The 53,447-nt window shown below is 58.7% G+C and carries 46 protein-coding genes and 3 pseudogenes; 24 read left to right on the forward strand and 25 right to left on the reverse strand.

Going from position 1 to position 53,447, the window contains the following annotated elements; all coding sequences use genetic code 11:
• A pseudogene (locus CKW15_RS23935) lies at nucleotides 1–179 on the forward strand (IS256 family transposase); the annotation flags it as partial.
• A gap of 315 nt (nucleotides 180–494) precedes the next feature.
• The gene (locus CKW15_RS23940) at nucleotides 495–4,466 is read left to right on the forward strand and encodes a hypothetical protein (protein ID WP_095152779.1); all 3,972 of its coding nucleotides are present in this window, start codon (nucleotides 495–497) and stop codon (nucleotides 4,464–4,466) included.
• 80 nt (nucleotides 4,467–4,546) lie between these two features.
• Here the strand turns inward: CKW15_RS23940 and CKW15_RS23945 are convergent, their stop codons facing one another.
• The 5 genes from CKW15_RS23945 to ribBA form a co-directional block, all read right to left on the reverse strand.
• A complete protein-coding gene (locus CKW15_RS23945) occupies nucleotides 4,547–5,701 on the reverse strand; it encodes an ABC transporter ATP-binding protein (RefSeq protein WP_095152780.1) in 1,155 nt (384 codons plus the stop codon).
• Between the two features lie 17 nt (nucleotides 5,702–5,718).
• On the reverse strand, nucleotides 5,719–6,528 hold the full coding sequence (locus CKW15_RS23950; protein WP_046049776.1) for an ABC transporter permease: 810 nt from the start codon (nucleotides 6,526–6,528) through the stop codon (nucleotides 5,719–5,721).
• A 6-nt stretch (nucleotides 6,529–6,534) separates the two neighbouring features.
• A complete protein-coding gene (locus CKW15_RS23955; protein ID WP_095152781.1) occupies nucleotides 6,535–7,488 on the reverse strand; it encodes an ABC transporter permease in 954 nt (317 codons plus the stop codon).
• Entirely contained in the window at nucleotides 7,473–8,498 is a 1,026-nt protein-coding gene (locus tag CKW15_RS23960) for an ABC transporter substrate-binding protein (RefSeq protein ID WP_095152782.1), read from the reverse strand. The genes CKW15_RS23955 and CKW15_RS23960 overlap by 16 nt, the downstream gene beginning before the upstream one ends.
• 281 nt (nucleotides 8,499–8,779) lie before the next feature.
• Nucleotides 8,780–9,889: a bifunctional 3,4-dihydroxy-2-butanone-4-phosphate synthase/GTP cyclohydrolase II gene (gene ribBA, locus CKW15_RS23965; protein WP_095152783.1), complete on the reverse strand. Its 1,110-nt coding sequence runs from the start codon at nucleotides 9,887–9,889 to the stop codon at nucleotides 8,780–8,782.
• 71 nt (nucleotides 9,890–9,960) lie between these two features.
• On the opposite strand from ribBA, the gene CKW15_RS23970 reads away from it, so the two are divergent.
• Nucleotides 9,961–10,254 carry a DUF1330 domain-containing protein gene (locus tag CKW15_RS23970; protein WP_095152784.1) on the forward strand — a complete coding sequence of 98 codons (294 nt, stop codon included), beginning with the start codon at nucleotides 9,961–9,963 and terminating at the stop codon, nucleotides 10,252–10,254.
• Nucleotides 10,255–10,275: 21 nt separating this feature from the next.
• Here CKW15_RS23970 and CKW15_RS23975 read toward each other — a convergent pair whose 3' ends face one another.
• The 13 genes from CKW15_RS23975 to CKW15_RS24040 all read right to left on the reverse strand — a co-directional run bounded on the left by CKW15_RS23975 (nucleotide 10,276) and on the right by CKW15_RS24040 (nucleotide 24,269).
• Nucleotides 10,276–10,839, reverse strand: a complete 564-nt coding sequence (locus CKW15_RS23975; protein ID WP_095152785.1) for an NUDIX hydrolase — start codon at nucleotides 10,837–10,839, stop codon at nucleotides 10,276–10,278.
• A gap of 2 nt (nucleotides 10,840–10,841) precedes the next feature.
• Nucleotides 10,842–11,594, reverse strand: coding sequence for a GntR family transcriptional regulator (locus tag CKW15_RS23980; protein WP_095152786.1), 753 nt, complete (start codon nucleotides 11,592–11,594; stop codon nucleotides 10,842–10,844).
• 88 nt (nucleotides 11,595–11,682) lie between these two features.
• Nucleotides 11,683–12,072 carry a carboxymuconolactone decarboxylase family protein gene (locus CKW15_RS23985; protein WP_095152787.1) on the reverse strand — a complete coding sequence of 130 codons (390 nt, stop codon included), beginning with the start codon at nucleotides 12,070–12,072 and terminating at the stop codon, nucleotides 11,683–11,685.
• Nucleotides 12,069–13,544 (reverse strand): NAD-dependent succinate-semialdehyde dehydrogenase, encoded by a 1,476-nt coding sequence (locus CKW15_RS23990; RefSeq protein WP_095152788.1) that lies wholly within the window; start codon nucleotides 13,542–13,544, stop codon nucleotides 12,069–12,071. The genes CKW15_RS23985 and CKW15_RS23990 overlap by 4 nt, the downstream gene beginning before the upstream one ends.
• A 71-nt stretch (nucleotides 13,545–13,615) precedes the next feature.
• On the reverse strand, nucleotides 13,616–14,101 hold the full coding sequence (locus CKW15_RS23995) for a flavin reductase family protein (protein WP_095152789.1): 486 nt from the start codon (nucleotides 14,099–14,101) through the stop codon (nucleotides 13,616–13,618).
• A gap of 12 nt (nucleotides 14,102–14,113) precedes the next feature.
• Nucleotides 14,114–15,595, reverse strand: a complete 1,482-nt coding sequence (locus tag CKW15_RS24000; RefSeq protein ID WP_095152790.1) for an aldehyde dehydrogenase — start codon at nucleotides 15,593–15,595, stop codon at nucleotides 14,114–14,116.
• Nucleotides 15,592–16,425, reverse strand: coding sequence for an alpha/beta fold hydrolase (locus CKW15_RS24005; RefSeq protein ID WP_095152791.1), 834 nt, complete (start codon nucleotides 16,423–16,425; stop codon nucleotides 15,592–15,594). Before CKW15_RS24005 ends, CKW15_RS24000 begins: the two co-directional genes overlap by 4 nt.
• Before the next feature lie 43 nt (nucleotides 16,426–16,468).
• Nucleotides 16,469–17,059, reverse strand: coding sequence for an amino acid synthesis family protein (locus CKW15_RS24010; protein ID WP_095152792.1), 591 nt, complete (start codon nucleotides 17,057–17,059; stop codon nucleotides 16,469–16,471).
• Between the two features lie 980 nt (nucleotides 17,060–18,039).
• Nucleotides 18,040–19,317, reverse strand: a complete 1,278-nt coding sequence (locus CKW15_RS24020) for an OprD family porin (RefSeq protein ID WP_256580274.1) — start codon at nucleotides 19,315–19,317, stop codon at nucleotides 18,040–18,042.
• 37 nt (nucleotides 19,318–19,354) lie between these two features.
• Complete coding sequence (locus CKW15_RS24025; RefSeq protein ID WP_095055991.1) at nucleotides 19,355–20,689, reverse strand: MFS transporter; 1,335 nt, start codon at nucleotides 20,687–20,689, stop codon at nucleotides 19,355–19,357.
• Nucleotides 20,690–20,902: 213 nt separating this feature from the next.
• Entirely contained in the window at nucleotides 20,903–22,102 is a 1,200-nt protein-coding gene (gene fdhA, locus CKW15_RS24030) for a formaldehyde dehydrogenase, glutathione-independent (protein WP_095152794.1), read from the reverse strand.
• Nucleotides 22,103–22,198: 96 nt separating this feature from the next.
• Complete coding sequence (locus tag CKW15_RS24035) at nucleotides 22,199–23,275, reverse strand: aromatic ring-hydroxylating dioxygenase subunit alpha (RefSeq protein ID WP_095152795.1); 1,077 nt, start codon at nucleotides 23,273–23,275, stop codon at nucleotides 22,199–22,201.
• 40 nt (nucleotides 23,276–23,315) lie between these two features.
• Nucleotides 23,316–24,269, reverse strand: coding sequence for a PDR/VanB family oxidoreductase (locus CKW15_RS24040; protein WP_095152796.1), 954 nt, complete (start codon nucleotides 24,267–24,269; stop codon nucleotides 23,316–23,318).
• A gap of 273 nt (nucleotides 24,270–24,542) precedes the next feature.
• Here CKW15_RS24040 and CKW15_RS24045 point away from each other — a divergent pair, with 273 nt between their 5' ends.
• The 3 genes from CKW15_RS24045 to CKW15_RS24055 all read left to right on the forward strand — a co-directional run bounded on the left by CKW15_RS24045 (nucleotide 24,543) and on the right by CKW15_RS24055 (nucleotide 28,134).
• The gene (locus CKW15_RS24045; protein WP_053160863.1) at nucleotides 24,543–25,013 is read left to right on the forward strand and encodes a MarR family winged helix-turn-helix transcriptional regulator; all 471 of its coding nucleotides are present in this window, start codon (nucleotides 24,543–24,545) and stop codon (nucleotides 25,011–25,013) included.
• 197 nt (nucleotides 25,014–25,210) lie between these two features.
• On the forward strand, nucleotides 25,211–27,133 hold the full coding sequence (locus tag CKW15_RS24050; RefSeq protein WP_256583275.1) for a methyl-accepting chemotaxis protein: 1,923 nt from the start codon (nucleotides 25,211–25,213) through the stop codon (nucleotides 27,131–27,133).
• A gap of 65 nt (nucleotides 27,134–27,198) precedes the next feature.
• Complete coding sequence (locus CKW15_RS24055) at nucleotides 27,199–28,134, forward strand: LysR family transcriptional regulator (protein ID WP_095152798.1); 936 nt, start codon at nucleotides 27,199–27,201, stop codon at nucleotides 28,132–28,134.
• Here CKW15_RS24055 and CKW15_RS24060 read toward each other — a convergent pair.
• The 4 genes from CKW15_RS24060 to CKW15_RS24075 form a co-directional block, all read right to left on the reverse strand.
• Nucleotides 28,119–28,565 (reverse strand): heme-binding protein, encoded by a 447-nt coding sequence (locus CKW15_RS24060; RefSeq protein WP_095055997.1) that lies wholly within the window; start codon nucleotides 28,563–28,565, stop codon nucleotides 28,119–28,121. The two genes, CKW15_RS24055 and CKW15_RS24060, sit on opposite strands and share 16 nt — an antisense overlap.
• Before the next feature lie 11 nt (nucleotides 28,566–28,576).
• Nucleotides 28,577–29,926 (reverse strand): amidohydrolase family protein, encoded by a 1,350-nt coding sequence (locus tag CKW15_RS24065; RefSeq protein WP_095055998.1) that lies wholly within the window; start codon nucleotides 29,924–29,926, stop codon nucleotides 28,577–28,579.
• A gap of 294 nt (nucleotides 29,927–30,220) precedes the next feature.
• Complete coding sequence (locus CKW15_RS24070) at nucleotides 30,221–31,378, reverse strand: S9 family peptidase (RefSeq protein ID WP_095152799.1); 1,158 nt, start codon at nucleotides 31,376–31,378, stop codon at nucleotides 30,221–30,223.
• A gap of 59 nt (nucleotides 31,379–31,437) precedes the next feature.
• Nucleotides 31,438–32,400, reverse strand: coding sequence for a LysR family transcriptional regulator (locus CKW15_RS24075; protein WP_095056000.1), 963 nt, complete (start codon nucleotides 32,398–32,400; stop codon nucleotides 31,438–31,440).
• Nucleotides 32,401–32,677: 277 nt separating this feature from the next.
• On the opposite strand from CKW15_RS24075, the gene CKW15_RS24080 reads away from it, so the two are divergent.
• The 14 genes and pseudogenes from CKW15_RS24080 to CKW15_RS24145 form a co-directional block, all read left to right on the forward strand.
• Complete coding sequence (locus CKW15_RS24080) at nucleotides 32,678–33,607, forward strand: VOC family protein (RefSeq protein WP_095056001.1); 930 nt, start codon at nucleotides 32,678–32,680, stop codon at nucleotides 33,605–33,607.
• A gap of 107 nt (nucleotides 33,608–33,714) precedes the next feature.
• Entirely contained in the window at nucleotides 33,715–34,125 is a 411-nt protein-coding gene (locus tag CKW15_RS24085) for a Rieske 2Fe-2S domain-containing protein (protein ID WP_095152809.1), read from the forward strand.
• An 87-nt stretch (nucleotides 34,126–34,212) separates the two neighbouring features.
• Nucleotides 34,213–35,337, forward strand: a complete 1,125-nt coding sequence (locus tag CKW15_RS24090) for an FAD-dependent oxidoreductase (RefSeq protein ID WP_095152800.1) — start codon at nucleotides 34,213–34,215, stop codon at nucleotides 35,335–35,337.
• 56 nt (nucleotides 35,338–35,393) lie between these two features.
• Nucleotides 35,394–37,091 (forward strand): DUF1302 domain-containing protein, encoded by a 1,698-nt coding sequence (locus tag CKW15_RS24095; protein ID WP_095056003.1) that lies wholly within the window; start codon nucleotides 35,394–35,396, stop codon nucleotides 37,089–37,091.
• A 12-nt stretch (nucleotides 37,092–37,103) separates the two neighbouring features.
• Nucleotides 37,104–38,492, forward strand: a complete 1,389-nt coding sequence (locus tag CKW15_RS24100) for a DUF1329 domain-containing protein (protein WP_095056004.1) — start codon at nucleotides 37,104–37,106, stop codon at nucleotides 38,490–38,492.
• A 62-nt stretch (nucleotides 38,493–38,554) separates the two neighbouring features.
• Nucleotides 38,555–39,649 (forward strand): YCF48-related protein, encoded by a 1,095-nt coding sequence (locus CKW15_RS24105; protein ID WP_095152801.1) that lies wholly within the window; start codon nucleotides 38,555–38,557, stop codon nucleotides 39,647–39,649.
• A 4-nt stretch (nucleotides 39,650–39,653) separates the two neighbouring features.
• On the forward strand, nucleotides 39,654–42,128 hold the full coding sequence (locus tag CKW15_RS24110; RefSeq protein ID WP_095152802.1) for an RND family transporter: 2,475 nt from the start codon (nucleotides 39,654–39,656) through the stop codon (nucleotides 42,126–42,128).
• Nucleotides 42,118–43,365, forward strand: coding sequence for an MFS transporter (locus CKW15_RS24115; RefSeq protein ID WP_095056007.1), 1,248 nt, complete (start codon nucleotides 42,118–42,120; stop codon nucleotides 43,363–43,365). The genes CKW15_RS24110 and CKW15_RS24115 overlap by 11 nt, the downstream gene beginning before the upstream one ends.
• A gap of 13 nt (nucleotides 43,366–43,378) precedes the next feature.
• Nucleotides 43,379–43,960: a cupin domain-containing protein gene (locus tag CKW15_RS24120; RefSeq protein ID WP_095056008.1), complete on the forward strand. Its 582-nt coding sequence runs from the start codon at nucleotides 43,379–43,381 to the stop codon at nucleotides 43,958–43,960.
• Nucleotides 43,957–44,940, forward strand: coding sequence for a fumarylacetoacetate hydrolase family protein (locus CKW15_RS24125; protein ID WP_095152803.1), 984 nt, complete (start codon nucleotides 43,957–43,959; stop codon nucleotides 44,938–44,940). Before CKW15_RS24120 ends, CKW15_RS24125 begins: the two co-directional genes overlap by 4 nt.
• Nucleotides 44,941–44,950: 10 nt before the next feature.
• Nucleotides 44,951–45,949: an NAD-dependent epimerase/dehydratase family protein gene (locus CKW15_RS24130; RefSeq protein ID WP_095152804.1), complete on the forward strand. Its 999-nt coding sequence runs from the start codon at nucleotides 44,951–44,953 to the stop codon at nucleotides 45,947–45,949.
• On the forward strand, nucleotides 45,933–46,727 hold the full coding sequence (locus tag CKW15_RS24135) for a cyclase family protein (RefSeq protein ID WP_095152805.1): 795 nt from the start codon (nucleotides 45,933–45,935) through the stop codon (nucleotides 46,725–46,727). The genes CKW15_RS24130 and CKW15_RS24135 overlap by 17 nt, the downstream gene beginning before the upstream one ends.
• A 204-nt stretch (nucleotides 46,728–46,931) precedes the next feature.
• Nucleotides 46,932–47,699: an autotransporter outer membrane beta-barrel domain-containing protein gene (locus CKW15_RS24140; protein ID WP_256580275.1), complete on the forward strand. Its 768-nt coding sequence runs from the start codon at nucleotides 46,932–46,934 to the stop codon at nucleotides 47,697–47,699.
• Between the two features lie 16 nt (nucleotides 47,700–47,715).
• Nucleotides 47,716–47,956: pseudogene (locus tag CKW15_RS24145) on the forward strand (DNA adenine methylase); the annotation flags it as partial.
• A gap of 200 nt (nucleotides 47,957–48,156) precedes the next feature.
• Here the strand turns inward: CKW15_RS24145 and CKW15_RS24150 are convergent.
• Nucleotides 48,157–49,191, reverse strand: coding sequence for an ABC transporter substrate-binding protein (locus CKW15_RS24150; RefSeq protein WP_095152806.1), 1,035 nt, complete (start codon nucleotides 49,189–49,191; stop codon nucleotides 48,157–48,159).
• 148 nt (nucleotides 49,192–49,339) lie between these two features.
• On the reverse strand, nucleotides 49,340–50,113 hold the full coding sequence (locus CKW15_RS24155; protein ID WP_095056014.1) for a class II aldolase/adducin family protein: 774 nt from the start codon (nucleotides 50,111–50,113) through the stop codon (nucleotides 49,340–49,342).
• 175 nt (nucleotides 50,114–50,288) lie between these two features.
• On the opposite strand from CKW15_RS24155, the gene CKW15_RS24160 reads away from it, so the two are divergent.
• Together CKW15_RS24160 and CKW15_RS24165 are read left to right on the forward strand one after the other, a co-directional pair.
• Nucleotides 50,289–51,710 carry a PLP-dependent aminotransferase family protein gene (locus CKW15_RS24160; RefSeq protein ID WP_095152807.1) on the forward strand — a complete coding sequence of 474 codons (1,422 nt, stop codon included), beginning with the start codon at nucleotides 50,289–50,291 and terminating at the stop codon, nucleotides 51,708–51,710.
• A 401-nt stretch (nucleotides 51,711–52,111) separates the two neighbouring features.
• The gene (locus CKW15_RS24165) at nucleotides 52,112–52,441 is read left to right on the forward strand and encodes an antibiotic biosynthesis monooxygenase (RefSeq protein WP_095056016.1); all 330 of its coding nucleotides are present in this window, start codon (nucleotides 52,112–52,114) and stop codon (nucleotides 52,439–52,441) included.
• On the opposite strand, the pseudogene CKW15_RS24170 reads toward CKW15_RS24165, so the two are convergent.
• Nucleotides 52,434–52,696: pseudogene (locus tag CKW15_RS24170) on the reverse strand (tyrosine-type recombinase/integrase); the annotation flags it as partial. The gene CKW15_RS24165 and the pseudogene CKW15_RS24170 sit on opposite strands and share 8 nt — an antisense overlap.
• Here CKW15_RS24170 and CKW15_RS29200 point away from each other — a divergent pair.
• Nucleotides 52,690–52,932, forward strand: a complete 243-nt coding sequence (locus CKW15_RS29200; protein ID WP_371856320.1) for a pentapeptide repeat-containing protein — start codon at nucleotides 52,690–52,692, stop codon at nucleotides 52,930–52,932. The pseudogene CKW15_RS24170 and the gene CKW15_RS29200 sit on opposite strands and share 7 nt — an antisense overlap.
• Before the next feature lie 90 nt (nucleotides 52,933–53,022).
• Entirely contained in the window at nucleotides 53,023–53,133 is a 111-nt protein-coding gene (locus tag CKW15_RS29205; protein WP_371856321.1) for a pentapeptide repeat-containing protein, read from the forward strand.
• The last annotated feature ends 314 nt before the right edge of the window (nucleotides 53,134–53,447 follow it).

Here is a 53,447-nt window from a genome sequence, read left to right on the forward strand (position 1 = left end):
TGCGCAAGATCATCAAGACCCGAGGTCACTTCCCAACCGACGATGCGGCGACAAAACTGATCTGGCTTGGGCTGCGCAACATCACAGCAAACTGGGGCTCAGCGGCCCATGACTGGAAAAGTGCGATGAATCAATTCGCGATTCTGTACGGAGATCGATTTATCAGGCCTGCCTGGTAAAAGAATGGCCTGCCTAACGGCAGGCCGTTACCGGCCTGCACACAAAATATCTGACAGTCCCCCGCAGCCTCGTTCAGGGTGTTTTCGAGTCATCAACTTCGTTGCTAGAACTGATTCGCTCATTTACCACTAAACGGAAGTAGCCCGTTGGCTTTTGTGCAGATACCATTCGTCAGCAATTTATGTACCTCAAAATTGCAACTGGCTGACCAGGCCGATAGCTCGCATCTCGCATAAAGCCAGGCGCCTTCTCCCTTCACTGTTTCAACCAGGTAGGGCCGATCACCAACCGCCGCATATCTGGATTACTCTTCTATGGCAAATCGAGGAAGTCAAAGCACGACTGGAACTGCAAGTGCTGTAGAAGGGCAAAGTGGATCAGGTGCTGCCTCACTCGCCGGTTATGAGTATCAGATAGACGTTTCAGTTTGGTTGGCACTCGATTTGATTCTGGTTTCGCGACAGGCCCAGGAATTGCTACTTGAGCCCGCAAGCCAAGAGGACCTGGAAGCAGATCTCTCCGATCCTGAGCCTGGGCGGCTTGTAAATCAGGTGCCAATGTCTGGATATACACTCGTTGTCCAGGCAAAGCGGCGCGGAGGTAACGCCTGGACGCCGAAAACACTCAAAAGTTTGCTTGAGCACGGCAGCGATCAGCGGGTCTGCGCGTCGAAACGGCTTGAGGATCCCGACTACCGTTACTTGCTCGTCACCAGCGCAGGCGTGAATGCAGACGCGCAGAAACTCAGTCGTCGCAGACCGGGTATGTGGCCTGGTCAGAGTGCGCTACCGCGCGTTATAGCCGATGGTCTCGGTCACGACATCTCGGGTCGGTTATCGGTTATCGCCAATCAGGACGACGAACGCCTTCGTGGTGATATTGATCGCCTCCTTACAGAAAGCTGCCGCGTACCAAACGCTCGACTGGAGGCTTGCCGTATCAAGCTGCGAGAGGCTGCTCGAGCTCGGATCGCGTGCGTGGGGGGCGGTCGCTGGGGGCGCCAGGAGCTTGAAGACATTATTCGTAAGCACGACGGCTATCTTGCGAGCTCACCGGAGCTTGAAAATTATGTTCGCCCTAATAATTGGGATGAACTGCGCTCGCAGATGGCGCGGAGATCTTCGGCGATTCTGGTAGGTCAGTCCGGTACAGGAAAGACCCTTACTACCCAGATGCTTTATGACGAGTTGCGCAAGGAACTGCCTGGACTGACGCGTGTACTGATCAGGCAAGGCCCTTCTCAACTACGCGACGATACGACACCTTCGCCCGTCCTTTATGACATCGAGGATCCTTGGGGTCGATTCGACTTTGATCGGAACAGCCGTCCGTGGAACGATCAACTCGGCCGTTTCCTCGCGGCCGCGAGACCCGATGCGATGATCATTGCGACGTCGAGACTGGACGTGGCAAGGGAATCAGGTGCTTTTGACACCGTAAAAAACTGGGTCGTCAGACTGGAAGCCGAGAACTATGGAGAGGATCAGCGACACAGGCTTTATACGAGTCGAATCGAAAGCCTGCCTCGTGAGTTGCAAGCACTGACTCGTACATTTGAAACCGAGGTGCTCGACAAACTTGCAACACCTCTTGAGATCCAAAAATTCTTCGATGCCATGCGAACTCAGGATCCTCAGGACGCTAGTAATGATTTTCTTATTGTGCGTGAGGCAATTCGTCGCGCGCACCGAGACTCGATTGAGCAAACGGTCATCGAACAGATCGAAACGCGCGGAGATATCAGCGCAGCAACGATCCTCTGGGCGTTCATGGAGGCAGGCAACAAAGTGACTCGCTCCATCCTTCGCACAATCGAGGATGGTCTTTGTGACATGGACACTGCAATGGAAGCAGGTATTTCTTCTTTCGTGGACTTTTTTGTAGCCGCACGTAATTTTCGCCAGAGCGACGATGGGGTGCTCACTTATTACCACCCGAGAGTGGAAGCCGGGATCACCCGAGCGATTGAAAAGTATCGACAGCCGGTCCGTCAGACCTTACGTCAGCTCATTGATTTTCTTGTTTCGATGCAGAGTCCTGACTCCGAATTGGGTACTGAAGCTGCCGCGCGCATACTGGGGCGCGTTGCCGATCCGTTCGCAATCAAGGCTAGCCAGAGCGCAACAGCCAAAATTGATGACTGGTTGGAAGCCAGGTTGGCTGAAGGCGGGAAGGAGTTTGAAAGTAATCTGAAACTCGCTGCGACAGCAGGGTCAGCTGCAAGCAACGGCGCGGAAGTAGCACGCTTTTTACTGCATTGCGATGTCGACGAAATTACCGACGTGAATTTATGGGAAGCACCGGAGCGAACCTCTGACTGGTATTGCGGGAGAGCGGCCTCCATATCCACCAAGCCTCTCTTGGAAATATTCATTCGCACAGTGCTGACGCGAGATCACTTCCATTACCCCGCGTCATTTGCAGAATATCTTGCCCGTCTTTCGCCCGGGCTGGAGGCAGCATTTATGGATGCAGCGCGGACGGTTGTTGACGACAGTTACATTGATTCAGATGAGGCCATAGCGTATGGGGCACTTCAAGATTTTGATGGTTTTGAAGCCGTTGTGGATTTGGCCGTAGGAGTGCTGAGGCTGACAGAGGACGACTTGCGAGAGCGCGCTGAAACTCGGCTGGATGTGATCAACAATGTATACGAGGATGATTATGCAGACGATGTCGAGGCGAACCTCCGCGGGCATACTGCTGACAAGTTTCTCAAAGCCTACGTTAAATGTGCCCGCAACAACAAAAAACAAGCGCACTTGGCAATACACCGGCATATAGATTGGATAAGGCCGCTTTGGCTGCAGCAAATCATTGAAAGTGCTCGCCAAGATGGAATTGACGAAGATGAGTTCGCGGCGGCTTTCAAAGTTGGATACGGAACCAGGGACGAGGAAGCTCTTTGGCTAGCATTGTCAAACAGATGGAACCCTCAATACAGTTTAGAGCTCGCAGCCCGCATCCGGGACGGTGCTTCTACCTCTGCGGTCGAGCATGCAGCTCTAGCATGCATACTGAAAAACGATTCGCAGACCTGCTTTGCACTTCTGGCCGACTTGGTCAACGACGGGGCGATAGAACGATTGGTGCATATCGGTCGGGGAATCGCTTACCTGTGCCGCAGTTGTACAAACGACGGTGATAACCATCGCGCTGTGGCCGAGGCTGCCGCAGTCCAATTGCCTTCCCCGTACGATGAAATCTGCGCCGCTGAAACTGCGCTGAAAGATGAGAAAGCGCCCGTGCTTTCTCAAACTGCGCGGCAAGTGCTCGAAGGGATTGACGATGCGAGCGGTTTAGTTCGCTCGCTTCGGTTACAACTCGACGAGAGCTTGGCATTCTCGGTTGAGGATGACGTGCGTTGGGCACTGGAAGCCAGCGATGATCCTCAAACCGCTGTCTTTGCAGTGGAGGCTGCAATTCGACACGGGATGTCTCGAGAGGTGGAAGCGGCCCTTGATCACCGGTTTGCGCATGTCGTAGCGCGAGCTCTGACATCCATCGCATCCACACTTGAGACGCCACTGCCGGCACACCTGTTGGCTTTCGTCACGCACCGTGGAAGTCCCGTTCGCCTCGCGCTGGTGGCTGCTCTAACTGCTAGGGTGCATCCATCGTATCAGCAGACACTGGTTCAGCTCGCAGAAGATAAGTGGTCGACACATTACCCCGATGGAGAACAACCCATTGCGCGAGTTGCGATCGCTGGGCTTATTGAGCTTGATATGCTCAAGGATAACGAAGGGATAAAGCTGCTGTATGGCTCCGCGATAATGTCGTCAGATCGAGAAGTCCTCAACGCGATTTGTCTGCTATTGGCGCGCTCCAGCGCGAATATGCAACGACAGATTCTTGACCTTGCAGTAAGACTCGATCATGAGGGGGTTCAGTCTGCGGCAACTGCTGCACTTCTCAGTGCGCACGAATCGATTGATCAGCAGTTGATCGACGGGATTGCCGCAGAGCAGATCGCATCCTGCCACGAACGGGTGGCGAGTGGTCTTGCATTGCTCTTGGGCGCACGTGGCACTCCTTCTTTAGTGTTAGCGAAGGCCAAGGAGTTGGCCACCAACACGGAACGCAGGGTTCTTCTGCTTCTCGTAGCTTGCATGCTGAATGACCGTACCCCCACTGTCGCGAGGGAGATAGCGCAGATGGTATCCGCTGATCGGGAGGTGGTGGATTGGGCCTTGGGGTGTAGAACTACAACCATTCACGAGGATTTAATTGCTAATCTTGGCGATCCGACGATCTGTGCGGAAGTCATCCAGTACATGATTTAAAAAAGGCCGCCACAACCCGACGTTGCAGCGACCCGAGGGTGACAGATAAATCACGGCCCACTGGCATGGACCGGCGAGGGTCAATGCGCGCCAGCAGCCTTGTTCAGATCGCTTTCGGCCCATTCGGTGTACACGCAGGCATCCGCCGTGGCCCAGCGCACGCGCACCGGGTCGCCAGTCTTCAGCGGCATGCCGGCGGCGGAGAGCGCCTTGACGGTCATCGAGGTGCCGACGGAAGTCATCACGGTGCAGGTCTGGCTTTCACCCAGGAACAGCACTTCGCCCACAATGGCCGAGACTTCATTCCAGCCTGCCGCCAGCGGTTCCTGAGCCGCTTGCTCAACGCTCAACGCCAACGCTTTCTCCGGACGCACCATCAGCAGCACATCCTGATCGGTTTGCAATCCTGCAGTCAGTCGAATCGACAACGATTGCCCTTCAAACGACGCCACCGCGTTACCCTGAGCCTTGAGTTTGAGGAAGTTTGAGTTGCCGAGAAACGAAGCGACAAACGCATTCGGCGGGTTCTGGTACAGGTCGAAACCGCTGCCCAAACCGACGATCTTGCCGTGACTGAAAATCGCGATGCGCTGCGACAAGCGCATGGCTTCTTCTTGGTCGTGGGTCACGTAGACAATGGTGATGCCCAAGCGCCGATGCAGCTGGCGCAGTTCATCCTGCAAGTCTTCACGCAGTTTCTTGTCCAGCGCACCGAGCGGTTCATCCATCAGAAGAATGCGCGGCTCATAAACCAGCGCCCGAGCAATCGCCACACGTTGCTGCTGGCCGCCGGACAGTTGCGAAGGGCGGCGATGCGCAAATTGCTCAAGCTGCACCAGTTTGAGCATGGCATCGACCCGGCGCTCGCGTTCGGCGCTGGCCAGTTTGCGAATGGCCAGCGGGAACGCGATGTTGTCGCGTACTGATAGGTGCGGGAACAGCGAGTAGCGCTGGAACACCATGCCGATGTCGCGTTTGTGCGGCGGCACGTTGACCAGCGATTGGCCATTGACCAGGATCTCGCCGCTGCTCGGGGTTTCAAAGCCGGCGAGCATCGACAGCGTTGTACTTTTACCAGAGCCGCTGGAGCCGAGGAACGTGAGGAATTCACCGTCCTTGATGTCCAGCGAGATGTTGTCCACGGCGGCAAAATCGCCGTAGTACTTGTTCAGGTTGCGCAGGCTAACCAACGGTTGGTCGTTCTGATGCGCGGAATCTTTGATCACTGCACTCATGTCGTACTCCTGGGCGCTCAGGCGCTGATTGGATTGCGCCGGCGAAGGGCGGCGGCGATGACCATGACCAATACCGAGAGGCCGATCAGCAGCGTCGAGGCGACGGCGATCACGGGCGTCAGGTCCTGGCGCAGGGTGGTCCACATTTTCACGGGAAGGGTTTGCAGGGTCGGGCTGGCCATCATCACGCTCAGCACCACTTCATCCCAGGACACCAGGAACGCGAACAGGGCGCCGGCCACCATGCCCGGACGAATCGCCGGAAAGGTCACCTTGAACACCGCTTGCAGGCGCGATGCGCCACAGATCACCGCGGCATCCTCGATCGACTGATCGAACAGCTTCAGCGAGTTGATGATTGAAATGATGGTGAACGGCAACGCAACAATGACGTGGCTGACTACGAAAGCGAACATCGTCCCGGTGTAGCCCAGTTTCAGGAACAGCGCGTACACCGCCACCGCGATGATCACCAGCGGCACGATCATCGGCAGGGTGAACAGGCCGTAGAGCATTTCCCGTCCCGGGAAGCGTCCACGTACCAGCGCAAAAGCGGTCGGCAGGCCCAACGCCACAGCAAAAAATGTGGTCAGTACCGCGACCTTGAGGCTGGCCAAGGCCGCGTTCATCCAGTCGGGGTTGGAGAAGAACTGGCCGTACCATTTCAGTGTCCAGCCCGGCGGCGGGAACACCAGCCACTGGGAGGAACCGAAGGACAACAGCACGATGAACACGATCGGCAGCAACAGGAACAGCGCGATCAATCCCGTCGTGAAGTACAGGCCGAAGCGCATGCGCCGGCTCATGGCATTGGGGGTCAGGAGCATGACGGCTTACCTCGCGTTGCTGGCGCCAACCGGGGATTCCGGCTGGAGCTTCAGGTAGAAGTAGAACAACACCAGCGTAATGACGATCAGCAACGCGGCGCCGGCGCTGGCCAGGCCCCAGTTGAGGAATGACTGCACCTGCTGAATGATGAACTCGGGCAGCATCATGTTCTGCGCACCGCCCAGCAACGCCGGGGTGACGTAGTAACCGAGCGACATCACGAACACCATCAGGCCACCTGAGAACAGCCCCGGCCGGCACAGCGGCAGGAATACCCGGAAGAAGTTGGTCCACGGACTGGCGCCGCAAATCGAGCCGGCTTGCAGAATCATCGGGTCGATGGCCTGCATGGTCGCCTGCAGCGGCAGCACGATGAACGGGATCATGATGTAACTCATGCCGATCACCACACCGGTGAGGTTATGCACCATCTCCAGCGGCTGATCGATGATGCCTATCGCCATCAATGCTTTGTTGATCACCCCGGACGCCTGCAACAGCACAAGCCAGGAGTAGGTCCGCGCGAGAAGGCTGGTCCACATCGACAGCAGCACGATGTTGAGGATCCAGCGACCCCAGCCACGTGGCACCAGGGTAATCGCCCAGGCCAGCGGAAAGCCCAGCAGCAGGCTGAACAGCGTCACCAGCCCGGCCACCGAGAACGTGTTGAGCAAGACTCGGGCGTAAGCCGAGTTGGCGAACAGCTGCTCGTAGTTGCCAAGACCCGGGGTCGGCTCCAGCACGCCACGCAGCAACAGCCCAATCAGCGGCGCCAGAAAAAACAGGCCGAGGAACAGCAGGGCGGGAATCAGGTTGCTCGAACCGAGCCAGCGCTGCGCCAGGGAAGGGGATTGCTTCATCACAGCCGCCTTGCCGGAGGCCGAACCGGCAGCGCCAATGGCGCTCCCGGTCGGAGTAGGTTGAAGGGGTGCTGCTGTCATTTTCATTTGACCAGCCATTCGTTCCACCGTGTCGCGATGGCCGGACCGTTTTTGGCCCAGTACGCGAAATCAAGAGTGATCTGATCCTTAGCGTAGGCAGTCGGCAAGTTAGGGGCCAGCACTGAGTCCAGGCGCGCCACGCTGTCGACGTTGACCGGCGCATAGGCGGTCAGGTTGGAGAAGTCAGCTTGTCCTTTGGCGCTGCTGGCGTTGGCCAAAAACTTCATGGCTGCGGCCTTGTTTTTCGAGCCTTTAGGGATGACCAGAATGTCGGCCATGACCAGGTTCTGTTTCCAGCTCACGCCCACCGGCGCGCCATCCTGTTGCAGGGCGTAGATCCGACCGTTCCAGAACTGGCCGATGCTGGCTTCACCGGAAGCGAGCAGTTGTTGCGACTGTGCGCCGCCTCCCCACCAGACGATGTCTTTCTTGATGGTGTCGAGTTTTTTGAAGGCGCGATCCAGATCCAGCGGGTAGAGCTTGTGGGCGGCTACGCCATCGGCCAGCAGGGCCAGTTCAAGCACGCCGGGGCTCGGCCATTTGTAAAGGGCGCGTTTACCAGGGTAGGTTTTGGTGTCGAACAGTGCAGACCAGTCCTGCGGCTTTCCACTGCCTAGCTTGCCTTCGTTGTAGCCGAGGACGAAGGAGAAATAGAACGAACCGACGCCATGGTCAGAGACAAACCGCGGGTCGATTTTGTCGCGCTGAATAACGTTGAAATCGAGGGGTTCGAGCAAGCCTTCGGCGGCGGCGCGCAGGGCGAAGTCGGCTTCGACATCGACCACGTCCCATTGCACGTTGCCGCTTTCGACCATGGCTTTGAGTTTGCCGTAGTCGGTCGGGCCATCCTGGACCACGGTAATGCCGTTGGCTTTGCTGAACGGATCAGCCCAGGCCTGCTTCTGTGCATCCTGGGTGCTGCCGCCCCAACTGACGAAGTTGACGCTTTCAGCCGCCATGACCACGTGACTGGCCGTGGCCAGTAAGCCTGCGAACAGTACTGCGGTTGCACGTTTGTTCAACACCATTTTCACGCCCTCATTTGTTGTGTTTTTGAGCGGGCTTGGTAATGCCCGCCTATCGGGAGCAGTAGGTCCATCTGGCCTCTAAAGGCGACCGTGCCAAGGGCTGTTATTGGTGCTTTCCCTGGCGGGCGCACTTGGCTGAATCGTTCGGTCTATGGAATATCATATTATGGTATTCCAAACTTTGTGCAAGCACTTTGCCTTACCGGCTATCAGCAAAAAAAGTTTTTTTTACCGTCAGGCCACGGGTAGCGGCCTTCACGTTTATAGAAAGAAGCCAGGAATCATTCGGTGAAAGGGATGCTTTCCACGACTTCCAGGTTGTAACCGGTCAAACCCGCGTATTTCAGCGGCGGGCCAAGATGACGCAACTTGCCCACGCCAAGATCCTGCAGAATCTGCGCGCCGGTACCCACTTCAGAATAGATGCGCGATTGGGAGCGGCTGAATTGTTTGGGCGCCTGGGTGAGTTGCGGGACGCGTTCGAGGAGCGCTTGCGACGACTCATGATTGGCCAGCACCACCACCACTCCACGACCTTCCTCGGCTACTCGCTGAAGCGCTGCCCACAACGTCCAGTTGGACGGCCCGCTGTAATCGGCGCCCACCAGATCGCGCAGCGGATCGATCACATGCACGCGCACCAGCGTTGGTTCGTCCCGGTGCAATTTACCCATGACCATTGCCATGTGGACTCCACCTTCAATGCGGTCTTCAAAGGTGATCAGACGGAAGGTGCCGTGTACAGTGGGCAGTTCACGTTCACCGATCCGCACCACGGTGTGTTCGGTGCTGAGGCGATAGTGGATCAGGTCGGCGATGGTGCCGATCTTGATTCCGTGCTTGCGCGCGAACACTTCCAGGTCCGGGCGGCGAGCCATGGTGCCGTCATCGTTCATCACTTCGACGATCACCGAGGCCGGGGTGAAGCCGGCCAGGCGTGCCAGGTCGCAACCGGCCTCGGTATGACCGGCGCGAGTCAGTACGCCGCCTTCCTTGGCGCGCAGCGGGAAAATATGGCCGGGTTGCACGAGGTCGGCGGGCCCGGCATTAACGGCAACCGCGGCTGCCACGGTGCGCGCCCGGTCGGCGGCGGAGATGCCGGTGGTCACGCCCACGGCGGCCTCGATGGACACGGTAAACGCGGTACTGAACACGCTGCCATTACTCGGCACCATCTGCTCCAGCCCGAGGCGTTGGCAGTGGTCGTCGATCAAGGTCAGACAGATCAGGCCGCGTGCTTCCCGGGCCATGAAGCTGATGGCCTCGGCCGTGCAGCAATCGGCGGCCAGCAGCAGGTCGCCTTCATTTTCCCGGTCCTCGTCATCGACCAGGAGCACCATCTTGCCTTGGCGATAGTCTTCGATGATTTCTTCGATGCTGTTGAAGGCCATGTTGGGATTCTCAGTGTTTGATGGAAATATTATGTGGTATACCATAATACAAAATAAACTGAGAGGTCACTATGAAGGCGTACTGGATTGCTCATGTCGATGTCACCGACCTCGATCAATACAGCCAATACACCCAGCGGGCGCCAGCGGCCTTCGCGTTGTATGGCGGACGGATGTTGGCCCGGGGCGGGCGCAGCGAAGCGCTGGAAGGCGGGCCCACGCCGCAACGCAACGTGGTGATTGAATTCGACTCGTACGAACAGGCGCTGGCCTGCTACCACTCAGAGCAGTATCAAGAGGCCAAACGGCACCGCGAGGGCGTGGCCCGGGCTCAGATCATCATTGTCGAGGGCGTGGCGCCCTGAGGGCCGCGTGTAGAAACAGACTCAGCGAATGAAGTGGATCTTGCCGGTATCATCGTTGCCGATGTAGATGCCATACACCCCGGCCTGGCGTTCCTCGATATAGCGTTCGAGGATCTGCCGGATCGCCGGGTAGTAGATGCTGTCCCAAGGGATGTCCTCGGGTGCGAAGAATTTGTAGTCGAGGGTTTCCGGCCCGTACTGCCCGGTGATCTCCAACGCAATGGCGCGGAAGATGATGTACACCTCGCTGATCTTCGGCACGCTGAAGATCGAGTAGGGCGAGAGAATTTCCGCGCGCACGCCGCTCTCTTCCCAGACTTCGCGCAGCGCCGCCTGCTCGGTGGTCTCGCCGCCTTCCATGAAGCCGGCCGGCAACGTCCAGGTGCCAGGACGCGGCGGGATGGCGCGCTGACATAGCAAATACTTGCCGTCCTGCTCGATGATGCAGCCGGCAATGATTTTCGGATTGACGTAATGGATGTAGCCGCAACCGCGGCACATCAGGCGCTCGTGCGTATCGCCCGGCGGCAGCTGGTGACTGAGGTCACTGCCGCCGCACTTTGGACAAAAGCTCGGGCTGAACATTTTTAGCGACCTATACGCGGTTCTTTAAGCGCGATGGGCAGGGTGATTGCCGGGATCGCCCCGGTTTCTTCCTGTTTGCGCTTGAGGTAATCGAGAGCGACGGTTGCAGCGGCGCGCACGTGATCGACGCAAGCCTGGTGGGCGGCGAGGGGATCGCCACTCTTGATGGCCTCGACCATGCGTTCCATTTCCTGATTGCTGGCGCCACGACGGTTTTCCTGGGACACCGATGTCGCCCGCAAGTAGCTGATTCGCGCCTGCAACTGGCGCAGCTGAGTGGCCGCCACATGGTTGCCGGAGCCTTCGAGCAGGACATCGTAGAAACCCTGAACCGAGTCGATCACCTGTTGCAGTTCACCTTCCTTGAGGGCCTTGCGGTTTTCCTCCAGGGCTTTTTCCAGGGCCTTGATGTCCTTGGCCTTGGCACGCAAGGTAAACAGTTGGACGATCAAACCCTCGAGCACGCAACGCAGTTCGTAGATATCGACGGCATCGGCCAGGGTAATGATGGCGACACTGGGCCCTTTGGCGTCGGCGAACTCCACCAGGCCTTCGGATTCCAGGTGACGCAAGGCCTCGCGTACGGACGTGCGGCTGACGCCCAGGCGATCACACAAATCGCGTTCGACCAAGCGGTCTCCCGGCATGAGCTGGAAGTTCATGATGGCGCTTCGCAGTTTATCCAGCACGATTTCGCGCAGGGTAACGGGGTTGCGATTGACCTTGAAGCTGTCGTCGAGTGGCAGGCGTTTCATGGGGTCCGCTCTGAATGTGGCTGTCCATGCAAAAAGAGCACTTCGATCGCAAGAATCTCTGTGCTCGGTCAGGTCAAACAGCCAAGGGTTAACTGGAGGCCTCGGCATCGGCTTCGGCGAAGGCTTCACGGGCGAGCCGGAAACTGTCTACGGCAGCGGGGACACCGCAATAAATACCGACCTGAAGCAGAATTTCGCGTATTTGTTCACGAGTCAGTCCGTTACGCAAGGCGCCGCGTACATGCAGCTTGAGTTCGTGAGGCCGATTGAGGGCCGAAATCATGGCCAAGTTTATCATGCTGCGCTCTTTAAGCGACAAACCCTCACGGCCCCAGACATGACCCCAGCAGTACTCGGTGACCATTTCCTGCAGCGGCCGGGTGAAGTCGTCGGCGTTGTCGATGGAGCGTTTCACGTAGGCTTCGCCCAGCACCTGGGTGCGGATTTTCAGCCCCTGTCTATATTTCTCGTTGCTCATCGCGGTGTGCTCCCGAAGTCTTCCAAGCCGCCCATCAGGGTGTATTTGAGTTCCAGATAATCCTCGATGCCGTATTTGGAACCTTCACGGCCCAGGCCCGAGGACTTGATGCCACCAAAAGGCGCGACTTCGGTGGAAATCAGCCCTTCGTTAATCCCGACCATGCCGTACTCCAACGCTTCACTCATGCGCCAGGCGCGACCCAGATCGCGGGTGTAGCAATAGGCGGCAAGGCCGAATTCAGTGTCGTTGGCCATGTGGATCGCCTCGGCCTCAGTCTCGAAGCTGAACACGGCTGCCAGCGGACCAAAGGTTTCGTCTTGGGCGACTTTCATCGAAGAGGTCACGCCGGCCAGCACCGTCGGCTGGAAGAAGCCGTGTCCGAGGGCATGACGCTCACCGCCGCAGAGTAGTTGAGCACCCTGAGCGAGCGCGTCCTGAACATGGTCTTCGACTTTGGCCACGGCGCGTTCGTTGATCAGCGGGCCTTGATTGATCCCTACCTCAAAACCGCTTCCCACTTTCAGTTGCGTCACGCGCTCGGCCAGCCGCGCGACAAAGGCATCGTGAATACCAGCCTGCACCAGGAAGCGATTGACGCAGACACAGGTCTGTCCGGCGTTGCGGAATTTGGCAATCAGCGCACCCTCAACGGCACGCTCCAGGTTGGCATCGTCGAACACGATGAAGGGCGCATTGCCCCCCAGTTCCAGCGAGACTTTTTTCAGCGTCGGCGCGCACTGGGCCATCAGCAGTTTGCCGATGGCGGTGGAGCCGGTGAACGACAGCTTGCGCACCAGCGGGCTGGCCGTCAGCTCGCCACCGATGGCCACGGCGTCGCCGGTGATCACGTTGAAAATGCCCGGCGGAATGCCGGCCTGTTCAGCCAGCGCGGCCATGGCCAAGGCCGAGAACGGCGTTTCCGGTGCCGGTTTGACGATGCATGGGCAACCGGCCGCCAGCGCCGGACCGGCCTTGCGGGTGATCATCGCCGCAGGGAAATTCCACGGGGTAATGGCCGCGACGACACCGATCGGTTCCTTACTAACGACGATGCGCGCATCGCCTTTGTGGCTGGGAATGGTGTCGCCGTAGATGCGCTTGGCTTCTTCGGCAAACCACTCGATAAAGCTCGCGGCGTAGAGGATTTCGCCCTTGGCTTCGGCGAGGGGCTTGCCTTGTTCGAGGGTGAGGAGTTCTGCCAGCGCATCGGCATTCTCAATCATCAGCGCGTGCCAGCGTTTCAGCGTCTGGCTGCGTTCTTTGGCGGTCAGCGCACGCCAGGCCGGCCAGGCCTTGTTGGCGGCGGCGATGGCCTGACGAGCATGTTCGGCGCCGAGATTCGGCACCCGGCCGATCAGCTCGCCGGTGGCCGGGTTGAAAATGTCCTGACAGGCGCTGTCCGGGGCATCTAGCCACTGGCCGTCGATATAGGCCTGCTGACGGAAAAGTTGCAAGGCTGCTGGGCTCATACCGGCTCCCGTAGTAGTAATAAAAAAAGGGCCACACCGGGGGGTAATTAGATGCAGCCCAAAAACAGACGTCAGGCCAGGGCGGGCAGAGGGCCCAGCTTGCCTTTGTGGTAGATCATCGGTGTCACCGGTTGATCGGGCAGAATCAGGTTCTTCACCGCGCCGACGATAATCGCGTGATCACCGCCGTCGTATTCGCGCCACAGTTCGCACTCGATGATTGCCGTGGCTTTGCCCAGCAGCGGGTTGCCCAGAGCGCTAAGGTGCCATTCGATATCCTTGGCCTTGTCCTTGCCTTTACTGGCGAAGGCATAGGCTTCGGCGGTCTGGTCGGCGGACAGCAAGTGAATCGCAAACTGCTTGCTGTCGCGCAGGATCGGGTACGTGTCAGAGGCATAGTTGGGGCAAAACAGCACCAGTGCCGGATCAATCGACAGCGCACTGAAAGCGCTGGCGGTAATGCCGACAATGCCGCCGTCCGGGTCCAGGGTGGTGACCACCGTGACCCCGGATGGGAACGAGCTCATGACGTCTTTGTAAATGCCGGGTTCGATCATTTCGTCAATCTCCTAGCGCATCACGAAGGGGTCAGGCATCGGTGCCTGGGAGAGGTTGATCCACACCGTTTTCAGCTCGGTGTAGGCCAGCACCGAATCGATGCCGCTCTCGCGTCCATAGCCGCTGTTCTTGAAACCGCCGATCGGCGCCATGGCCGAGACAGCACGGTAGGTGTTGACCCAGATAATCCCCGAGCGAACGTCCCGGGCCAGGCGATGGGCTCGCCCCAGGTCGCGGGTCCAGATGCCGGCGGCGAGGCCGAACTGCGAGTCGTTGGCAATCGCCAAAGCTTCGGCTTCATCCTTGAAACGAATCACCGAGGCCACCGGACCGAACACTTCTTCCTGCATGATCTTCATCGAGTTGCGGTCGCATTCGAACAAGGTCGGCTCGTAGAACCAGCCATCGCCCAGATTCTGCGCACGCTTGCCGCCCAGGCGCAGGCGCGCCCCTTCGGCGATGGCATCGGCGACCAGGCCTTCGACCACGGCCAGTTGCTGCGCGGTGGCCATGGGGCCCATTTCGCTGCTGTCTTCCTGAGGGTTACCGATGCGGATGCGTTTGGCGCGTTCGACCAAACGATCGACAAACTCATCGTAGATTTCGTCCTGCACCAACAATCGCGAACCGGAGACGCAACTCTGACCGGAGGCCGCGTAGATCCCGGCAATCGCGCCGTTGATCGCGCTGTCGAGGTCGGCGTCGGCGAAGATAATGTTCGGCGATTTGCCGCCCAGTTCCAGCGACAGCTTGGCGAAGTTCTCGGCGCTGCTGCGCACCACATGCCGCGCCGTCGCAGCGCCACCGGTGAAGGCGATTTTGCGGATCAGCGGATGGCGGGTCAGGGCCGCGCCAGTGCTTGGGCCGTAGCCGGTGACTACGTTGACCACACCCGGCGGGATGCCGGCTTCCAGCGCCAGACGCGCCAGTTCGAGAATGGTTGCGGAGGCGTGCTCCGACGGTTTGATCACGATGGTGTTGCCCGCCGCCAGGGCCGGGGCGAGTTTGATCGCGGTCAGGTACAGCGGACTGTTCCAGGGAATGATCGCCGCGACCACGCCCATGGCTTCGTGCACGGTGTAGGCAAACAGGTCCGGCTTGTCGAGGGGCAGGGTGCCACCTTCGAGTTTGTCGGCCAGGCCCGCGGTGTAGTGGAAGAACTCCGGCAAGTAGCTGACCTGTCCGCGGGTTTCGCGGATCAGCTTGCCGTTGTCACGGCTTTCCAGCTGCGCCAGGTGTTCCTTGTTTTCGGCGATCAGATCGCCCAGGCGCCGCAGCAGTTTGCCGCGGGCGGTGGCGGTCAGGCCGCGCCAGGCCGAGCTGTCGAAGGCCGTCTGCGCCGCTAGTACGGCGCGCTCGACGTCGGCTTCGTCGGCATCGGGCAGTTCAGCCCAGGCTTGGGCCAGGGCCGGGTTCAGGCTTTCAAAGGTCTTGCCGGACAGGGCATCGACCCATTCACCGCCGATGCACATCTGGAAGCGTGCGAGTGTCATGCAACGATCCCCTTTATTTGGTTTTGTCGGGAGTGCGCGGTGTCGAGAAACCCCAGCAGCAGCTGGTTGACCAGGCGCGGTGATTCTACGGGCATCATATGCCGCTGCTCGGCGAGCACGGCAACTGTCGCGCCGGGAATGCGCGCGGCCAATTGCTCGGCCATTTCCGGTGTCGAACCCGGGTCCAGTTCACCGGTGGCGATCAGGGTCGGCACCTGAATGCTGGCCAGATCGTCAGCGCGGTACATGTCCTGGGTCGCGAACAGTTCGTAGGTGGTCAGGTAACCCTGTGGGTCATTGTCTGCCAGGGTTTGGCGCAAGGCCGCGATCTGCGCCGGGTTGGCCGCCTGATATTCGCGGCTGAACCAGCGCGACAGGGCGGCTTCGGCGTTGGCATCCGGTCCGTGCTCGGCCGCTTGAGCGGTGCGGGCGATGACGCCGGCACGCTGTTCGGGGCTGCGATTGAACACGCTGTTGAGCACCACCAGGCCTTGCAGGCGTTGCGGGTAATGCAAGGCAAAAGCTCGCGCCACCAGCCCACCCATGGAAAAACCGATCACTGTCGCCTGGGGCAATTGCAGGTGATCGAGCAGCTCCAGCAACTGGTCGGCATAGCCGAGCAGGGGGGTGCCGCTTTCCGGACGCGGGCTGGCGCCATGGCCCAGCATGTCGTAGGCAATCACGCGGTACTTCGTGGCCAGGCCAACGACCTGGCCGCCCCACATTTCTTTGTTCAGGCCCACGCCGTGGATCAAAACCACGGGCTGGCCTTGGCCGGTCGCCAGGTAACTGGTGCCAGCCGGGGTAAGTTCAGCGGTGAGCCGAATCATGGAGCGCTCCTGCATGCCTTTTTGTTGTTCTTACCGACCTTGATTACCGGGCGTTCTCGGCAGCCAGTTCTTCCAGGTCGATGTAACGGTTGCCGATGCGTGGGTGCAGGCGGCCGCCGTCGGCGCAACCCAGGACCACCACGACTTCGTCGGCCCGCGGTGCATCTTCGATCTGCATTTCCAGAGTGATGTAGTGCGAACGCAGGCCTTCGTCGTCCTTGTGCATCATCGGGATCTGGATCGAGGTGCCCGGGCCGCCGCGCTTGTTGGTGAAGCTCAGGTAGCTCTTGGCTTTCACCGCTTCACGGTAATGGTTGCCAAAGCGCAGGGTGTGGATCACGGCAGAGGCGTGTTCGATTTCACCGTCGGCGCCCACGACAGCGGCCTTGCCGTAAGCCTCGATCTTCTCGGCGCCGCCAATGATGCCAACCAGGCGCTCGACCATCAGCGCACCGAGATCGGAGCAGTTGGCACGAATTTCCGGTTTCAGGTCTTCGACAAAGCCGCGACCCAGCCAGGGGTTTTTCATCACGACGGCCAGGCCGACCATGGTCACTGGCTTATCGGTGGCCTTGCCGCCTTCGATAAAGGTTTCTTCGATATAGCTGACGATCTTGCGGATTTCGAAACTCATGAGCTGCTCCGTGTAGGGTGAGAGTGTCTGTGCGTCTGATGGTATACCATAATACCGGAAGCGCAAGTCCCTGAAATGAGTTTCTGGCCGGAAGGCGATAAAAGGAGGGCAGGTATTGCGCCGTTGCCCGGAGTACATCGCTGCATCAAGACTGGTTCTATCGATCGTGTAGCGGTCGATGGTTGATAGACGGTGAGGCGTACGACTACGGTACCTGTTGGGTCGAAAACCAGGATGTTCATTGCACCGGGATTTGTTGCTGTTCGGAATCACGCCTTGGGGAGGCTGTTATCGCGCTGCTGCTGTTGACGTCCTTGATTGGACATCGGTCAACCTGCACGTAGGATTCTGGACTGCGGCTTCTATCGAATTCGATGCTCGATGAGTTAGGTGACGTTCGAATCCGAAGACAAGTGCAGTTATGGCTCAGCTACCGAATCGTAAAAACTTGAGATTTGGAGGGGCCTTCATTTGTGATTAAACCAGTGAAGGTAGAAGGGGGCGTGAACCGGCACGTTTTCACGGCGGTTTGACGAGGAACGAAAAAACACCCGGGATATTTTCGTCTACGCGGTGCCCCACTGCGTTCCAGTCGTACCATTGGAAAAGCTCAATGAGGGTACACATAGAGGTAGAGGAATTTTTGAACTTAAAAACTGCCTTTATTTTCAACGACAAAGAGGAAGGTTCGATTCCGGCTTCGGGCACTATTAATCATTTTCAGGTGATTTCAGAATCATCCGAAAGCCAACAAAAAGCCCGCCTAGTGCGCCTAGTGCGGGCTTTTTATTGTCTGTGGTTGCCGAAACTGACCTAGGCAGCCAAAAGTTTGGGGGGGGGGGGGCAGATTTGGGGGCATGGCCGTTCGGTCATCTCGCTGTTAACCCGCTGCGCCATTCGCCTACTGGGCCCGCCAGCTAATCCGCTTCCTTGTTGATCAACTGGCGGCCTTGACCTCGAGTGTTAATGACTCTTATCAGTTACCAAAGCTGAATCGTGTAGTCGACATTAATCCGGGTTTCGTTGTCGCTCCTGAATGTCGAGGCTGCACTTTGCTCATTGCGATACAAGGCATGGCGCAGGCGCAAAGCGAGGCCTTTTGCCGGGCCTGACTGTATGACGTAGGCCAACTCCACGTCCTTCGACGACTCTGTCAGGTCAGTTCCCCCCAATTGGGGCAGGTCAATGTGGCTACCTCTCAAATAGCGAGCCATACCGGTCAGGCCCGGTAGCCCAACAGCGGCGAAGTTGTAGTCATAACGCGCTACCCAGGTCCGCTCCTTCGGGTTGACGAAGTCCGCACTCATGGTGCCGTCGCTGAGCACCGTTGGCTCCCCGCCAGCAATGTAGGCCATTGCTGTGTCGCCCGTCTGGTACATGTAGCCCATGCCCAAGGTGTGGGCCGCGATCTGGTAGCTGAACATGGCACCGGCGTTCAGGTTGTCGACCTTGCCGGCTTCTGCGCGACCGTTCTCCCGACTGTTGTAGATCCGCACGTCCGTTTTGAGTTTGCCTGGGCCGAGGGGGAACTGGTGGATGCCTCCCGCAAAGTCCTGGGTGTATATGTCCTTCAGCTCGGCGTGAAAATAGCGAAGGGTCAACGTGTCAGACCAGCGATAGTCACCGCCCATGAAGTCAAAACGCTCCGAGCTGGCGCCCCTTTTGAAGCGGCCATTGGGCGACGCCAGTGAGATTGGCTGATAGTCAGTGGAATCCCGCAGGTTCACTCGATCCATACGGCCGGTGTGCAGCGTGAGTTTGTCGATGTCTTCGGACATCGCATACGCACCACGAAAGGATTGCGGAACCAAACGTGCAGGGCTCGCGGTGATGACCGGCAGGGCAGGGAACTGCGTTCCAACGGATAGCCGGGTCTTTGAGATTTTCGCCTTCAGCGCCACACCCAGTTCAGAGTATTCGTCCTCAGCCTCACGGGTCATCGGGTCAAAAGGCAGGAGTTGTGTGCCGGTCCGATCGGGCGACGAGTCCAGTTTGAGTCCCAGCATCCCCGTGAGGTCCAGGCCGAATCCGACGGCCCCGTCGGTAAAACCGGAGTTGGCCTTGAGGATGAATCCCTGGGCCCACTCGCGAGCGGCCGAATAGGGGCTGTCGCCTTTGTAGTCCCGGTCCAGGTAGTAATTGCGCGTGGTCAGGGTCGCGCTGCTGTCATCCACGAACCCTGCGTAGGCAGTGGAAGAGGCGCAGGCTATCGCCATGCCCAGGCTGTAGCGCCAAGGGCATAAAGTGTTTTTTTGCATGTGATCGGTCCTGCTTTTATTGTTATGGACGGTCGAATCAGGCGTTGCTGACGGTGTTCAGCTGCAGCAGCCGTTGCGGCTTCAAAAGCCAGACGGCGCCAGCCGCAAGGACGAAGGACAGGGCAAACAGCAGGTAAAGATCGGCGGGCTGCCACTGCGCATCAATCAAACGGCCAGCCACCAATGGCGAGAGAATCGCACCGGCGCGACCGATGCCAATGCCCCAACCCAGGCCAGTGACGCGCTGGGTGGCGTTGTAAATGCTCGGGGTAAGCGCATAGAGCCCCGCGACGCAGCCGTTGACGAAAACTCCGATCATCAGCACCAGGGCGAAGGCCAGGTTCAGGTTGGCAGTGAATTGCACGAAGACGGCCAGCAGCACCGCATTGACCAGAAGGTAGGTCATGAGTACTCGGGACAGACGAAAACGTGCCGCCAGCAAGCCGATCAGTGAGGTGCCAAGAATGCCGCCGACGTTGAGTAGCACACCGCCCGTGATGCCTTGCGTATTCGACAGGCCGGCCGACACCAGCAGCCTTGGCGTCCAGCTCATGACGAAATAGAAACCGAACATCACCAGAAAGAAGGCGCTCCACACCAGCAAGGTTGAACGCAGCAGTGCTGGCGAGAAGAGCTCGGCGAAGGTGGCTCGTAGCGGTTTCCTGGATTCACGTAACGCCTCGGGCAACCGCTCGAGGGACGTGATCGCGACTCGTTGCAGCAGAACATTGATACGCTCCAGCGCGCGCCGGGGTTGGCGAGACAGTAGGAAAGCCAGGGACTCGGGCAACCAGAATGCAAGGATCGGCAGGATCAGCAGCGTCGTTATGCCACCGTAAAAGAACACCGAACGCCAACCCAGGGACGGAATGATTTGCGCCGCGATGAGGCCGCCGATGGTCGCGCCCAGTGCATAGGCCGTGGATTGCAGGCTAATGGCCAGACTGCGCCACTTCTTGTTGGCGTACTCCCCGGCAATGACGTAGCTGCTGGCCAGGATGCCACCGATGCCGAGTCCGGTTATCAGGCGCAGCACCGCGAGCATCTCGGGGGATGTCGCCTTCGATGACGCCAGCATGCCGAGCCCGGCGATGCCTACACACAGCAGAATCAGCGGACGTCGCCCGAAGCGATCGGCCCAAGGGGCAATGAACAACGAGCCGATAGCCATTCCGACAAGCCCTGCACTGAGCAGGTAGCCGAGGTGAATGCCGCTCAGGCCCCAATCGGCGGAAATGGACGCGGCGGTGAAAGCCATCACCAATACATCAAAGCCATCCAGCATGTTTATCAGAAAGCAGAGCGCAACCACGCCCCACTGGAAGCTGACCATGGGTTTTTCGTCCAGCTGTTGCCCAATCGACTGGCTCATGGCGTCAGGCTCCGAAGCTGTGGGTGGAAAAATGCTTTGAACGACGGGCAGCCGAAGCCGCCTCGCTATGCGGAGGTTGCAGTGTGTACATGTCGATACCTTCTTGTTTTTGTTGGTCCGTGGAGCATGCAAGGTGCCTGGGAGCCGGCGGCTCGACTCCGGGGCGGTACGGTGCTCAGGCTCGAGAAGCGCTGGGCGACGTTGATCTAAGGCTCAGGCCGCGCTGAAAGACTTGTGCAGGTCAATCACAAATTTCTTCGGCACACCGGCATCGAATTCGCCGTAACCTTCCGGCGCCTGATCCAGGCTGATGACTTGCACACCGACTACTTCAGCGATGTTGATGCGGTCCCACATGATTGCCTGCATCAACTGGCGGTTGTACTTCATCACGGGTGTCTGGCCGGTGTGGAAACTATGGGATTTGGCCCAACCCAAACCGAAGCGGATGCTCAGGCTGCCCATTTTCGCGGCGGCGTCTACGGCGCCCGGGTCTTCGGTGACGTAGAGGCCGGGGATACCTATCTTGCCGGCCACACGCACCACGCCCATCAGCGAGTTGAGAACGGTGGCCGGTGCTTCGTGTTTGACGCCGTCATGACCGTGGCCGCGGGCTTCGAAGCCGACGCAGTCCACCGCACAATCCACCTCCGGTTCGCCGAGCAGCGCGGCGATCTGTTCGTGCAGCGGCGCGTCTTTCGACAGGTCGACGATTTCAAAACCCTGGGCCTTGGCGTGGGCCAGGCGCACCGTGTTGACGTCGCCGATAATCACCACCGCCGCACCCAGCAAGCGAGCGGATGCAGCCGCCGCCAGACCGACCGGACCGGCACCGGCGATGTACACGGTGCTGCCCGGGCCAACACCTGCGGTTACAGCGCCGTGGTAACCGGTCGGCAGGATGTCAGAGAGGCAGGTCAGGTCGCGGATTTTTTCCATGGCCCGGTCGCGGTCCGGCAGTTTCAGCAGGTTGAAATCGGCGTAGGGCACCAGTACGTATTCGGCCTGGCCGCCGGTCCAGTCGCCCATGTCGACATAACCATAAGCACCGCCGGCGCGGGCCGGGTTGACGGTCAGGCAGACACCGGTGTGTTGCTCTTTGCAAGAGCGGCAGCGTCCGCATGCCACGTTGAATGGCACGGACACCAGGTCGCCGATTTTCAGGTGCTCGACGTCACTGCCTTTTTCGATCACTTCGCCGGTGATTTCGTGGCCCAGCACCAGGCCGGTTTGTGCCGTGGTCCGGCCGCGCACCATGTGCTGGTCGGAGCCGCAGATGTTGGTGGAAATCACCTTGAGAATGACCCCGTGCTCTATCTTGCGACCGCGCGGGTCCTGCATTTTTGGATAGTCGATTTTCTGTACTTCGACCTTGCCAGCGCCGAGATACACCACACCACGATTGCCAGACATGCTTTTTTCCTCGAGGAAGTTGTTGTTATGTTGCGCTGCAAAATGCTGCCTTCGGGGCAGCCAATGTCCTGGAACCTTGAGTTTGGTCTGAAGGACTCAAACGCTGGATTGGCGAAGCTGCTCGATGATTCGGCGGGCGCGATTGGCGCCGACATCGACGTGGATGTCGATCATCGGACGCTCGCCGAACCGGCACATGTTCTGGTACTGGGCTTCGATCACTTCCTTGTCTTCATCGAAGGTCAGGATGGTTTGCTCTACGACCTTGGCCTTGATGGTTTCTGGATCACTCGCCGGGTTGGTGGCAATGGTCCAGAAGTAGTGACTGGTGGTGTCGGTTTCCGGCGTTACCCCGTGGAACCCGCGCATGTGGAAGCCACCGCGATCAGGGTTATCCAGTGAATCGGTACCGGCATCCACCGCACCGGTCCAGATCCGCAGATGACTGACGTGAAATTCGATTTCCTGCCAGCGGTCCACGTTGCCTTTGAAGGGGTAGGCGGCGGTGTAGGTGGGCGGTGGAACAGAGTCCGGCATATGGCGCACGACCCGTACGACGTTGTCTTCACTTTCCACATTCATCTGCGCATTCATATGGATGCTGGCGTTGCCACCGATGGTGCGCAGGTGGACATACCCCAAATGACTCAAGTCCATGAGGTTGTCGTGGATTAATTGATAAGGCGCGTCGTAGTGGTAGACGTTGCCGTCGAACAGGTATTTGCCGCTGCTGTGAACGGAGTAAGTCGGCGGCTCACACATCGGCTCGGGTTGAGCCTGGCTACCAAACCATATCCAGACGATCTGGTCCTGCTCACGCACGTGATACGCAGGCACTTTGGCTTTGCTCGGGATCTTGTCCTGCCCCGGGATTTCGACGCATTTTCCATGGTCATCGAACAGCAGGCCGTGATAACCGCAACGAATGCCGGTCGCTTCCAGCGTTCCGTTCGACAGTGGCAATGCTCTGTGGCAGCAACGGTCTTCCAATGCCGCGACCTCGCCGTTGGCCTTGCGAAACAGCACGACAGGCTTGTTGAGTAATGTCCGGCCTACCGGTTTGTCTTTCAACTCCCAACCCAGGGCAGCGACGTACCATTGGTTGAGGGGAAAGCTGGGCAAGGCAGGCGTCGGGATTTCTTCGGCAAGCGTTTGGAGAGTGGAAGTGTTCATGGTGTTCTCCAGGAGGCACGGTTGATGTTGTTGTTTGAATTCACAGGTCGAGCACCAGGCGTGATGACCTGGCGCGAGAGCAGCAGGGGGTAAAGCGGTCGTTTGCGGCGTGTTCGGCCACTGTCAGGAACTTGTCCCGGTGTTCGGGTATGCCCTGCAGTACGCGAGTGACGCAGGTCCCGCAGACGCCTTGCTCGCAAGATGACTCGATCGCTATGCCGGCCTCGTCGAGCACTTCGAACACCGTACGTTCGGCAGGAATCTGAAAAACCTGGCCACTGCTTGCCAGTTCAACTTCGAACGATGCATTGGCGCTTTGATCGATAGGGTCGGCGGCGAAGAATTCTTTGTGTACCCGGTCTTGCGGCCACCCGGCGTTCTGCGCTGAAGCGAGGATGTAGTTCATGAAGCCGGCCGGCCCGCACACATACAGATGGGTGTCAGCGTGGAAGGGCGTGAGCAAGGCTGGCGCGTCCAGCTTCTGCATCTGGGGGCCGCTGTCGTCATGAAGCTTTATGCGGTCGGCGAAAGGGGTATCAGCAAGCATCGTGACGAACGCCGCGCGCTGGCTCGAACGGAAGCAGTAGTGCAATTCGAAATCGGCCCCTTGATGTGACAGCTCCCAGGCCATCGCCAGCATGGGCGTGATACCGATACCTCCACCAAACAGCAGGTGTCGCTTGGCTGAGTGATCAAGCGGGAAAAGATTGCGCGGAGCGCTGATGCTGAGTGTTTGCCCAGACTGAATCTGCTCGTGCATGGCTCTGGAGCCGCCCCGAGAGCTCGGGTCCTTGAGCACGCTGATCAGGTAGCGGTGGCGTTCCTTGGGGTCGTTGCACAAGGAGTATTGGCGGGTGAGGCCATCGGCAATGTGAATGTCGATATGGGCGCCGGCCTCGAACGCCGGCAGCGTGCTGCCATCGGCGGCACATAGTTCGAAACTGCAGATGCCTTCGGCTTCGTCTGCTTTGCGGGTGACGTTGACTTGAAGCATGACTTGTCCCTCCACACTGAAGTGGCTGCTGAAAAAAAAGCGTCGGTTAGAGCACTGGCCGGGGACGGATCAGCCGGGTGCTGGCACGAGAAAGACGAAGGCGATGAGATTGAAGGGGTTCATGACCAAAACCTGATAATTATTTTTATGAGGCAGGGCGGCGGCATATCATGCAGCGAATCGCCCGTGACGTTCGGTAGAGAAATCCTCCGATTATTTAGTTGCGGTGTCAACTAAAATTCCAAGGCCCCGCCGATCCAAGGTGTTCGCTCAATGTCTGCAGAATCCCAACTGAACCTCACGCGTTATGTCCCGGCACTGCTGAATTTCTTGTCCAACAAGCTCTCCTCAGGCGCATCGCAGTGCTATCGCAAGCATTTCGGTATCGGTGTCGTCGAATGGCGAATGCTTTCGATGCTTGCTGTGGAAAATGACATCACCGCCAACCGAATCTGCCAGACGATCGGCCTCGACAAGAGCGCGGTCAGCCGTTCATTGCAGTCGCTGGAAGGTGCCGGGCATATTTGCAGCCAGGTCGATTCAAAGGATGCGCGGCGCTATACCGTCAGCCTGACGGACAGCGGCAAAGCCCTGCATGAGCGAGTCCTGAAGGTTGCACTGGAACGTGAGCGGCGGCTGCTCAGCGAGCTATCTGCCTCGGAAGTGGACACCCTCGTCGAGTTGTTGGGCCGACTGCATTCCCAGGTCGCCAATGTGAACGAGTACGACCCCGAAGACGCTTGAATCTGGCTACCTGAAACTCGAGTGCCTTTCAGGTATCGCGATTGCCGATGGGTCGCATCCACACAAGCGATTGGTCAGCTTCGCTCTGTCACGTCAACCTGCCCCGATTAAAACAATAATGGGGTTCACTCGATGGCTGATCGCTCTATCGCCGCATACAGGCCGAGCAAGTGAGAGTCCATCGATTGGGTGCTTCGTTGAACCGCCTCAGTGTCGGCGGCAAGTTAACGCTCGGCTTCGGTCTGGTCCTGATCTGCACGATGGGCATGGCGCTCACCGCTTGGTATTCGGTGCGGGTAACGCAATCAAGCACCACACAGTTACGAGAGCTGGATCGCCAGAAAGCCAGTCTTGCCCAGGCGCGGCTTGCCGAGCGGGATTTTGGTTTGCTGCCGTCACGAGAATCGGCTGCGCAGGTCGAGGATTCTTTACGTCAACTACAAGTCGGGCCGTCGCTTGCTCTTTCGGGAGAGGGCTTCAGGCAGACGCTTGCCCAGTCATCCGACCGTTACCTGAAGGCATTTCAGGCCTATGCCGAAGCGCGCTACCAGGCGATTCGGGCGAGGCTGCGTATGCAAGTGCTGGCGGAAACGACAGGGCAGCGATTCAGCGAAGTATTCCTCGACCAATTAGACGATATCAACCTCAATCTTGAGCAACACCAGCTGCCCCAAGCGCAGTCAATGCAGCAGTTGGAAGAGGCGGTGGCATTGCGCGAGCGCTTGGCCAATCTGCGTGACAGCGAGCTGTATTTTTCCCTCGATCCGCAAAACCGATATCGGGACGACTGGGTCAACCGGGTCAATGAGCTTGCCAGCGCGCTAGGCAGTCTGAATTCGCAGCTCGATGGCGATCGTCGTCGTGCACTGGATGAGGCCAGCGCAGCGTTGGCCGAGTACCGCGAGGCATTTCTGGGTTTCGCCAGCAGCGGTGAGCAGGCCATGGCGCAACAAGTGAGCATGTCGGTGTCCGCTGAACAAGTGACGATGGTGCTGGAAAGCGAGCGGGCTCGGGCTGCACAGTCTTATGAATTACTCCAAAGACGTCTGGATCAGCAACTTGCAGTGATGGTGCTGCTTGCCGTGTTGCTCAGTGTCGGCGCGTGCCTTTTGATCCAGCGTTCAATTGTTTCGCCACTGAAAATGATGCTGGGACTGGCGCAACGGGTGGCTGCGGGAAATCTGAAGGATCGACCCGCGCTGCTTGATCGACAAGATGAGTTGGGCCAGCTCGGTAGTGCTATTGACCTGATGTTGCAGGCGCTGCGCCATCTTGTGGGGCGAATCGGCAGCGACGTGCAACAACTGGACGCTGCGGCCGTCTCGCTGGGTGCAGTGGTAGATCGCACCGGGCAGGGTGTGCGCGCACAGCGCGAGCAGACCGCCGAGGTGGTTGCGGCCATGCAGCATATGACCCAAGCGGCGGCACAGGTCAACCAGCAAGTCGCGGGAAGCCAGGCGAGCCTGGGCGATGCTTGCAAGCTGATTCATCATGGCGACGACCTGGTGCGACAGGCGAGTCAAAGCCTTCAGCAGCTATCGCGGGAAATGACCAGCAGCGTGGGTTCCATGCAACTGTTGCAAAGCGAAAGCCAGGCTATTAGCGGTGTGCTGGATGTGATCAGCGCACTCGCCGAACAGACCAATCTATTGGCCTTGAATGCCGCCATCGAAGCAGCGCGAGCCGGTGAGCAGGGTCGCGGTTTTGCTGTAGTGGCCGACGAGGTTCGGGTACTCGCCAGTCGAACGCGAGCATCGACTGGCGAGATCGACAGCATGATCCAACGCCTCTGGAAGGTCACCGGCGACACCGCAACCAGTCTTTTCGACAGTCAGCGACGGACTGCCGAAGGCGTTGAGCTGACAGTGCGCGCCAGTCAGGTCCTGGGTGCGACTACCGAGGCCATCTCGCGAGTTGAATGCAGCGGACAGAGAATTGCCCACGCCGCAGCATCGCAACATGACATAGCCTGCCGAGTCGATGCAGCGCTTGGGCAGGTGGACAGGGTAGTCGAGCAAAATGCCGAGGAGTGTGCTCGGCTGGAAACAGCTAATGGCGACTTGCAGCGCCTGAGCGTCAGCCTTGGTGAAGCGGTAGGGGCGTTTCACCGCGACACCTGAAGCACTCCCGCTGTGTGTGATCAGCGACGTAGTTCAAACACCTGAAAACTTAAACTGGATACGACATGCGTTATCGACGTCTTGACTTGAACCTGCTGGTCGCCTTGGACGCCTTGTTGAGCGAATGTAGCGTCAGCAGGGCCGCCGAGCGATTGTGCCTGGGGCAGTCGGCAACCAGTTCGGCGCTCGGACGTTTGCGTGAGCATTTCAATGATCCGTTGCTGGTCCAGATTGGACGGCGTCTGGAACCCACGGCGTTGGGTCTGGAACTGCTTCCCAAAGTGCGTGAAGCGTTGGCTCTGACCCGTGAGATTGTCGATGCACCGGTCAATTTTGAACCGACCAGTTGCACTCGGCACTTCACTTTGGTGGCTTCCGACTACGTAGCTGGCGTCCTGCTGCCAGCCGTCAGTCTTGAGTTGGCCCGAATCGCACCTGGTGTGCGCTTGAGTCTGCGGGACATGCCTGTGCCGCGTGACGGTGACGTGGTCAGCGAAGCGCTCGACTATCGCCGCAGCGATTGTGTGATTGTGCCGCAGCGGCGATTGAATCCGGCGTACCCCCATCTACCGCTGATGAACGACGAGCTTTGTTGCATCGTCTGCGCTCGGCAACCGCGGTTCGCCGAAGGCTTGAGCCTGGCCCACTATTGCGAGGCGGAGCACGTGGTTCGCGAGTTTGCCGATGGTCGAAATCTGGCGATGGATGCAGCGCACTTGCATGAGTCGGGCGTTCATCGCCGAGTGGCAGTGGCCCTGGAAAGCTTTATGTTAATGCCCGAATTCATTGTCGGTACTGCCCGGATCGCCACCGTGTTTCGCCGCCAGGCGCAGCGCTTCGCTCAACATTATCCGTTGCGTATTCACCCGGCACCGCTGGCATTTCCTGATGCCGTTCAGGTATTGCAATGGCACCCTTATCAAGATCATGACCCGGCGATGGTGTGGTTTCGCGGCCTGTTATCGCAGCAGGCCGCGTTGCTTGATCAGTGCTCTACCTGATCACCGGTATCCGCCACCAGCGCAGCCTGTTCAATAGCCTGTAAAGCGCAGCGCTCGTCGTTGTCCGAAGTGTCACCGCTGACGCCAATGGCACCCAGAATCAGTCCCTCGGCATTGCGAATCAACACGCCTCCGGCGACGGGAATCACCTCACCGCCGGTCAGGCTGTTGATAGCGTCGAAGAACGCCGGCATCGCTTGTGCGCGCCGGGCCAGTTCGCGCCCGCCAAAGCCCATTCCCAGGCAACCCCGTGCCTTGCCGGTGGCGATCTGTGGTCGAAGGAAACTGGCATGTTCATCACGCAAGACTGCCAGCGGATGACCCGCAGCATCCAGCACGGCCACCGCAAGGGGGTTGATGCCCGTTTCCCGAGCGATGCGGATGGCATGGCTGGCGATGTTGGTGGCGGTCATCAGGTCGAGTTGCTGCATGGCGTTGGTCCTCATTGTGCCCACTTGCCCAATTGGGTCACGCGGTCCCGGGTGTAAAGATCAGTCCATTTCAGCGAGTTGAAATCAGAGACCTGTTTGGGGTTGTAGGGGCTGCGCTCCATGCGCACGGACTGGCCAGCCTTGTACACGGCTTTAAGGCGAGAGCGGTCTTGCAGGATGCGGATGTCGTGCAACGGCGAACCGTCGAGCAACAGGAAGTCTGCTTGCTTGCCCACTTCGAGGGTGCCGATGGTCTCACCGCGTGGCATGCAGCGCGCACCGACGTTGGTGGCGGCATACAGCGCTTCTGCGGGGGTGAAGCCCAGCCGGGTGACCAACAGTTCCAGCTCACGAGCGTGCCACTCGCCATAGGGCGTTACCGCAAAACCGCTGTCGCTGCCACACGCGAACGGCACGCCAGCGGCCTTGGCACGTTTGAGCACCGCCGAACCGACTTCCAGGGTGCGGGCACAGTAACCGGCATAACCGGTGCTGATGGCTGGATCGTGGGGTTGGCAGAAGTCCACGGTGTTTTGCGGGAAGGTCATGGTCGGCGCGAGAATACTGCCGGCTTCGAGCAATGCCTCGATACAGTCGTCGTCCATGTAGAAGGCATGGAACACCAGATCGACACCGGCGCGTGCGGCGTACATCACAGCTTCTCGGCCATAGGCGTGGGTCGCCACTTTGCAGCCCAGGCGGTGAGCTTCTTCGACCATCTCATAGGTTTCTTCGGCGGTGAACGCGGCGATGATTTCGCCGTTCGGGCGGCGGTGGGTGCCGTCCATGGCGATCTTGATCAGGTCGACGCCATCCTTGGCCTGTTTGCGGATTTCAGCCAACGCTTCGCTGCGACTGGTGACCAGGCGCGCAGTGAAATACTCCGGAGCACCTACTCGACTCGGAAACCAGTCGTTGAGGCTCTGTCGATTGGTGATGACCCGGCTGCTGGCGGCGATACGCGGGCCTTCGAACAAACCGGCAGCGATTGCGTTGCGCACAGCGATGCTGAGTTGGCCGCTATCGCCCGGGCAGACCATGCTGGTCACACCGGCGGCCAGCACGTGTTGGGCGAAGAACATGCCGCGCAGCGCACGGAACTCGTCGCTGGTCCAGATATCAATGTCTTCTTCGCTCTGCGCGTTGCCGAAGGCCAAATGGGTGTGCACATCCACCAGGCCCGGCATGACAAAATTATCGCCGGCGTCCAGCAGGGTGTCGCCCGGTTGCGTCGGCGGCGCGAGGGCGGTCGGGCCGACGTACGACAGCAGGCCGTTTTCCACGATAAGGGTTTGCTGTTGACGGGTTTGCAGGCCGGTACCGTCGAACAGGGTCTGGCATTTCAGGTGTAGGGCGGGCATGGCGTTTCACTGTGTGGGTTGTTATGCAAAGCGAGGCTAGGGCAGGGCCATGCATGCCACCAGCAACTTGCATCAATGCTCGCGTATTGATGGCGTCAATAGCTGCTGTACCTCGAGCACCCAACTGAGCTCGTTCGGCGCTCAACAAAACGCCATCGCCGGCAAGCCAGCTCCTACAGGATCGTGGGGGAGTTCGGATTGTTTGGTACCACACAAATCGGTAGGAGCCGGCTTGCTGGCGATGGCGAATGTGACATCGCCATCGCTGGCAAGCGAGTTTGTGGAGGGCGCAGGTTACGCGGTGTGGCCGCCTAATGTTTCGGCAATCCAGTCGGCGATGTATTGGCCCGCGTTGATGCTGTTGTCGAAGCTGGAATGCTGCACGCCACCTTCGCGTTCGGTGAAGATTTTAAGCTCGCGTTTGGGGCTGTTGACCAGTTGCTCGTACGTGCGATGTGCCCACTTCAATGGAATCTGTGAGTCCTTTTCACCGTGGGTCACCAGGAATGGAACCTTGATCCGGTCCAGTACGCCATCCAGGTGCACGTTTTCGGAGATGGCCATGAACTCATCCATATCTTTCGCCCCCCACACCCAGCAAACGTGCGCCCAATAGTGCGGAACAGGGAAGCTGCCTTCTTTTTCCAGGCGACGTTTTTGCACATCGCGCCAGTCATGGTTGGCGCCCCACACCACACCGCACGCAAACCGGGGTTCGAACGCCACCGCACGCGGGCAGTAATAGCCGCCGAGCGAGACACCCTCCAGGCCAATACGTTTGGCATCCACGTCGCTACGGCTTTCCAGCCAGTCGACCACCCGACTGGCCCAATGCTCGCTGTCGAAACGGGCGACCAGATTGTGCAATCGCAGCGCTTCTCCTGTGCCGGGCTGATCGATGATCAACGATGAAATACCGCGCTTCGCCAGCCACGCTGGCAGCCCGACGCGATATTTCATTTCTTTGGTCGAATCCAGTCCATTGACCTGCACCAGGATCGGGGCCGGACCGGTCACGCCTTCGGCACGTACCAGCAAGCCGGAAATATGTTTGCCCTCGTAGGGGATTTCTACGCGCTCACAGTTCTCGCGAGACAGTTCGATACCGCGTTTGAACGTCTGCAGAAAACGCTGGTACAGCTCTGTCCGGCCCGGCGCGCCGTGGGCTTGCAAACGTTCGCAGGTCAGGTAGTAGGTGGCGGCGCGGTTGTATTTTTCACCAGCAGACAGCAGTCGGCCATTGCCTTCATCTTCTTCAGCAAGGCCGCAGAGTTTGTCGGCCATCTTTGCCCAGGTTTCGCGAAACGCCTTGGTTCCAGCGGCATCGGGTTGCTGGGCGGCTTCCTGTAGCGGTGCGCACATCTCTTCAATTTCGCCCATACGGGCGCCCATCTCGATGGCCAGGTCGACGGAGAGATTCCATACGTAATTGGTCGGGAAGTAACGGAACATGATTGTTGTTGTCCTTGTGGTTGCCTTGTCGTTCACAAGGCACGTTAAGGACGCCCCGGCTAATTAGCCAATCGTGACTCCGGATGGGAGGTATCGCGAGCGGCGATATGATCGTGTTCAAGATGCTGGATGAATGCGCTGATGCGTTCGCGCAGCCAGCGGTGCATGGGGTCACCGTCGACGCTGCGGTGCCAGAGCATGAACTCGCACATGACCGGAATCTTTACCGGTGGATTGAGGATGCGCAGCGGCAAATGCTCGGCGTACAACCGTGCCAGACGTTGGTGCATGGTGGCGATGCGCTGGGTACCGACGACCAGTTGCGGCAGGGTGTTGAAGTCGTTGGTGATGACTTCGATGCGGCGGTTGAAACCGTACTGGTTCATGAACCACTCTTCGATGCTCAAGTGCCGGCTGCGACCAAAACCGACAGAGACATGGCCCATGTCCATGTACTGCTCAAGGGTCAGGCTGTCGCCGACCTGGGTATTGCCCTGCCAGACGACGCAGACGTGCTCTTCTTCGAACAACAACTGGTGAGGGTGACCTTCGATGATGTAGCGCTCAGGCACGATCATCAGATCGACCTCGCCACGAATCAACAAATCAGCGGAACTGTCACCGGGGCCGATCATTTCGAAGGTGATGTTGGGCGCTTCCTGATGGATCTTCTGTATCACCTGGGCAAACAGCACGCTGATCAGGTAGTCCGAAGTCACCAGGCGGAAATGACGTTTGCTGGTCGTAGGGTCGAACACCGGCTTGGCAGTGATCGACGACTGGATCGTCAGCAGCACTTCACGGATGGGTTTGGCAAGCTCTTGCGCGTAAGGTGTTGGCTGCATTTTACGCCCCACCTGCACCAGCAATTCGTCTTCGAAATAGGTTCGCAGGCGTCCCAATACCCCACTGGTGGCGGACTGCGTCATGTGCAGGCGTTCGGCGGCACGGGTGATGTTCTGCTCTTCAAGCAATACATCGAGTGCGACCAACAGGTTCAGGTCCAGGTGGTTGAAACGCATCAGGCATATCCGCTGTTGTATTTATTTTCGCGATACATTCCGGTTAATTCATCGTCCCGTCAACCCCGTCCGTCTGCCGTTATCCCGCGCACTCAGGTATCGCGTTTGCCGATAGGTCGCATCCTCACTCGCGATTAGTCAACTGCCAAACCGCACGGCAATCTTCGCCGCAGTCGGCCTTGTTGCCGACACCACCACCGGATTCCATGCATCGCTGAGTGCGCTTGCGAGCCGCCAGTGCCTGCTTCCGGATACTAATTTCAATGGAGTGGTAGCGATGAACATCATTGGCCTTGATGCCCTGATCTTTGGCGTCGATGACATCCAAGCCTGTACCGATTGCCTGCGTGATTACGGCCTGGCGCCGGTTGACGTCGACAGCAGCGGCGGGCGTTTTGAAGCACTGGACGGTACGGCCGTGATCATTCGCCGTGCGGACGATCCGACGCTACCGATTGCCATCGGCCCGGCGCCGTCGATTCGCGAAACCGTTTACGGCGTTGCCAGCGTGGCTGACCTCGACGCCATCGAAGACGAGTTGGCGCGAGACCGTCAGGTCACCCGAGAAAACGGCGTGCTGCACAGCGTCGACGACATGGGGTTTGCCATCGCTTTCCAGGTCACCGTCCGCAAGTCCTACGTCGCGCCAGACGATTTGACCAACGCCGCCGGCCACGCGCCACAACGTCCGCTTAACCAACCGGGCATCACCCTCGAGATGAGCGCCACGCCGCGCACGCTGTCGCACGTGGTGTATTTCGTCCCGGATGCCGCCAAGGCCGAAGCCTTCTACGCCGAGCGCCTGGGTTTTCGAACCACCGACACTTTCATCGGGGCAGGGCCATTCATGCGTCCGGCGGGGTCCGATGACCACCATTGCCTGTTCATGATCCAGACTCCGCCGCACATGAAGGGCTGCGAACACTTCACTTTTCACATGGGCAGTGGCACTGAAGTGTTGTTGGCCGGTACACGCTTCGAACAAAAAGGCTGGACCAGTTTCTGGGGCCCTGGCCGTCATCTCTTTGGCTCCAACTGGTTCTGGTACTTCAACAGTCCGCTGGGCTGCCACATCGAATACGACGCCGACATGGACAAACACGATGACGCCTGGGAGGCGCGCCGCGCACCACTGTCGGCGGATAACTCGCAGTTGTTCCTGTTCACCTCGAAAGAAAAATGGGCGCCGGGCGGCCCGCCCCGGTAGGAACGAGCAAGCTCGCGATGGAGGCAAACGATGATGCGGGGAGCCTGATGCCCCGCGGTGCTCTCAGGTTTTTCGCGAGCAGGCTCGCTCCTACAAAGGTTTCTGTCATGGACCACAGCGATTTTTTCCTGTGCCGGATGGACGAATTGGCAGAAGGGCAGGCGCGCGGATTCGATCCATCGCAGTGCGGCAGGGACACAGTTTTTGCACTGGTGCACGAAGGGCAGGTGCGGATTTATCGCAACAGTTGCCCGCATCTGGATGTACGCCTGGAGTACCGCAAGGACCGGTTTTTGTCGGCTGACGGTCAGTTGATCGTCTGTTACGCCCACGGTGCGCAGTTCCTTCCGGACACCGGCGAATGTGTCTACGGCCCGTGTCTGGGCCAACGGCTGGACGCGCTGTCATGGCGTCTGGAGGAGGGCTGGGTGGTGTTGGAAATACCTGTAAAGACGGCGATATCAGAGTCGGATGAGGTATCGCGTTTGGCGATACATCGCATCCCTACTCGCGATTAGTCAAATCCCTGCTTTGACGAGAAGCTGGACCTAACGACGCAGTGCCCGGCGCTGCATCGAATCACAAGAATAAAAAGTGAGTACACCATGAGTGCAGTGAACAAAGTTCTGATCGTGGGCGGTGGTATTGGCGGCTTGTGTGCAGCCATCGCACTGCGGCGCAAGGGCATTGAAGTCGACCTGATCGAACTCAAGTCAGAATGGACCGTTTACGGTGTCGGGATCATCCAGCAAAGCAACGTCGTTCGCGAAATGGCCAAGTTGGGCGTGCTCGACGGTTATCTCGATGCGGCGTATGCCTTTGAAGACGTCGCCATCTATGGCCCGGCCGGTCAGCAATTGGCACGCATCCCGGGTCAGCGCCTGGCTGGGCCTGCCTACCCGGCGAACGTCGGTATCTCACGCCTGGCACTGCATAAAGTCCTCAGTGAAACGGCCCTGGAACTGGGCGCCAAAGTACGCCTTGGACTCAGCGTAGAAACCCTGAATGACCAGGATGACTGCGTCGACGTGTTGTTCACCGACGGCAGCCGCGGTAGTTATGACCTAGTGGTGGGGGCCGATGGTTTGTTCTCCAAAGTGCGCGATTTGCTGTTTGGTGACACGTACACGCCCAGGTTTACCGGCCAATCGGTATGGCGCTACAACTTTCCACGCGACCCGCAAATCGATCACCTCGCCAACTATCAGAGCGCTGACGGTAACGCCGGCCTGGTGCCGCTGGCCGGTGACTTGATGTACCTGTTCCTCACTTCTCACGAACCGTCCAATCCCTGGATGGACCCGCAGTCGCTGGCCGAGCAGATGCGTCAGCGCTTGCAAGGCTTTACCGGCCTCATCGGCCAGTTACGTGAACAAATCACCGACAGCAGCCAAGTGGTTTACAAGCCAATGGAAGTGGTTTTCGTCAATGAGCCTTGGTACCGCGGCCGCGTTTTGTTGATCGGCGACGCCGCCCATGCGACCACACCACACCTGGGTCAGGGGGCGGGCATGGCGATAGAAGATGCCATCGTGCTCAGTGAAGAACTGACTGGCGAGGGAAGCGTCGAGCAAATTCTCAAGCGCTTCATGGCGCGCCGTTTCGAACGCTGCAAGTTCATCAGCGAAAGCTCGGTGCTGGCGGGCGACAAGGAAATGCAACACGACCGCGAGTTCGACCGCATCGGCCTGGTCAAGCAAATGCTTGCGCGCACGGCTGAGCCGATCTGATTCGACAGGGCCGTCACCCACAGCAGTTACCACTATAAAAACAAGAGGTTAACGCGATGGTTAGCTCCATGACTGCGACGCTTGCGCGCCGCCCGGTCTGCATGTCTGCACCCTTTGGTTTCTCGTTGGCCGCAGCGTTGGTGCTGTGCAGCCAGGCTGCACACGCCTTTCAGGTGGATACCGGCAATCCGGATTTCAGCCTGCGTTGGGACAACACCGTCAAGTACAGCGCCGCATGGCGCGCCCAGGATCCCAGCAGCAAACTAAGTGAGGGGCGGGTTGCGCTCAATCAGGACGACGGCGATCGGGCGTTCAAAAAGGGCTTGATCTCTAACCGCACGGACATCCTTTCCGAGCTGGACATGTCGTTCAAAAACGTCGGCGCGCGCCTCAGTGGCGCCGCCTGGTACGACACTGAATATCAGCACGACAACGATAACGACGATCCGGCGCGTGCCAACGCCCGTTCCGTGGCCTACGACGAATTTACCGATGACACCCGTCATCTGCATGGCGGTGACGGTGAATTGCTCGATGCATTCGTGTACTGGAACGGCGAGCTGGCCGATCACGCCACGTCCGTGCGCGCCGGCCGCCACGGCTTGATCTGGGGCGAGAGCTTGTTCTTCGGGGCCAACGGCATTGCCGGTGGCATGGCGCCGGTCGACGTGGTGAAAGCGCAGTCCGTACCCAACACCCAGTTCAAGGAAATCACCCGGCCGGTCAATCAACTGTCGGGGACTTTCCAGCTGACCGATGACGTCTCGCTCGGCGCCTTTTACCAGCTGGAGTGGGAGGAGACGCGCCTGCCGGGTGCCGGCAGTTACTTCTCCACCAGCGACACCATTGGTGAAGGCAACGAACGCTTGATCGTGGGCGCGCCATTTCCCCCATTCCTCGGCGGTAATCCCGGCAGCCCGGCGGCGTTTTTCCACGGCAATGACAAGGAGGCGAAGAGTTCGGGGCAGGGCGGGCTGCAGTTGAAGTACAGCGCGGAAACCGTCGAGTACGGTCTCTACGCGATTCAGTACCACGACAAAACCCCCAAGCTTTACCTCAAGCCCAACAGCGGTGCACCGAATTTCAGCACGGGCCAGATCGGCGAGTACTACTGGGTTTACCCGGAAGACATTCGCGCTTTCGGCACCAGTTTTTCGACCACCGTCGATGAGTACAGCTTTGCCGGTGAAGCGTCGATGCGCTGGAACATGCCGCTGGTTTCCAACGGTCAAACCGTCTTGCCGGGCGTTGTCGCCGATAACGATGACGATGCCCTGTACGCCGTGGGTCGTACCGCTCACGTCAACCTCAACGTGTTGGCTTCGTTCGGCCCCAACTTCATTGCCAGGGAATCGGGACTGGTCGGTGAGATCGCCTGGAACCGACTGCTGAGCGTCACGAAAAACCGCGCTGCGCTTGACCCCAACGCCACTGATGACGGCCTCGGATTCAAGATGGTTTACACCCCGACCTACCGCCAGTTTTTCTCCGGCATCGATATCAGCATTCCAATCGGCGTCAGCTATTTCCCGTTGGGCAAGTCGGCCGTTGTCAGCTCCTTTGGCCCGGATAACGGCGGCGACATGAACATCGGCATCACCGCCACTTACCTGGATCGCGTCACCGCCGGCCTGACCTACACGCATTACTACGGCGCCGAGGACACCAACCTCAACGCGGCCAGCCAGTTCAATTACAAGCAATCGCTGAAAGACCGGGACTACCTGGCTTTCTCCGTCAAGACCACGTTTTAAGAGGACTTGCGCATGACCTACAACAAGAAATCCGGAGCCTTCAAGCTCAAAGCCCTTTGCCTGGCACTGCTCGGCAGCCTGGCCATTTGCAGCCAAGTGACACTGGCGGCGACGGCTGAAGACGCGGCCAAACTCTCGAAAAGCCTGACACCCTTCGGGGCCGAGCGCGCCGGTAACGCCGACGGCTCCATTCCCGCCTGGGACGGTGGTTACACCAAAGTCGATCCGTCGTTCAAGGAAGGCGGCAAGCGTACCGATCCGTTCGCGGCGGACAAACCGCTGTTCAGCATTACCTCGAAGAACCTTGCGCAATACGCCGGCAAACTCAGCGACGGCACCAAGGAAATGTTCAAGCGTTTCCCGGACACGTATCGCATCGACGTTTACCCGACACGCCGCACCGCTGCCGCGCCGCAGTGGGTGTATGACAACACCCTGAAAAATGCCACCCGCGCCAAGCTGGTGGATAGCAGCGCCGGCCCGGTACCCGAAGGCGCCTTTGGCGGCATCCCGTTTCCGATCCCGCAAAACGGCGCCGAAGCCATGTGGAACCACGTGTTGAATTGGCGCGGTACCTCGGTGTCGATGCATTTTCGTCACTACCTGATGACCGCCGACGGCAAGCAGGTCATGACCACTGACGGTAAGGCCATTCAGGAGATGCCGTATTACTACCAGGAAGGGACACCGGAGTCCTTTGCCGGTGACTACTGGATGTTCCGACTGCTCAACGTCGGTCCGCCATTGCGCGCCGGTGAACAGATCATGGGCCGTACCAACATCAACGGCGACCTGTCCCAGGCGCACGTTTACCTGACCGGCCAACGTCGCGTACGCAAGCTGCCGAATGCCTGCTGCGACACGCCGACGCCGGCGACTGCCGGGGTGATGTCGTTCGACGAGTTGAGCGTATTCCAGGGTCGCATGGACCGCTTCAACTGGAAGCTGGTGGGCAAGCAGGAGATGTACATCCCCTACAACACCAACAAAGTTCAGGCCGCTGCCAAACCTGAAGACCTGTTTCTCGCTCACCACATGAACCCGGATTACGTGCGCTGGGAATTGCACCGAGTGTGGGTTGTGGAAGCGGACCTGGCACCGGGCAAGCGCCATCAGTTGCCGAAGGGTCGTTATTACCTCGATGAGGACACCTGGCAAGCCATGCTCGGCGACCGTTGGGACGCCAATGGTCAACTGGCCAAGACCCTGTGGTCGTTGCCGGCAGTACTCCCGGACCTGCCTGCGCAAGCGCAATTGTCTTCGGGCTTTTACGACCTGACCTCCGGCGCCTGGTTTATCCAGAACGTCTACACCGGTCAGCCCGAGCAGTACGGCATCGTGGATCGCTACAAGGCCTCCGAGTTTTCGCCGGCGGCGATGGCGGGTGCCGGGGTTCGTTGAGACGGACCGGATCACGGTTTGCGAATCGTGATCCGGTTTCAAAAGGTTTGTCGAGGTCGGTAATGAACAGATTCTGTCAGGTGATGGGTCGGCTGATGTGCCTTATGGCGTTGCCGTTGTGCCACGCGCACGCCGCTACGGTGGGCGACGCACTCGAAACGCCGGCGATGCAGGCGCCGCAAGCGAAATCTGCGGTGCTGCTGGACCTGGAACGGGCGGGCGCACGGCTGGTGGCGGTGGGTGAGCGGGGCATTGTGTTGCTGTCCGATGACAACGGCGTCAGCTGGCGTCAAGCGGCGGTGCCGGTCTCGGTCAGCCTTACGGCGGTGCAGTTCGTCGACGCCCAGACGGGCTGGGCCGTCGGGCATGCGGGTGTTGTATTGGCATCGCGTGACGGAGGTGAGCACTGGGTGGTGCAACTGGATGGCCTGCGTGCCGCACAGCTTGAGTTGGCTGCCGCGCGCCAACAACTGCCTTTGGCCAACGACCAGGATGCCGCCGCCGCGCGTGTGCAAACGGCTGAAAGACTGGTGGGTGACGGGGCTGACAAACCGTTTCTGGCCGTGCAGTTCGTCGACGCCCGACACGGCCTGATTGTAGGGGCGTACGGCCTGGCCTTTCGCACCGACGATGGCGGCTCCACCTGGCAATCCATCGCGGGGCAAATCGATAACCCCACGGGCGCGCATTTGTCCGCGATCACTCAACAGGGTCAACACTGGTTCCTCGCCGGCGAGCAGGGCTACCTCGCGCGCTCCGACGATTCGGGCCAATCGTTCACGCAGTTGGAAAGCCCTTACATGGGGAGCTTTTTCACCCTGCAAATGCGCGACGACGGTGTGTTGCTGGTGGCCGGGTTGAAGGGCAATGCGTTTGCCTCCCGCGACCTGGGCCAGAGCTTCCAGCCTGCGCCGGTGTCGATGCCGGTGTCTTTCAGCGATGCCATCCGTACCGACGACGGCCAGTTGTTGCTGGTCAATCAGAGCGGCGCCTTGTTTCGCACCAACAGCCAGCCCGGCGCAACGCTCGTGCCCTATGGCAAACCGCTCGGCAAGCCCGTGTCCAGTGTTATCGAGGCCGCCGATGGCAGCCTGACGCTGGCGGGTTTCACTGGTTTGACGCGCCTATCGCCGTCAAACGCCAACGCTTCGGAGTGAGGTTATGAAGTCTTTCGACAACGCCACGGCCAGCCTGGCGAATTTCGATCCACGCTCCGGTTCAGTGGTGGAACGCACGCTGTTCAACCACCGCCTGTGGGTCCTGCTGGTGTGTGTGCTGACGACCCTGGTATTGGGTTATCAAGCCACCCGTATCGAGCTCAATGCCAGCTTCGAAAAGATGATCCCCACACAGCAGCCTTACATTGCAAACTACCTTGAGCATCAGAAACAGCTCACGGGTTTGGGTAATGCCCTGCGGATTGTGGTAGCGAACAAGCGCGGCGACATCTACGACGCCGAGTACCTGAAGACCCTGCAGGCCCTGAGCGACAAGCTCTACCTGCTGCCGGGTGTCGACCGTGCGTACATGAAGTCGCTATGGACCCCAGCCACGCGCTGGGTCGCGGTGACCGAAGATGGCCTGGATGGCGGTCCGGTGATCCCGGACGACTACAGCGGCACCGCTGCCAATCTCGATGCGCTGCGCCGCAACGTGCAACGCTCCAACGAACTCGGTCAACTGGTGGCCTTCGACCAGACCTCCAGCATCATCTATGTCCCATTGTTGGCAACCACCACCGACGGCAAGGCGCTGGATTACGCGGTGCTGTCCGAACAACTGGAGACCCTGCGCAGCACCTATCAAAGTACCAACATCGAGATTCACATCACCGGTTTCGCAAAAAAAGTCGGCGACCTGATTGCCGGCCTTAAGCAGATCCTGCTGTTCTTCGCCGTTGCGATCCTGATCACCACTGCCGTGCTGTTCTGGTACACCCGTTGCCTGCGCAGTACGGTGCTGGTGGTGTTGTGCTCGCTGGTGGCGGTGGTCTGGCAGCTCGGTCTGCTGCCATTGCTGAATTACCAGCTGGACCCGTACTCGGTACTGGTGCCGTTTCTGGTGTTTGCCATCGGCATGAGCCACGGCGCACAAAAAATGAACGGCATCATGCAAGACATCGGGCGTGGCATGCACCGCGTGGTGGCTGCGCGATTCACCTTTCGCCGGTTGTTTCTCGCCGGGCTGACAGCGCTGCTGTGTGACGCTGTAGGTTTTGCGGTACTGATGCTGATCAAGATCCAGGTCATTCAGGACCTCGCCGTGATCGCCAGCATTGGCGTGGCCGTGCTGATTTTCACCAACCTGATATTGCTGCCGGTTTTGCTCTCTTATGTCGGCGTGACGCCGCGTGCCGCACAACTGAGCCTCAAGAGCGAACAGGCCGAGCAAAGCGGGCAGGCGCGCCATGCGTTCTGGCGTTTTCTGGACCTGTTCACTCATCGGCGCTGGGCCAGCCTGTGCATCGCCATCAGCCTAGCCTTGGCAGCACTCGGCTTTCTGGTCAGCCTGCAACTGAAAATCGGTGACCTCGACGCCGGTGCGCCGGAACTGCGTGCGGACTCGCGTTACAACCAGGACGATGCTTTTCTGACCCGTCATTACGGCGCCAGCAGCGATCTGTTCGCGGTGATGGTGAAAACCCCGGCCAGCAGCTGTGCACGCTACGACATCCTGGCCAAGGTCGATGCCCTTGACTGGCAACTGCGCGCTTTGCCAGGCGTGGATTCGACCAACTCGCTGGCGTTGCTGAACCGGCGCATGCTGGTCGGGCTCAGTGAAGGCAACCCGAAGTGGTACGAGCTGCAGAACAATCAGGCGATGCTCAATATGATCACCGCCAGCGCGCCGCGAGGGTTGTACAACGAAGATTGCAGCCTGTTGACCCTGTACGCCTACCTTACCGACCACAAGGCCGAGACGCTGACCCGCCTGGTTGAGCATGTGGAAAAATTTGCCGCCGAGAACAACACCGACGAGGTGCAGTTCCTGCTGGCGGCGGGTAACGCCGGCATCGAAGCGGCGACCAATATTGTGGTCAAGCAAGCCAATCGCGAAATGCTCGTCTGGGTCTACGGCGCGGTCATTTTGCTGTGCCTGATCACCTTCCGCTCCTGGCGCGCGACGGTGTGCGCGGTGATTCCGCTGATGCTCACCTCCATCCTCTGCGAAGCCTTGATGGTCTGGCTGAACATCGGCGTGAAAGTCGCCACGCTGCCCGTCATCGCCTTGGGCGTCGGCATCGGGGTCGACTATGCGCTGTACGTGATGAGCATTCTCCTGGGTCACCTGCGCCAAGGGGCGAGCCTGTCCGAAGCCTATTACCGCGCACTGCTATCCACCGGCAAGGTGGTGATGCTGACCGGAATCACCCTGGCCATCGGCGTGGCGACCTGGACGTTTTCACCGATCAAGTTCCAGGCCGACATGGGCGTGCTGCTGGCCTTCATGTTTGTCTGGAACATGGTCGGTGCATTGGTGTTGCTGCCGGCGCTGGCGTACTTCCTGTTACCCGCAGGGCGCAATGCGCAGGACGCCGTTGTACCAATGCCGGTCACCCATAGGGCGGGGGCCGAGCCAGCAGTGGTCGCGGACGTTCATCACCTGCGCCTCAAGGAGCACTGCCATGGTCGCTGATACCTTCGTAAAACCCATCCGTCAGGCCGGTTTGGCGCAGTCGATGTTGTTGCTGCTGGGCAGCTGCCTGCCGGTATTGGGTGCGGTGTTGCTGGCCCCGGTGTTGCCGCGGATGCAGGCGCACTTTGCTGGCGTCGACGGCAGCGCCGTACTGGTTCCCATCGTACTGACGCTACCAGCGTTGGTGATTGCCTTGCTGGCGCCGTTCGCCGGGCTGATCGCCGATCGCCTTGGGCGCAAGCCCTTGTTGCTGGCGAGCATGCTGCTGTATGTCCTCTGTGGTGTGCTGCCGCTTTGGCTCGATTCACTGCAGGCCATCGTACTCAGCCGGGCGGGTATCGGATTGGCCGAGGCGGGCATCATGACCTGCTGCACCACGCTGATGGGCGATTACTACAGCGGTGCCAGGCGTGAGCGTCTGTTTGCCTTGCAGATGGTCGCCACGTCGTTGTCGGCTGCTGTGTTCATCGCGTTGGGTGGCTTCCTGGGTCAAAACGACTGGCGCACCCCGTTTGCGTTGTACGCCGTGGGTTTGATTTTCCTGCCACTGATGGCCTGGAAGTTGTGGGAGCCGCAAGCCCGCCCACAAACCGGACAACCCCTGCAGTCGTTGCCAACCGGGAAGTTTCCGTGGCGTGCGCTGATGCCTATGTATGTGCTGTCACTGCTGGCAGGTTTGAGCCTGTTTATCGTGCCGGTGCAGGCCGGTTATCTGCTCAATCTTCTGCAAGTAGATGCCCCGCAACAAATCGGTATGACCATGGGCGCCAACCAACTGGGCGTGCTGATCGGTGCGCTGAGCTTTCGTTTGTTCAGCGGGATGCGTGGGCACCACATGCTGCTGATCGCCTATGTGCTGGCAGGTATCGGCGGGTTGCTGATGGCTGAGGCCTTGACCCATGTGCAGGTCGTGGTCGCAGTGACCATCAACGGCTTGGGCATTGGCTTGATGTTGCCGACGCTGATCACCTGGATCATGGCGCAAGTCAATTTCCATCAACGCGGGCGGGCGGCGGGGTGTTTTACCGCGGCCATCTTCGCCGGCGAATTTATCAGCCCCCTGGCGGTTCTCGCCTTGACCCATGGTGACGCCATGGCGCTGCCCCGTGCGTTAGGGATCGTGGGCGGATCGCAACTGCTGGTGGCGGTGTTTTGCCTGGCCGTACCCAGGCTCGGCGGTCTGTTGCAGCACGCGAATGTTGAAGCCGGTGGCAAGACCATTGGCGACGGAAACTGAACGAGGATTTTCCATGCAAGCGCTTCCTGAATTCAAACGAGTGGTCACCGGCCACGATCAGCAGGGCCAGGCCATCGTCGCCAGTAGCGGACCCACGCCGAACGTGTTCCCGCTATCGGCCGTGCCGGGCACCGTGTTTTACGAACTGTGGAACAGCAGCACCAGCCCGGCTTTGCTCGACAACGCCAGTGACCCAAGCAGCAAGCCCCTGCAACTCAGTCCCGGGCCACAGGGCAGTGTCATTCGCGTGGTGGATATTCCACCGGACAGCGTGCAGAACCAGGTCAGCGCCGAAGATGCCGCGGCGGTGTTCGCTGAAATCGGCGAGTCCCAAGCGGGCACCGGTCAACACGACTCCAGGCATAAATTGATGCACCGCACCGAGACCCTCGACTATGGCATCGTCACCGAAGGAGAGGTGTGGCTGGTGCTGGATAAGGAAGAGGTGCACCTCAAACGCGGCGACGTGGTGGTTCAACGTGGCACCAACCACGCCTGGAGCAACCGAACCGAAGCGATGGCGCGCATGGTCTTCATTCTGCTTGATGGGCGTTTCGCCGCTGAGTTGAGCAATGGCAAGGGAGCATCGGCATGAAACTCGCCACCCTGAAAAACGGCAGCCGCGACGGTCAGCTCGTCGTGGTCTCGCGGGATCTCGCCCGGGCAGTGGATGCCCGTTCCGTGGCGCTCACCTTGCAACAGGCAATCGAGAACTGGAGCACTACCGAGCCTCGCTTGCAGTTGCTGTCGGCTCAGTTGAATGCGGGCGAGGTGGCGGATGCCTTCGCCTTCGATCCCGCCCAGGCGATGGCGCCATTGCCCCGCGCTTATCAATGGTGCGATGGCTCGGCATTTCTCAGTCACGGTGCGCTGATGCAGAAAGCGTTCAACCTTGACCCCATCGACGGGGTCGAAAACACGCCGCTGATGTATCAGGGCGCCGGCGACGATTTCATTGGCGCACGGGACGATATCGCGCTGCCGAGCGAGAGCCAGGGCATCGATTTCGAGGGCGAGTTTGTGGTGCTCGTGGATGATGTGCCGATGGGCTGCGCCGCCGAGGTGGCACAACAACACATCAAACTGATCCTGCAAATCAACGACGTCAGCTTGCGCGCCCTGGCCCCTCGGGAAATGAGGACGGGGTTTGGGTTCTTGCAGGCCAAGCCGTCCTCCAGCTTCGCCCCGCTGGCCATCACACCCGACGAACTGGGCGATGCCTGGCGCGACGGGCGTGTGCATTTGCCTTTGCAGGTGCACTGGAATGGCCAATGGTTTGGTCATCCGCACGGCGGGCAGATGAACTTCAGTTTTGGCCAGTTGATTGCCCATGCCGCGCTCACTCGCAGGCTGCGAGCGGGCACGCTGATTGGTTCCGGTACGGTCTCCAATGCCGACAGAAGCGCGGGATCGGCGTGCATTGCCGAGCGGCGCGCCATCGAGATGATTGAGCTGGGTGCCGCACAAACTGGCTTCATGCGCTTTGGTGACCGCGTGCACATGGATGTCACCGGCAGCGATGGCCAGTCGCTGTTCGGGGCAATCGATCAATGCATCGTTCAGGCCCAAGGCTGAGGAGCGCTTTATGCGTGTATTGATTACCGGTGCCAATGGTTTTGTCGGACGTGAACTCGTGCGCTGTCTGCTGGCGCTGGGCAGCTTGCGAGGGCAGGCCATCGACTCGTTGCTGGTACTGGACAAAGACTTGCAGGGCCTGCCGGAAGATGCCCGTCTTCGTCGTCATTTCGGCAGCGTGACGGATCTGGCCTTGATGCGTCGGGTATTGGCCGACGGCATTGATGTGGTGTTCCATCTGGTGAGTGTTCCCGGTGGCACGGCAGAAGAGCAGTACGACCTCGGCTACCAGGTTAACCTGCTGGCCAGCCTGGAATTGCTTAATCAGCTGCGCAACAAAACCCATCCGCCAGTTTTGGTGTATGCCAGCAGCGTGGCGGTGTACGGCGGTGTTCTACCCGCACGGATGAACGAGACGGCCGAGTTGCGTCCCGAATTGTCCTATGGCACTCACAAAGCCATGGTGGAAAGCGCCATCAGTGATCTAGCCCGGCGGGGTGATGTGGACGGTCGTGTGTTGCGCCTGCCAGGCATCGTCGCCCGGCCCCGCGAACCCAATGGATTGCGTTCTGCATTCATGAGCGACCTGATGCGAGCCTTCGCCGACGGTCAATCCTATCAATGCCCGGTTTCTCCAGAAGCGACGGCGTGGTGGATGTCTGCCCGTTGTTGCGTGAACAACCTGATCCACGCCGCAGAGCTGGATGGCACCTTGCTTGGCGCGCAACGGGTGTGGCAGTTGCCGGTTCTGCATCTGTCGATTGCCCAGGTGATCGACGCATTGGCCGAACGTTATGGGCAGGAGCGCCGCGCATTGATCGGCTTTGTGCCGGACGCCCGACTGGAAGCATTGTTCGGACGTATGCCGCCCTTGAAAACACCGCAGGCGCGCGCTGCAGGATTCAACCATGACCGTAACGCGGCCACGCTGGTGCGCAACGCCCTCAACCCTTCGAATCCCAGACATATGCCGCTGACCGGAGACACCTTTCATGTCGCAGCCAACTAAGCCAAAACGTCGCCTCGTCGACCTCTCGGTCACCCTCGACAACAACCCCTACACCGATCCGCCACCGTTGTTGCCGAAGATCGATTACATGGATCACCAGCAAGGCTGGCCGGAAATGGCCGCGATGTTTCCCGGCTTGCAACTCGAGCAGATGCCGGGAAACGAATCCTGGGCCGCCGAGCGACTGCACATCACCACTCACAGCGGCACGCACATGGATGCACCTTGGCATTACGCCTCGACCACCGATGGCGGACAGCCGGCTTTTGGTATCGATGAGTTGCCGCTCGAGTGGTGCCTGCAACCGGGTGTGAAGCTGGATTTTCGGCACATGGCCGATGGTCATGTGGTGACCGCGGACGAGATCGAAGCGGAACTGGCTCGAATTGGTCACACATTGCAGCCGTTGGACATCGTGCTGATCAACACTCGGGCCGGCGCGCTGTTCGGCCAGCCAGGATATCTCGATGCCGGTGTGGGCATCGGTCGAGAAGCCACGTTGTATCTGCTGGAACGCGGGGTGCGGGTCGTTGGCACTGATGCCTGGAGTTGGGATGCGCCGTTCAAATATACCCGTGAGCGTTTTGCAGCCGACGGCGATGCCTCGATTATTTGGGAAGGGCACAAGGCCGGACGTGATATCGGTTACGGGCAAATGGAAAAACTCGCCAACCTGGAATCCCTGCCGGCCAGTGGCTTCGAGGTGTCGTGTTTCCCTTACAAGATCAAGCATGCGTCGGCGGGTTTTGTTCGGGCGGTGGCGATATTCGAAGAGTAGGGCGCCTGCGGAAAAAGCAGTCCTCGAACCACCACGATAAGAGAAAACACATGGCTCTTTTGCGTCTGCCTAAAACATTACTGGCGACCGTGCTGGCGCCAAATCGATACTTAGACGAGAGTCCACATAATCGATGACGGGTTGCTTCTGGCCGGTTTCAACCGGTCGCCACCATCAGCTTTGAGTCGAATGCGGCCGTGCTTGATGCGACTACGAACCGAGCAGGCCGACGGCGAAGACACTGATGGCAGCCACGACCAAGCAGGCCTGTCCCTGGCCATCGGCAAGATTGACGGTGGTGTGGAGCATTACACCGGATTCGGTGCCGGGAATAACGTGCTGCGTGCCTACAGTCTGGGCGGTTACTGGACGCACTTCAGTCCCGAAGGTGCCTACGTCGATGGTGTGCTGCAACTCCACCATTTCGATATCGAGGCCAAACCGGGCGATATCGATGAGCTGGACAGCAAGGGCTGGGGTTATACCGCGTCACTGGAAGGCGGCTACCCGTTCCTGATCGATGAAGGTGAAGGCGAGGACAAGTTCGAAAATCTCTACCTCGAACCCCAGGCTCAATTGATCTATTCGCGCATCGACCTCGATGACAGCAACGACATCGCTGCCGACGTGCGTTTCAAGGACATTGACTCGCTGATCGGCCGCTTGGGCGTGCGCCTGGCCAAAGACTGGTTTCGCGAAAACGACAAAGGAGAAACTTTGCGAACCAACGGCTGGCTGCGTCCCAGCGTCTGGCATGAGTTCAAGGGCCAGCCAAAAACCGAGTTTTCTTCGGCCGACGGCTTCGTGCCCTTCGAGGCCGATATCGGCGGGAGCTGGTGGGAGGCCAATTTGGGCGTCGATTATCAGGCGGACAAGAAAGTCACGTTCTACATCTCCGCGGGCTATCAGAAGGCCTTCGATGGTGATAGCCACAGCTACGAGGGCATGCTTGGGGTCAAATACGACTTCTGAACCCTCCGTGGTCGAGGAGGTGCTCAATGACATCAACGGCGACCTGGTGACGTTGTACCGCGTGGTGCAGAACCACCTCGAAGCGTTCGTGCGCCAGTTCAAGTGGGCGCTCAGCTCACGCCAAGTGTTCGGGTGCCGAACGCTACGACCCTGCTCCTGCCGTCCACTGCATGGACCGGCCGTATTGGCAGACCGCCGGCTATGGCGTGGAGTTTCCGTTTGAGGACTATGAACGCGTGGCAGACTTCATGCGCCGGCCCTTTTTTAGTCGTCAAAAACCACAAGCCCAGACGTTCTCTAGGAAGATCATGGGCTTGTGTTTTCATAGTGTGGCGGTGAAGGGAAGGGGAAGTGGCTGGGCTGAACAGAGGTCGTTTCCTGCGGTCTTTGATCTCGACCGCTGCCTCCTCTACGTCAAGTCAATCGTCACCTTGTCGGCTGCCATCGCCACACGCCGTCAGTTCGTTTTAGCCACCCAGGCATTGAAGTGCTGCTCAAGCTCTTCACCATGGTTGACCCAGAACTCATTGTCGATCGGCATCGCCTGTCCCAGGTTCGTCGGGGCGGTGTTCAGGCGAGCCGCCAAGGCCGGCTCAAGCAATGCAGCGGTTTGCTGGTTGGTCGAACCATAACCTAGCTTTTCAGTATGAACTTTCTGGTTTTCCGGGCGAAGGGAGAACGCGATAAACTGCTCGGCCATCGTTTTGTTCTTGCTGCCTTTTGGGATCGCCCATGAGTCGATGGCATAGATACTTCCCTTCCAGACGATCTGTACATTGGCCCCCGATTCCTGGCCAGCGAAAACCCGACCGTTGAACGCTGTACTCATGACCACATCACCGCTGGCAAGGAACTGCATCGGCTGCGCGCCTGCCTCCCACCATTGGATATCAGGTTTTATCTGGTCAAGTTTGCGAAACGCTCGATCAACCCCCTCCTGGGTAGACAGCACTTTGTAGATGTCGGCATAAGCCACGCCATCGGCCATCAATGCGGCTTCCAGCGTGTACTTGGCCCCCCGGCGCAGGCCGCGTTTGCCAGGAAACTTCTGTGTATCCCAGAAGTCGGTCCAGCCGGTCGGCGCGACCTTGAGTTTGTCAGCGTTGTAAGCTATCGCCATCGACCAGACGAGCAGACCGGCACCGCATTCGGAGAACGTGCCGGGCACGAAGTCCGACGGCTTGCCGAACTGTGCCGTATCCAGATGTTCAAACAACCCCTCGTCACAACCGCGAAGCAGCTCTGGCCCCTCGACCTGTACCGCATCCCAGTTGACGCTGTTGGTGTCGACCATGACCTTGATGCGGCCCATTTCACCGTTGTACTCACTGGCCACCACCTTGTTGCCGGTGGCTTTTTCGAATGGTTTATAGAACGCTTCCGACTGCACGTCCTTGCTCACTCCGCCGAACGAAATCACGGTCATTTCACCCGCCATGACACTCGACGTGATGGCTGTGAGGAACAAGGCTCCGATTGTTTTCTTATTCATGTCTACCTCTAGGATTATTGGTTTTGGCAGATTTGAAACACGCTTGGCAGTGTTCAGGGGGATCACTGACAGCTATCCCATCCCTGACTCTGGGGCCAGTAGAAGGGTGACTCCTGTCATCGGCAACGGTCTGACCGTCGACCGTACTTCAGCACCGGTAATCCTCTCGATCACCGGCAATCAGGCGCAGTGCGGAAGTCCAGGCGAGTTGGTGCAGCTCTTGATCGATCTCGTCATCGGACTGCCGCGCGGTTAATTCGCACACTGCCTCAGGGGGCGTCCGCAGCGGCCGGCCGCCGGCCAGGGCCTGAACCTGGGCCTGGCAAGCGCGCTCCAGAAAATAGATCTGATTGAACGCTTCGGCGATGGACCGGCCTGCGGCGAGCAATCCGTGATTGCGCAGAATCATCGCCATGTGCAAACCCAGGTCTAAAACCAGCCGGTCGCCTTCTTCGGGGTTTAACGCGATACCCTCATAGTCGTGGTATCCAAGCCGTCGGTAGAACTTGAGTGCATGCTGGCTGATCGGCAGCAGCCCCTCTTCCTGTGCGGAAACCGCAATACCGGCTGACGTGTGGGTATGCACGATACAAGCGATGTCGGGACGTGCCGCATGGATCGCCGAGTGGATGTTAAACCCCGCGCGATTGACACTCCCGGGGCCGTGATGTGAGTTCACGGCATTGCCTTCATGATCGATCTTGATCAGATCGCAAGCGCGCATTTCGTGGAACAGCACACCGTAGCGATTGATCAGGAAGTGCCCCTCCTCACCGGGTACGCGGGCGGAGATATGCGTATCGATCAGATCGGTCATGCGAAAGTGGGCGAGCAATCGATAAAGTGCAGCCAGATCGCATCGGGTTTCCCACTCTTCGCTGGAGATCCGGCTACGATCGAATTGATAGCTGATGTCGTGCATTACGCATCCTTGTTCATGGTATGTTTCGACCGAATTGGTCGACCGGCTATGGGGTGATCGTGCAACACCCTTTACCGGGGCACCATGAACAGAAAAGACTTCTGGGCTGCATCACTGTTATGGTCGTTTTACCGATACACCCACCGCAGAACGCCACGCTTGGACGGTTGTTTCTATGATGTTTTTAGACCCCAGCTCGGAGGAGTCGCTGGTCAGCCAGATCGTCACCGGTATCAGCCTGGCGATCAAAGAGCAGCGCTTGCGCCCCGGTAGCAAATTGCCGTCTATTCGCAAATTTTCCCAGACTCACAAAGTCAGCCACTTCACAGCGGTCGAGGCCTATGATCGGCTGGTTGCGCTCGGTTATCTGACACCCGTGCGTAATGCTGGCTTCTACGTGCGCGACATGTCGGGCGGGACGCTTGCCGAGCCACCACCAGCGACAACCGCGACAGACAACGAAGTCGATTTCGACGCCTATCTGCTGCTGCAAAAGGTCTTTCAGCCAATGGGTATGGAACTGCGTCCCGGCGTCGGTTTGTTACCCGAGCAGTGGACCGATCACGAAGGCCTGCAACGCAGCCTGCGTGCCTTAGGCCGTAGAGAATTGAGTGATTTTTCCGGCTACGGGCTCGCCAAGGGTAGCGCACGATTACGGGCCAAGCTGGCTGAGAAACTGGCAGACACGCGCATTGCTGCGCACCCGGAGCAGATCATGTTGACCAGCGGCGGTAGCCATGCGTTGGACTTGGTGGTGCGCTACCTGGTGCAACGCGGTGACAATGTACTGGTCGACGAGCCGGGTTATCACAACCTGTTCCTCAACCTGCATATGCAAGGGGCCAAGCTACTGGGCGTACCGCGCACCCGCGACGGAGTTGACCTTGCCGTACTTGAAGCACTCATTCTCCTTCATCGGCCCAAGGTATTTTTCACCAACACCCGCCTGCAATGCCCCACCGGCACCAGCCTGTCGTTGGCCGTCGCCCATCGACTACTGCAACTGGCGGAAAAATACGATTTCCTGATCGTCGAGAACGACATCTACGCCGACCTTGACCCGACCGGTCAACAGGCGTTGGCCGGCATGGATCAGTTATCGCGGGTGATCTATGTCGGCAGTTTTTCCAAAACCATCGCCCCGGCGCTGCGAGTCGGCTTTATCGCCGCTCACCAGGAATTGATCGACGAAATGGTGCCGCTAAAACTGGTCAGCGGCCTGACTACTTCGGAAATAGCCGAAGAACTGGTACTCGATGTGCTACTGCAAGGACGGCATCGCAAACACATCAAACAGCTGCAAAACAATTTGGCGCACGCTCACGAAACCGCGGCTCGGCGGCTGGAATCCGTGGGAATGGAAATATTTGTGAAGCCACACGCAGGACTTTTTCTGTGGGCTCGCCATCCGCTGATCGAGAATTCCACCGAACTCGCCATGAAGGCCAGGGATGAAAAAATCCTGCTTGCACCTGGGCAATTGTTTATGCCGGATGCTCGAGTAGTGCCCTGGATGCGCTTCAATGTAGCGCATTCGATAGATGACCGGATTTATGAGTTGTTAGCGCGCGAATCTGACGGACCGCTGGGTCACTGAGTAGAAAATAGTCTCGGCGCAACCCCGTTCAGCCTGAAGTGCTCAGGCTTTTATCGGGCTTGAAATAGGCGTGTGCGAATGACTGCTTCTGGCGGATTCTGTTGAAAAAGTCGGCCATGGTTTCCACGGCAGAAAAATACGCATGTGAGATTGAAATCTTTACTTTTAGCAGAGGCTTCCGGGCTCGGATTTCAGGGGGGATTACCGCGCGACACTAAAGCCGAACAAGGAGTTACGCATCGGACAAGGAACGCTATCAGACACAATCGACGGAAAACATTACGCCAGATGCATCGTCTACTGATAGTTGGGATGCCAACCAGCTAGCATAGGTTTGAGGCAAACCCAAGTCCGGTCAGTGCAATCATCGGCAAGCAAACGCCGCGAAAGGAGCAAAGCCTATGTACTCTTCAACGTTCATCTTTGCCAAAAAGCAGTTTGATGAAGCCTTCCACCGACTCGATCAGGAAATCGCTGCAATCGCAAAATCGATCCCTGGCTACCTTGGCGAAGAAGCTTGGGAGAATCCACAGACGGGTCTCTTCTCCAATGTGTACTACTGGAGTTCTCTCGAAGCACTTCAGGTATTGGTTGAGCATCCCCGTCACCTTGAAGCAAAGGCTGCTCAGGAAAATTGGCTTGCCGGTTATCAAGTCATCATCTCTGAGGTCATCAAAACCTATGGTGACTCCAAGCTTGGCGAGAAATGGCCAATCGCGACAGCTACTTAACCATTCCATCGAGCGGCCGTAATGGGTCGAATAGCGAAGGTCTTGCATCATCGACCTCGATGCCCAAGTACCTGACGGTGCTTTCAAGCTTCGTATGTCCCGGGAAGAGTTGAACTGCTCTCAGGTTTTTTCTCCTGCGATAGATCAACGATGCCTTGGTTCGCCGTAGCGTGTGAGTACCGTACATGGTGGGTCAAGGCCAATGGCTGTCACCCACGCGTTGACTATTCGAGCGTATCGCCTGGTGGATAGATGGTCGCCTAGACTTACCGGATTCATACTTTTATTGTTGTAACCTGGCAGGCGCAAACTTTACTGGCACAAAGCTTGAAGCTACCGCTTGGAAAGGATGCAGGGGATCGAAAGCAAAATTTAAATCGGCCCTACTCAATGAGTCAAAATTCGAAAGCTCAGACTTTAATAACAATGACTGGCAGAATTGTCGTTTGAGCATGGTTACATTTACGGAATACAAGTTGACGGGGGGCTAATGTCAGTGGGGCTGTTTCATTGGGGGTTACCTTCAAAGAAACATTGCTGGTGGGTGCATTTCTCCTTGGTTCTTCTTTCTTAAGTGTGAGCTGGATAATTTGGATTTTTCCGACGCTGATCTAAGGGAGGTGATTTTTCGTCACTCTGTATTCAAAGGCGGGAGTCTAAGTAATGTCCGGGTAAATGGTGCCCGCATTTGACAATGCCGACCTACGCGAAGCTAGCTTGCACGGACTGAAGCTAATGGAGGCGAAGCAGTCCAAGGGGGCGATTATCTCTAAAAGTCAGGCAGCGATGTTATTGAAAAATCTCGGGCTTACAGTGGCCTGATGTCGACTATACTCGTCAACATATCGCTGCGAAAATATAATAAAGCAGATCATTCTCTAGGGATGGTCTGAAGTAGTCACGCTTTTCTGGCTGACTTCAGCCTCCGCTGATTTTGAAAACGGCGAATCGACCAAAACGATCAGATCATCCGCTTATTTCTGAGCTTTTAGCCGCCGCGAGCACC

This window comes from Pseudomonas sp. Irchel s3b5 (assembly GCF_900187435.1).
Taxonomy (GTDB): domain Bacteria; phylum Pseudomonadota; class Gammaproteobacteria; order Pseudomonadales; family Pseudomonadaceae; genus Aquipseudomonas.

What these genes read in the sequence shown, in the direction of transcription:
- CKW15_RS23940 (WP_095152779.1), top strand. Translation starts at nt 495, where the DNA reads ATGGCAAATCGAGGAAGTCAAAGCACGACTGGAACTGCAAGTGCTGTA.
- CKW15_RS23945 (WP_095152780.1), bottom strand. Translation starts at nt 5,701, where the DNA reads ATGAGTGCAGTGATCAAAGATTCCGCGCATCAGAACGACCAACCGTTG.
- CKW15_RS23950 (WP_046049776.1), bottom strand. Translation starts at nt 6,528, where the DNA reads ATGCTCCTGACCCCCAATGCCATGAGCCGGCGCATGCGCTTCGGCCTG.
- CKW15_RS23955 (WP_095152781.1), bottom strand. Translation starts at nt 7,488, where the DNA reads ATGGCTGGTCAAATGAAAATGACAGCAGCACCCCTTCAACCTACTCCG.
- CKW15_RS23960 (WP_095152782.1), bottom strand. Translation starts at nt 8,498, where the DNA reads ATGGTGTTGAACAAACGTGCAACCGCAGTACTGTTCGCAGGCTTACTG.
- ribBA (WP_095152783.1), bottom strand. Translation starts at nt 9,889, where the DNA reads ATGGCCTTCAACAGCATCGAAGAAATCATCGAAGACTATCGCCAAGGC.
- CKW15_RS23970 (WP_095152784.1), top strand. Translation starts at nt 9,961, where the DNA reads ATGAAGGCGTACTGGATTGCTCATGTCGATGTCACCGACCTCGATCAA.
- CKW15_RS23975 (WP_095152785.1), bottom strand. Translation starts at nt 10,839, where the DNA reads ATGTTCAGCCCGAGCTTTTGTCCAAAGTGCGGCGGCAGTGACCTCAGT.
- CKW15_RS23980 (WP_095152786.1), bottom strand. Translation starts at nt 11,594, where the DNA reads ATGAAACGCCTGCCACTCGACGACAGCTTCAAGGTCAATCGCAACCCC.
- CKW15_RS23985 (WP_095152787.1), bottom strand. Translation starts at nt 12,072, where the DNA reads ATGAGCAACGAGAAATATAGACAGGGGCTGAAAATCCGCACCCAGGTG.
- CKW15_RS23990 (WP_095152788.1), bottom strand. Translation starts at nt 13,544, where the DNA reads ATGAGCCCAGCAGCCTTGCAACTTTTCCGTCAGCAGGCCTATATCGAC.
- CKW15_RS23995 (WP_095152789.1), bottom strand. Translation starts at nt 14,101, where the DNA reads ATGATCGAACCCGGCATTTACAAAGACGTCATGAGCTCGTTCCCATCC.
- CKW15_RS24000 (WP_095152790.1), bottom strand. Translation starts at nt 15,595, where the DNA reads ATGACACTCGCACGCTTCCAGATGTGCATCGGCGGTGAATGGGTCGAT.
- CKW15_RS24005 (WP_095152791.1), bottom strand. Translation starts at nt 16,425, where the DNA reads ATGATTCGGCTCACCGCTGAACTTACCCCGGCTGGCACCAGTTACCTG.
- CKW15_RS24010 (WP_095152792.1), bottom strand. Translation starts at nt 17,059, where the DNA reads ATGAGTTTCGAAATCCGCAAGATCGTCAGCTATATCGAAGAAACCTTT.
- CKW15_RS24020 (WP_256580274.1), bottom strand. Translation starts at nt 19,317, where the DNA reads ATGCAAAAAAACACTTTATGCCCTTGGCGCTACAGCCTGGGCATGGCG.
- CKW15_RS24025 (WP_095055991.1), bottom strand. Translation starts at nt 20,689, where the DNA reads ATGAGCCAGTCGATTGGGCAACAGCTGGACGAAAAACCCATGGTCAGC.
- fdhA (WP_095152794.1), bottom strand. Translation starts at nt 22,102, where the DNA reads ATGTCTGGCAATCGTGGTGTGGTGTATCTCGGCGCTGGCAAGGTCGAA.
- CKW15_RS24035 (WP_095152795.1), bottom strand. Translation starts at nt 23,275, where the DNA reads ATGAACACTTCCACTCTCCAAACGCTTGCCGAAGAAATCCCGACGCCT.
- CKW15_RS24040 (WP_095152796.1), bottom strand. Translation starts at nt 24,269, where the DNA reads ATGCTTCAAGTCAACGTCACCCGCAAAGCAGACGAAGCCGAAGGCATC.
- CKW15_RS24045 (WP_053160863.1), top strand. Translation starts at nt 24,543, where the DNA reads ATGTCTGCAGAATCCCAACTGAACCTCACGCGTTATGTCCCGGCACTG.
- CKW15_RS24055 (WP_095152798.1), top strand. Translation starts at nt 27,199, where the DNA reads ATGCGTTATCGACGTCTTGACTTGAACCTGCTGGTCGCCTTGGACGCC.
- CKW15_RS24060 (WP_095055997.1), bottom strand. Translation starts at nt 28,565, where the DNA reads ATGCAGCAACTCGACCTGATGACCGCCACCAACATCGCCAGCCATGCC.
- CKW15_RS24065 (WP_095055998.1), bottom strand. Translation starts at nt 29,926, where the DNA reads ATGCCCGCCCTACACCTGAAATGCCAGACCCTGTTCGACGGTACCGGC.
- CKW15_RS24070 (WP_095152799.1), bottom strand. Translation starts at nt 31,378, where the DNA reads ATGTTCCGTTACTTCCCGACCAATTACGTATGGAATCTCTCCGTCGAC.
- CKW15_RS24075 (WP_095056000.1), bottom strand. Translation starts at nt 32,400, where the DNA reads ATGCGTTTCAACCACCTGGACCTGAACCTGTTGGTCGCACTCGATGTA.
- CKW15_RS24080 (WP_095056001.1), top strand. Translation starts at nt 32,678, where the DNA reads ATGAACATCATTGGCCTTGATGCCCTGATCTTTGGCGTCGATGACATC.
- CKW15_RS24085 (WP_095152809.1), top strand. Translation starts at nt 33,715, where the DNA reads ATGGACCACAGCGATTTTTTCCTGTGCCGGATGGACGAATTGGCAGAA.
- CKW15_RS24090 (WP_095152800.1), top strand. Translation starts at nt 34,213, where the DNA reads ATGAGTGCAGTGAACAAAGTTCTGATCGTGGGCGGTGGTATTGGCGGC.
- CKW15_RS24095 (WP_095056003.1), top strand. Translation starts at nt 35,394, where the DNA reads ATGGTTAGCTCCATGACTGCGACGCTTGCGCGCCGCCCGGTCTGCATG.
- CKW15_RS24100 (WP_095056004.1), top strand. Translation starts at nt 37,104, where the DNA reads ATGACCTACAACAAGAAATCCGGAGCCTTCAAGCTCAAAGCCCTTTGC.
- CKW15_RS24105 (WP_095152801.1), top strand. Translation starts at nt 38,555, where the DNA reads ATGAACAGATTCTGTCAGGTGATGGGTCGGCTGATGTGCCTTATGGCG.
- CKW15_RS24110 (WP_095152802.1), top strand. Translation starts at nt 39,654, where the DNA reads ATGAAGTCTTTCGACAACGCCACGGCCAGCCTGGCGAATTTCGATCCA.
- CKW15_RS24115 (WP_095056007.1), top strand. Translation starts at nt 42,118, where the DNA reads ATGGTCGCTGATACCTTCGTAAAACCCATCCGTCAGGCCGGTTTGGCG.
- CKW15_RS24120 (WP_095056008.1), top strand. Translation starts at nt 43,379, where the DNA reads ATGCAAGCGCTTCCTGAATTCAAACGAGTGGTCACCGGCCACGATCAG.
- CKW15_RS24125 (WP_095152803.1), top strand. Translation starts at nt 43,957, where the DNA reads ATGAAACTCGCCACCCTGAAAAACGGCAGCCGCGACGGTCAGCTCGTC.
- CKW15_RS24130 (WP_095152804.1), top strand. Translation starts at nt 44,951, where the DNA reads ATGCGTGTATTGATTACCGGTGCCAATGGTTTTGTCGGACGTGAACTC.
- CKW15_RS24135 (WP_095152805.1), top strand. Translation starts at nt 45,933, where the DNA reads ATGTCGCAGCCAACTAAGCCAAAACGTCGCCTCGTCGACCTCTCGGTC.
- CKW15_RS24140 (WP_256580275.1), top strand. Translation starts at nt 46,932, where the DNA reads ATGCGACTACGAACCGAGCAGGCCGACGGCGAAGACACTGATGGCAGC.
- CKW15_RS24150 (WP_095152806.1), bottom strand. Translation starts at nt 49,191, where the DNA reads ATGAATAAGAAAACAATCGGAGCCTTGTTCCTCACAGCCATCACGTCG.
- CKW15_RS24155 (WP_095056014.1), bottom strand. Translation starts at nt 50,113, where the DNA reads ATGCACGACATCAGCTATCAATTCGATCGTAGCCGGATCTCCAGCGAA.
- CKW15_RS24160 (WP_095152807.1), top strand. Translation starts at nt 50,289, where the DNA reads ATGATGTTTTTAGACCCCAGCTCGGAGGAGTCGCTGGTCAGCCAGATC.
- CKW15_RS24165 (WP_095056016.1), top strand. Translation starts at nt 52,112, where the DNA reads ATGTACTCTTCAACGTTCATCTTTGCCAAAAAGCAGTTTGATGAAGCC.